At 45.0% G+C, this 57,671-nt stretch carries 54 protein-coding genes (2 of these 54 cut by a window edge); 20 read left to right on the forward strand and 34 right to left on the reverse strand.

The annotated features are described in order from the left end of the window. The 7 genes from gltA to ICN27_RS05640 all read right to left on the reverse strand — a co-directional run. Window positions 1–1,188: the 5' portion of a citrate synthase gene (gltA, locus tag ICN27_RS05610; protein WP_215307262.1), read on the reverse strand. It extends 126 nt beyond the left edge of the window; only the first 1,188 of its 1,314 coding nucleotides appear in the window; it begins with the start codon at window positions 1,186–1,188; its stop codon lies beyond the left edge, outside the window. Window positions 1,189–1,270: 82 nt separating this feature from the next. Beyond that, window positions 1,271–1,540 carry a succinate dehydrogenase assembly factor 2 gene (locus ICN27_RS05615; RefSeq protein WP_216269318.1) on the reverse strand — a complete coding sequence of 90 codons (270 nt, stop codon included), beginning with the start codon at window positions 1,538–1,540 and terminating at the stop codon, window positions 1,271–1,273. After that, the gene (locus ICN27_RS05620) at window positions 1,537–2,241 is read right to left on the reverse strand and encodes a succinate dehydrogenase iron-sulfur subunit (protein WP_216269319.1); all 705 of its coding nucleotides are present in this window, start codon (window positions 2,239–2,241) and stop codon (window positions 1,537–1,539) included. The genes ICN27_RS05615 and ICN27_RS05620 overlap by 4 nt, the downstream gene beginning before the upstream one ends. 17 nt (window positions 2,242–2,258) lie before the next feature. Further along, the gene (sdhA, locus tag ICN27_RS05625) at window positions 2,259–4,037 is read right to left on the reverse strand and encodes a succinate dehydrogenase flavoprotein subunit (protein ID WP_216269320.1); all 1,779 of its coding nucleotides are present in this window, start codon (window positions 4,035–4,037) and stop codon (window positions 2,259–2,261) included. A gap of 4 nt (window positions 4,038–4,041) precedes the next feature. Next, window positions 4,042–4,407, reverse strand: a complete 366-nt coding sequence (sdhD, locus tag ICN27_RS05630; protein WP_215304178.1) for a succinate dehydrogenase, hydrophobic membrane anchor protein — start codon at window positions 4,405–4,407, stop codon at window positions 4,042–4,044. Window positions 4,408–4,431: 24 nt separating this feature from the next. Beyond that, on the reverse strand, window positions 4,432–4,851 hold the full coding sequence (sdhC, locus tag ICN27_RS05635; RefSeq protein ID WP_215307270.1) for a succinate dehydrogenase, cytochrome b556 subunit: 420 nt from the start codon (window positions 4,849–4,851) through the stop codon (window positions 4,432–4,434). Window positions 4,852–4,992: 141 nt separating this feature from the next. Then, a complete protein-coding gene (locus ICN27_RS05640; protein ID WP_216269321.1) occupies window positions 4,993–5,730 on the reverse strand; it encodes a GntR family transcriptional regulator in 738 nt (245 codons plus the stop codon). 148 nt (window positions 5,731–5,878) lie between these two features. Here ICN27_RS05640 and ICN27_RS05645 point away from each other — a divergent pair, with 148 nt between their 5' ends. Together ICN27_RS05645 and ICN27_RS05650 are read left to right on the forward strand one after the other, a co-directional pair. Beyond that, a complete protein-coding gene (locus ICN27_RS05645; RefSeq protein ID WP_216269322.1) occupies window positions 5,879–6,868 on the forward strand; it encodes a malate dehydrogenase in 990 nt (329 codons plus the stop codon). 12 nt (window positions 6,869–6,880) lie between these two features. Next, window positions 6,881–7,255 carry a hypothetical protein gene (locus tag ICN27_RS05650; protein WP_215307276.1) on the forward strand — a complete coding sequence of 125 codons (375 nt, stop codon included), beginning with the start codon at window positions 6,881–6,883 and terminating at the stop codon, window positions 7,253–7,255. 84 nt (window positions 7,256–7,339) lie between these two features. On the opposite strand, the gene ICN27_RS05655 is transcribed toward ICN27_RS05650, so the two are convergent. Together ICN27_RS05655 and yaaA are read right to left on the reverse strand one after the other, a co-directional pair. Beyond that, window positions 7,340–8,551, reverse strand: a complete 1,212-nt coding sequence (locus ICN27_RS05655; RefSeq protein ID WP_216269323.1) for a DUF2863 family protein — start codon at window positions 8,549–8,551, stop codon at window positions 7,340–7,342. Window positions 8,552–8,562: 11 nt separating this feature from the next. Then, the gene (gene yaaA, locus ICN27_RS05660; RefSeq protein WP_216269324.1) at window positions 8,563–9,339 is read right to left on the reverse strand and encodes a peroxide stress protein YaaA; all 777 of its coding nucleotides are present in this window, start codon (window positions 9,337–9,339) and stop codon (window positions 8,563–8,565) included. Between the two features lie 68 nt (window positions 9,340–9,407). Here yaaA and ICN27_RS05665 point away from each other — a divergent pair, with 68 nt between their 5' ends. From ICN27_RS05665 to ICN27_RS05725, 13 genes are all read left to right on the forward strand, one after another. After that, a complete protein-coding gene (locus ICN27_RS05665) occupies window positions 9,408–10,610 on the forward strand; it encodes a methionine aminotransferase (RefSeq protein ID WP_216269325.1) in 1,203 nt (400 codons plus the stop codon). A gap of 20 nt (window positions 10,611–10,630) precedes the next feature. Beyond that, entirely contained in the window at window positions 10,631–11,359 is a 729-nt protein-coding gene (locus ICN27_RS05670) for a glutathione binding-like protein (RefSeq protein ID WP_216269700.1), read from the forward strand. A gap of 1 nt (window position 11,360) precedes the next feature. Next, window positions 11,361–12,215: a 3-hydroxybutyryl-CoA dehydrogenase gene (locus ICN27_RS05675; RefSeq protein ID WP_215307284.1), complete on the forward strand. Its 855-nt coding sequence runs from the start codon at window positions 11,361–11,363 to the stop codon at window positions 12,213–12,215. A gap of 49 nt (window positions 12,216–12,264) precedes the next feature. Continuing rightward, the gene (locus ICN27_RS05680) at window positions 12,265–12,744 is read left to right on the forward strand and encodes a DUF3429 family protein (RefSeq protein ID WP_216269326.1); all 480 of its coding nucleotides are present in this window, start codon (window positions 12,265–12,267) and stop codon (window positions 12,742–12,744) included. A 10-nt stretch (window positions 12,745–12,754) separates the two neighbouring features. Then, entirely contained in the window at window positions 12,755–14,062 is a 1,308-nt protein-coding gene (locus tag ICN27_RS05685) for a replication-associated recombination protein A (RefSeq protein ID WP_216269327.1), read from the forward strand. A 2-nt stretch (window positions 14,063–14,064) separates the two neighbouring features. After that, window positions 14,065–14,706: a 2-hydroxychromene-2-carboxylate isomerase gene (locus tag ICN27_RS05690; RefSeq protein ID WP_216269328.1), complete on the forward strand. Its 642-nt coding sequence runs from the start codon at window positions 14,065–14,067 to the stop codon at window positions 14,704–14,706. Between the two features lie 52 nt (window positions 14,707–14,758). Continuing rightward, window positions 14,759–15,334, forward strand: coding sequence for a peptidylprolyl isomerase (locus ICN27_RS05695; protein ID WP_216269329.1), 576 nt, complete (start codon window positions 14,759–14,761; stop codon window positions 15,332–15,334). Between the two features lie 37 nt (window positions 15,335–15,371). Beyond that, on the forward strand, window positions 15,372–17,198 hold the full coding sequence (locus tag ICN27_RS05700) for a chorismate-binding protein (RefSeq protein ID WP_216269330.1): 1,827 nt from the start codon (window positions 15,372–15,374) through the stop codon (window positions 17,196–17,198). Between the two features lie 9 nt (window positions 17,199–17,207). Then, window positions 17,208–17,768 (forward strand): NUDIX hydrolase, encoded by a 561-nt coding sequence (locus ICN27_RS05705; protein WP_215307294.1) that lies wholly within the window; start codon window positions 17,208–17,210, stop codon window positions 17,766–17,768. Window positions 17,769–17,781: 13 nt separating this feature from the next. After that, window positions 17,782–18,519 (forward strand): leucyl/phenylalanyl-tRNA--protein transferase, encoded by a 738-nt coding sequence (gene aat / locus ICN27_RS05710; RefSeq protein WP_216269331.1) that lies wholly within the window; start codon window positions 17,782–17,784, stop codon window positions 18,517–18,519. Continuing rightward, window positions 18,516–19,262, forward strand: coding sequence for an arginyltransferase (locus ICN27_RS05715; protein WP_216269332.1), 747 nt, complete (start codon window positions 18,516–18,518; stop codon window positions 19,260–19,262). Before aat ends, ICN27_RS05715 begins: the two co-directional genes overlap by 4 nt. Before the next feature lie 9 nt (window positions 19,263–19,271). Beyond that, window positions 19,272–20,306, forward strand: a complete 1,035-nt coding sequence (locus ICN27_RS05720; protein ID WP_216269333.1) for a quinone-dependent dihydroorotate dehydrogenase — start codon at window positions 19,272–19,274, stop codon at window positions 20,304–20,306. A gap of 79 nt (window positions 20,307–20,385) precedes the next feature. After that, a complete protein-coding gene (locus ICN27_RS05725; RefSeq protein ID WP_216269334.1) occupies window positions 20,386–21,204 on the forward strand; it encodes an IclR family transcriptional regulator in 819 nt (272 codons plus the stop codon). A 28-nt stretch (window positions 21,205–21,232) separates the two neighbouring features. Here ICN27_RS05725 and ICN27_RS05730 read toward each other — a convergent pair whose 3' ends face one another. Continuing rightward, a complete protein-coding gene (locus ICN27_RS05730; RefSeq protein ID WP_215307303.1) occupies window positions 21,233–22,273 on the reverse strand; it encodes a serine hydrolase in 1,041 nt (346 codons plus the stop codon). 119 nt (window positions 22,274–22,392) lie between these two features. Then, window positions 22,393–23,280 (reverse strand): DMT family transporter, encoded by an 888-nt coding sequence (locus ICN27_RS05735; protein WP_215307305.1) that lies wholly within the window; start codon window positions 23,278–23,280, stop codon window positions 22,393–22,395. Window positions 23,281–23,476: 196 nt separating this feature from the next. Here ICN27_RS05735 and ICN27_RS05740 point away from each other — a divergent pair, with 196 nt between their 5' ends. Next, a complete protein-coding gene (locus tag ICN27_RS05740; protein ID WP_215307307.1) occupies window positions 23,477–24,031 on the forward strand; it encodes a phasin family protein in 555 nt (184 codons plus the stop codon). 25 nt (window positions 24,032–24,056) lie between these two features. Here ICN27_RS05740 and ICN27_RS05745 read toward each other — a convergent pair whose 3' ends face one another. The 18 genes from ICN27_RS05745 to aceE all read right to left on the reverse strand — a co-directional run bounded on the left by ICN27_RS05745 (window position 24,057) and on the right by aceE (window position 45,584). Beyond that, window positions 24,057–24,338, reverse strand: a complete 282-nt coding sequence (locus tag ICN27_RS05745) for a DUF4936 family protein (protein ID WP_215307309.1) — start codon at window positions 24,336–24,338, stop codon at window positions 24,057–24,059. Continuing rightward, window positions 24,335–24,913: a UbiX family flavin prenyltransferase gene (locus ICN27_RS05750; RefSeq protein ID WP_215310341.1), complete on the reverse strand. Its 579-nt coding sequence runs from the start codon at window positions 24,911–24,913 to the stop codon at window positions 24,335–24,337. Before ICN27_RS05750 ends, ICN27_RS05745 begins: the two co-directional genes overlap by 4 nt. 12 nt (window positions 24,914–24,925) lie before the next feature. Continuing rightward, window positions 24,926–26,350, reverse strand: coding sequence for a UbiD family decarboxylase (locus tag ICN27_RS05755; protein ID WP_215307311.1), 1,425 nt, complete (start codon window positions 26,348–26,350; stop codon window positions 24,926–24,928). 32 nt (window positions 26,351–26,382) lie between these two features. Further along, window positions 26,383–27,369 (reverse strand): tripartite tricarboxylate transporter substrate binding protein, encoded by a 987-nt coding sequence (locus ICN27_RS05760; RefSeq protein WP_215307313.1) that lies wholly within the window; start codon window positions 27,367–27,369, stop codon window positions 26,383–26,385. Window positions 27,370–27,387: 18 nt separating this feature from the next. Continuing rightward, a complete protein-coding gene (locus tag ICN27_RS05765; RefSeq protein WP_216861250.1) occupies window positions 27,388–28,098 on the reverse strand; it encodes an ABC transporter ATP-binding protein in 711 nt (236 codons plus the stop codon). Beyond that, entirely contained in the window at window positions 28,095–28,850 is a 756-nt protein-coding gene (locus ICN27_RS05770; RefSeq protein ID WP_251370789.1) for an ABC transporter ATP-binding protein, read from the reverse strand. The genes ICN27_RS05765 and ICN27_RS05770 overlap by 4 nt, the downstream gene beginning before the upstream one ends. Continuing rightward, entirely contained in the window at window positions 28,850–29,833 is a 984-nt protein-coding gene (locus ICN27_RS05775) for a branched-chain amino acid ABC transporter permease (protein WP_215307315.1), read from the reverse strand. Before ICN27_RS05775 ends, ICN27_RS05770 begins: the two co-directional genes overlap by 1 nt. Next, entirely contained in the window at window positions 29,826–30,710 is an 885-nt protein-coding gene (locus ICN27_RS05780; protein ID WP_215307317.1) for a branched-chain amino acid ABC transporter permease, read from the reverse strand. The genes ICN27_RS05775 and ICN27_RS05780 overlap by 8 nt, the downstream gene beginning before the upstream one ends. Before the next feature lie 84 nt (window positions 30,711–30,794). Further along, window positions 30,795–31,976 (reverse strand): ABC transporter substrate-binding protein, encoded by a 1,182-nt coding sequence (locus tag ICN27_RS05785; protein WP_216269335.1) that lies wholly within the window; start codon window positions 31,974–31,976, stop codon window positions 30,795–30,797. A 22-nt stretch (window positions 31,977–31,998) separates the two neighbouring features. Next, window positions 31,999–32,808: an enoyl-CoA hydratase/isomerase family protein gene (locus ICN27_RS05790; RefSeq protein ID WP_215307320.1), complete on the reverse strand. Its 810-nt coding sequence runs from the start codon at window positions 32,806–32,808 to the stop codon at window positions 31,999–32,001. Window positions 32,809–32,828: 20 nt separating this feature from the next. Beyond that, the gene (locus ICN27_RS05795; protein WP_215307322.1) at window positions 32,829–34,364 is read right to left on the reverse strand and encodes an AMP-binding protein; all 1,536 of its coding nucleotides are present in this window, start codon (window positions 34,362–34,364) and stop codon (window positions 32,829–32,831) included. Then, complete coding sequence (locus tag ICN27_RS05800; protein WP_215307324.1) at window positions 34,357–34,851, reverse strand: (2Fe-2S)-binding protein; 495 nt, start codon at window positions 34,849–34,851, stop codon at window positions 34,357–34,359. Before ICN27_RS05800 ends, ICN27_RS05795 begins: the two co-directional genes overlap by 8 nt. Further along, complete coding sequence (locus tag ICN27_RS05805) at window positions 34,848–35,687, reverse strand: xanthine dehydrogenase family protein subunit M (protein ID WP_215307326.1); 840 nt, start codon at window positions 35,685–35,687, stop codon at window positions 34,848–34,850. The genes ICN27_RS05800 and ICN27_RS05805 overlap by 4 nt, the downstream gene beginning before the upstream one ends. Then, window positions 35,684–38,668 carry a molybdopterin cofactor-binding domain-containing protein gene (locus tag ICN27_RS05810; protein ID WP_216861251.1) on the reverse strand — a complete coding sequence of 995 codons (2,985 nt, stop codon included), beginning with the start codon at window positions 38,666–38,668 and terminating at the stop codon, window positions 35,684–35,686. The genes ICN27_RS05805 and ICN27_RS05810 overlap by 4 nt, the downstream gene beginning before the upstream one ends. Before the next feature lie 126 nt (window positions 38,669–38,794). Continuing rightward, window positions 38,795–39,655, reverse strand: a complete 861-nt coding sequence (locus ICN27_RS05815) for a helix-turn-helix transcriptional regulator (protein WP_215307328.1) — start codon at window positions 39,653–39,655, stop codon at window positions 38,795–38,797. A gap of 106 nt (window positions 39,656–39,761) precedes the next feature. Beyond that, on the reverse strand, window positions 39,762–41,549 hold the full coding sequence (gene lpdA, locus ICN27_RS05820) for a dihydrolipoyl dehydrogenase (protein ID WP_216269336.1): 1,788 nt from the start codon (window positions 41,547–41,549) through the stop codon (window positions 39,762–39,764). 9 nt (window positions 41,550–41,558) lie between these two features. After that, on the reverse strand, window positions 41,559–42,872 hold the full coding sequence (gene aceF, locus ICN27_RS05825; RefSeq protein ID WP_216269337.1) for a dihydrolipoyllysine-residue acetyltransferase: 1,314 nt from the start codon (window positions 42,870–42,872) through the stop codon (window positions 41,559–41,561). A gap of 15 nt (window positions 42,873–42,887) precedes the next feature. Then, window positions 42,888–45,584 carry a pyruvate dehydrogenase (acetyl-transferring), homodimeric type gene (gene aceE, locus ICN27_RS05830; RefSeq protein WP_216269338.1) on the reverse strand — a complete coding sequence of 899 codons (2,697 nt, stop codon included), beginning with the start codon at window positions 45,582–45,584 and terminating at the stop codon, window positions 42,888–42,890. A 200-nt stretch (window positions 45,585–45,784) separates the two neighbouring features. Between aceE and ICN27_RS05835 the strand changes: the two genes are divergently transcribed. From ICN27_RS05835 to ICN27_RS05850, 4 genes are all read left to right on the forward strand, one after another. Next, the gene (locus tag ICN27_RS05835; protein WP_216269339.1) at window positions 45,785–48,319 is read left to right on the forward strand and encodes a PAS domain S-box protein; all 2,535 of its coding nucleotides are present in this window, start codon (window positions 45,785–45,787) and stop codon (window positions 48,317–48,319) included. A gap of 37 nt (window positions 48,320–48,356) precedes the next feature. Then, window positions 48,357–49,004, forward strand: coding sequence for a response regulator transcription factor (locus ICN27_RS05840; RefSeq protein WP_215304203.1), 648 nt, complete (start codon window positions 48,357–48,359; stop codon window positions 49,002–49,004). A gap of 5 nt (window positions 49,005–49,009) precedes the next feature. After that, complete coding sequence (gene folD, locus ICN27_RS05845) at window positions 49,010–49,867, forward strand: bifunctional methylenetetrahydrofolate dehydrogenase/methenyltetrahydrofolate cyclohydrolase FolD (protein WP_216269340.1); 858 nt, start codon at window positions 49,010–49,012, stop codon at window positions 49,865–49,867. Between the two features lie 71 nt (window positions 49,868–49,938). Continuing rightward, complete coding sequence (locus tag ICN27_RS05850; protein WP_216269341.1) at window positions 49,939–52,071, forward strand: M3 family metallopeptidase; 2,133 nt, start codon at window positions 49,939–49,941, stop codon at window positions 52,069–52,071. Window positions 52,072–52,081: 10 nt separating this feature from the next. Here the strand turns inward: ICN27_RS05850 and xth are convergent, their stop codons facing one another. The 5 genes from xth to ICN27_RS05875 all read right to left on the reverse strand — a co-directional run. Then, window positions 52,082–52,927 (reverse strand): exodeoxyribonuclease III, encoded by an 846-nt coding sequence (gene xth / locus ICN27_RS05855; RefSeq protein ID WP_215307342.1) that lies wholly within the window; start codon window positions 52,925–52,927, stop codon window positions 52,082–52,084. Next, window positions 52,920–54,371, reverse strand: coding sequence for a nitrogen regulation protein NR(I) (ntrC, locus tag ICN27_RS05860; RefSeq protein ID WP_215307344.1), 1,452 nt, complete (start codon window positions 54,369–54,371; stop codon window positions 52,920–52,922). The genes xth and ntrC overlap by 8 nt, the downstream gene beginning before the upstream one ends. Then, the gene (glnL, locus tag ICN27_RS05865; protein WP_215307346.1) at window positions 54,368–55,504 is read right to left on the reverse strand and encodes a nitrogen regulation protein NR(II); all 1,137 of its coding nucleotides are present in this window, start codon (window positions 55,502–55,504) and stop codon (window positions 54,368–54,370) included. The genes ntrC and glnL overlap by 4 nt, the downstream gene beginning before the upstream one ends. An 11-nt stretch (window positions 55,505–55,515) precedes the next feature. After that, window positions 55,516–56,931 carry a type I glutamate--ammonia ligase gene (glnA, locus tag ICN27_RS05870; RefSeq protein WP_215307348.1) on the reverse strand — a complete coding sequence of 472 codons (1,416 nt, stop codon included), beginning with the start codon at window positions 56,929–56,931 and terminating at the stop codon, window positions 55,516–55,518. A 197-nt stretch (window positions 56,932–57,128) separates the two neighbouring features. Further along, a protein-coding gene (locus ICN27_RS05875) for a molybdopterin-binding protein (protein WP_216269342.1) crosses the window boundary here: on the reverse strand, window positions 57,129–57,671 show its 3' portion. 321 nt of this gene lie beyond the right edge of the window; only the last 543 of its 864 coding nucleotides appear in the window; its start codon lies off the right edge, out of view; its stop codon occupies window positions 57,129–57,131.

A 57,671-nucleotide genomic window follows, 5' to 3' on the forward strand; every position in this document is an offset into this window, starting at 1 on the left:
TCTCGCCAAAGCAAATACACAGGTAAACATTTCAGTTGGGATACCCAAAGCGCGCTGTACGATTCCAGAGTAGAAATCTACGTTTGGATAGAGCTTGCGGCTGACAAAATATTCATCTTCCAATGCAATCTTCTCAAGAGTCATTGCTAGCTTGAATAATGGGTCATTCTCTAGACCCAATTCTTTTAATACTTCATGGCAAGTTTCACGCATCAGTTTTGCACGTGGATCGAAGTTTTTGTATACACGATGACCAAAGCCCATCAAGCGAACACTGGAGTTCTTATCCTTAACTTGAGCAATAAACTCATGAATCTTATCTACACCACCACTAGCCTGTATTTCATTGAGCATCTCTAAGCAAGCTTCGTTTGCTCCACCGTGAGCAGGACCCCAGAGACAAGCAATACCTGCAGAGATAGCAGCAAATGGATTGGTACCAGAGGAGCCACACAAACGCACTGTTGAAGTTGAGGCATTTTGCTCATGGTCAGCATGTAGAGTAAAGATGCGATCCAAAGCGCGTACCAATACTGGATTTACTTTGTACTCTTCGCAGGGTGTTGCAAACATCATGCGCATAAAGTTGGCTGTGTAAGACAAAGAGTTATCTGGATAGATGAATGGCTGCCCTACAGAGTATTTATAAGACATTGCAACCAAGGTTGGCATCTTGGCAATTAGACGAATCTGCGCAATTTCGCGTGCCTTAGGCTGACTGTAATCAATGGCGTCATGGTAAAAAGCTGCCATCGCACCAACTAAGCCAGTTAATACAGACATTGGGTGCGCATCACGACGGAAACCGCGCAAGAAGAATTGCATTTGCTCATGAACCATCGTGTGATGCATGACCAAATTCTCGAAATCTTTTTTCTCGGTAGCATTTGGCAGCTCACCATTAATGAGTAGATAACAAACTTCCAAGAAATCGCAGTTGTGAGCAAGATCTTCAATTGGGTAGCCGCGATAGAGCAACTCACCTTTATCACCATCGATATAGGTAATTTTGCTATTACAAGAGGCTGTTGATAAAAAACCTGAATCGTAAGTGAACTTGCCGGTTTGACCGTACAGTTTACGAATATCAATTACATCAGGACCCACTGTGCCTTTGTATATTGGCAAGTCGATATCTGGTGTGCCGTCCGAAAACGATAATTTTGCCTTGATGTCCGATTCAATCATTTCTAATCCTTAGTCATTCAAATTGATGATTACTACATTATGTGATCACGCATCTAAACTACAACTGCAACACCATGCTGAATTATTTCTGTCTCAGCTTTTGTAAAACTGCCTTAAAAGACTCATCTTGAGACTCTTTTTCCAATCCCACCACAGAATCCTTGCGACCAATCAATAGGTCCATCAAGTCATTGTCTTCTAAAGCTAGTAACTGACTCAATACCTTTCCATCCTCCACGCTCAATTGAGAGCTATAGCGCTCAAAAAAACGCTGCAGAATAAGATCATTTTCAAGTAAACCCCTGCGGGCATCACTCTTTAAACGATATAACTCTGCATTACCGAGGGTCATACTGCCCTACGAACCATTAATTCCTTAATCTTGCCAATTGCCTTGGTAGGATTTAAATGCTTAGGACAAACGTCTACACAGTTCATGATGGTATGACAACGGAACAAGCGGTATGGGTCTTCCAAGTTGTCTAAGCGCTGTGCTGTATCTTCATCTCGGCTATCTGCAATAAAGCGATATGCTTGAAGCAAACCAGCTGGGCCAACAAACTTATCTGGATTCCACCAGAAAGATGGGCATGAGGTTGAACATGAGGCACATAAAATGCATTCATATAAGCCATTCAACTCTTCACGCTCTTCAGGACTCTGGAGACGCTCTTTTTCTGGAAATGGATTGTCATTTACCAAGTAAGGCTTGATGGACAAGTACTGCTTGAAGAACAAAGTCATATCGACGATCAAGTCACGCACGACTGGCAAACCAGGCAATGGACGTAATGTAATGACTTTGGGCAAGGTCAACATATTAGTTAAGCAAGCCAATCCATTCTTACCATTAATGTTCATTGCATCTGAGCCACAAACACCCTCACGACATGAGCGACGATAGGAAATGCTTTCATCTTGCTTCTTTAGAGAAATCAAGGCATCCAACAACATACGCTCGCCAGTTAATTCAAGCTCATAGCGCTCCATACGCGGCGCTGCATCGACATCTGGATCGTAGCGGTAAATTTCAAATATACGAATATCACTCATTTTTAATTTCTCTTCGCTTAGAAAGTACGTTCTTTAGGAGGGAAAGACTCAACAGTCAATGGCTTCAAAATCACCGGCTTGTAATCCAATCGATTACCTTCGCTATACCAAAGTGTGTGCTTCATCCAGTTGTCATCATCACGATGTTGATGATCATCATGTGAATGCGCGCCACGACTTTCAGTACGCGCGGCAGCAGAGATCATGGTTGCATTTGCAGCTTCAATTAAGTTAGCAACTTCTAAGGCTTCGATACGTGCTGTATTAAAAATCTCTGATTTATCTTTCAGCCATAAGTGCTTAGCGCGCTCAGTGAGCTTGGCCATTTGACGAACACCCTCGTCCATCAACTCTTGATTACGGAATACGCCAGCATACTTCTGCATCGTTTTACGAATATCGTTTGCAACGTCTTGCGCATACTCACCAGAAGTCGAGTTATCCAGAGCAGCAATGCGAGCCAAAGTTTGCTCGCCAGCATTTGCAGGCAATGGTTTGAATTCACGCCTCTTAAGATCCATGGCAACAATATGGTTACCCGCTGCACGACCGAATACTAATAAGTCGAGTAATGAGTTCGTGCCCAAACGGTTTGCACCGTGAACCGATACGCAAGAGCACTCACCAATGGCATAGAGACCATTAACGATTTCATTATGTTTGCCATTCGCTGGCACAACAACTTGACCATGAATGTTGGTAGGAATACCACCCATCTGATAGTGGATGGTTGGTACAACTGGAATCGGCTCTTTAGTAACGTCAACGTTAGCAAAATTGATGCCGATTTCATAAACTGAAGGCAAACGCTTCATGATGGTCTCAGCACCAATATGCGTTAAGTCGAGGACCACGTAATCGCCATTCGGGCCACAACCGCGCCCTTCTTTAATTTCCTGATCCATGCAGCGCGATACAAAATCGCGTGGCGCTAAGTCTTTATAGGTAGGTGCATAACGCTCCATAAAGCGTTCGCCATCTTTATTACGCAAGATGCCGCCTTCACCACGACAACCTTCGGTCAACAACACGCCTGCACCGGCTACGCCAGTTGGATGGAATTGCCAGAACTCCATGTCTTCTAATGGAATGCCCGCACGTGCTGCAAGACCCATACCGTCGCCAGTATTAATAAATGCATTTGTCGATGCATCCCAAATACGACCAGCACCGCCTGTAGCCATCATGACTACTTTGGTTTCTAAAATATAAACTTGGCCCGTTTCCATTTCGAGCGCAGTTACCCCAACGACATCACCAGCGTCATCACGAATGAGGTCAAGAGCTAACCACTCAACGAAGAAATTGGTTTTTGCACGAACGTTTCGTTGGTACAAGGTATGCAACATGGCATGACCAGTTCGGTCAGCAGCAGCGCACGCACGCTGAACCGGTTTCTCACCATAATTGGCTGTATGCCCACCAAAGGGACGCTGATAAATCGTGCCGTCTGGATTGCGGTCAAAAGGCATACCGAAGTGTTCAAGTTCATAGACAACTTTTGGAGCTTCGCGACACATAAACTCGATCACATCTTGGTCGCCTAACCAGTCCGAACCTTTGATCGTGTCGTAAAAATGATAGTGCCAGTTGTCTTCACTCATGTTGCCGAGGGAGGCACCAATACCACCCTGGGCAGCAACGGTATGTGAACGTGTTGGGAAAACCTTAGTTAATACCGCAACATTCAAGCCAGCTTCTGCTAACTGCAAAGAAGCACGCATGCCCGAACCACCTGCACCGATAATTACCGCGTCGAAGCGACGGCGTGGTAACACTTTTTTAATCGCGGTCATTGAATTACACTTTCCACAAAATTTGTACGGCATAGGCCGCACAGGCTACGAGATACAAAACAGTTAACACTTGGAGTGTTAGACGAATGCTGACAGGCTTGATGTAATCCATCCAGATATCACGAATGCCAATCCAAGCGTGATAGAACAAGCTGATGAAAAATAACAGTGTCAACAGTTTCATGAACTGGTTACTAAACAAGGCGGCCCAACCTTCATAAGTTGCACTACCAGTGATGCAGTAATCCACTAACAACACGATCGTAAAAACTACCATCACAATGGCCGTGGCTCGCTGAATGATCCACTCTTTGAGGCCGTAATGGGCGCCAACAACTAAGCGCTTGGGTCCAATTTGATAAATAGGCATTCGATTTCCTTAATGAAGAAGTGCTTAATACAAGCCAAAAAGTTTGAGGCCAACAATCGCAGTTAGAGCAAGACCTAAGAAAAACACAAAGATTGCAGAGCGATTGGCATCAGCCTTTTCAACGCCAATTTCCAAATCCAACAATAGGTAGCGGATTCCGGCACAGAAATGGTGCAAAAAGGACCAAATTAATCCAAGAAGGATGATTTTTACAAGCGGATGACCGGTAATTGCCTGAAAGGTTTGATAACTCATCTCAGAAGCCAAGCTTTGATCTAAGAGATAAAGCAAGAACGGCAACATCAAGAACAGTGCTGCCCCACTGATGCGGTGAAGAATAGAAACTTTCCCAGCCCAAGGAAGGCGGTACTTGATTAACTGAGCAAGACCAATGTTACGGTAAACAGGTCTATCTTTTTTTACATTTTGCTGTGCGTCAACCATGGGTAATCTCAATCTTTCGGTGGAGGTTCAGTGTGGTTTTGTTGTGTTGCAACATATTCTATTAGAAACCTAGGGATGGTGGGGACTTTTTAGCGTTTAAAGGGGTTAAAAACTGGTTTTTACTGATTTTGAGTGTACTACCTAGTTCAATTTATTGTCGTAATGCTGCCCATTAGTGTCATATCTTGCGTGCCGAATTTCTACTGGTTTATTCCCGTAGGTGAAAGCCACACGTTCGACAGAAAGTAAGGCGGCGCCTTCGGCAACTTGTAGGTATTTTGCAAGCTCTGGGCTCGCCAGGATGGCCTTGATTTTTTCCTCCGCCCTAACCATATGGGTGGCATATTCACACTCATAAAAGGCATACATTGGGCCAGACCAAGCATTGAGCATCTCCAGATTTAAGCCCTTAAAGCGGGCCTCTGGCAGCCATATTTCTTCAAAAACGATTGGTCGACCTCCAGAGCTTTGTACTCGGTCGATCCGAATAATCGAATCACCTGGCTTTAACTTCAGCAACTGAGCAATATGGGGATCTGACTGGATGTTTTCACAGGCTAAAAACTGGTTTTTCAAGTGTAACTTCTCACCAGAATCAGGCTCTAAACGCAAAAAGCGATATTGGAAGTCTTCCTCTTGGTGGGTTGCCACAAAGGTGCCCTTACCCTGACGACGTATTAGCAAGTTTTGGGCAGCTAATTCATCAATAGCCTTGCGAACAGTCCCTTGGCTCACTGCATATCGCGCTGCAAGCTCCATCTCGCTGGGGATTGCATCACCAGGCAACCATTCGGAGGCCTGCAAACTCGCCAGAATCATGGCTTTAATTTGCTCATAGAGCGGGCTAAATGAGGCAATTGGTTCGGATATAAGGGACAAATTAGCTCCAGGACAACTTATGTTGGATAAAATTGAGACTTATCTCATATCTTATATAAGACATGATTGACAGTGTAAATGGAAAGTCCATACACTTGAATGGATAATAGAAAAAATAGTTAATTAACCTCAACTGGAGTTATTAGTAATGGCAAAAGCCCCAATGCGTGTTGCAGTCACCGGTGCAGCCGGTCAAATCGGATATTCCCTCCTCTTTCGTATCGCCAATGGCGACTTATTGGGCAAAGATCAGCCAGTCATCCTTCAGTTACTAGAGATTCCAGACGAAAAAGCTCAAAAGGCCCTTACTGGCGTCATGATGGAGCTTGAAGACTGTGCTTTCCCATTGTTGGCAGGCATGACAGCTCACTCTGACCCAATGACAGCATTTAAAGATATCGATGTAGCTTTGTTGGTTGGCGCACGTCCACGTGGCCCCGGCATGGAGCGCAAAGATTTGCTCTCAGCCAATGCGCAGATTTTCACAGCGCAAGGCAAGGCATTGAATGCTGTAGCCAAGAAAACAGTCAAAGTATTAGTAGTTGGCAATCCAGCAAATACGAACGCCTATATCGCCATGAAATCAGCACCAGATATTCCTGCGAAGAATTTCACGGCAATGCTCCGCCTAGATCACAACCGCGCGCTCTCACAATTGGCTAGCAAACTGAATAAGCCTGTTGCTGATATCGAGAAATTGGTGGTTTGGGGTAACCATAGCCCGACCATGTACCCAGACTATCGCTTTGCGACCATCAATGGCAAGTCTGTAAAAGACAGCATCAAGGATGCAGCATGGAATAAAGATACATTCATCCCTACTGTAGGTAAACGTGGCGCCGCCATTATTGAAGCGCGTGGCCTGTCTTCTGCAGCATCTGCAGCTAATGCCGCAATTGATCATGTGCGCGATTGGGTTCTCGGTACCAATGGCAAGTGGGTCACCATGGGTATTCCATCTAAAGGCGAGTACGGTATTCCTGCTGAAGTAATCTACGGCTATCCAGTAGTTTGCGAGAATGGCGAATACAAGATGGTTGAAGGTTTAGAAATTGATGAGTTCTCTCGCGAACGCATGAATCACACGCTCAACGAATTGCTTGAAGAGCAAGCTGGCGTTAAGCATCTTCTCTCTTAAGGATTTATACACATGAAGCAAACCCTTCTCATCGCTAGCTTAGTTGTAGCCGCCCTTTTAGGATCCGCCCCAGCTGCTGCTAGCGAAGAAGTATCCACTTGGACTTGTAGCGAAAGTAAGCAATTCAAAACTTCCGGAACAACTGAAACGGTTCGCCTGACTTGGGAATCTAAAACGTTTGACTTGAAGCGCGAAAATTCCCTACCGGGAAGCTTGCGTTATAAAAATGCTACTACCGGACACGATCTTGTCGTACTGGGTAACAAGGCAATGCTGTTCAATATCAAATCCGGAACTCGCCTTGCTGATTTTTGCCAAACAGCAGAAATGAAAACTGGCAAGCTTCCGCACTTGTTTGCGAATTCAGAGCCATTTGTACAGAACTAAAAGCAATGCTTCATAGTAAAAAAGCCGAGACATTCTCGGCTTTTTTCTTTTGTATCTTTCAGTTTTAAAGATGACTGAGTTTGCTTAATGAAACAAGGGTTGCTGAGTCGGTGCATCATCTGGCAACTCAGCATGCACAGCATCACCAGATCGGTCTGGAAAGAGTGGCGCTCCGCAGTCATCACAAAGCTCTGGGTCAAAGAGCATGGCATGACGAAAAACATCTTCGACACCTGCATTACGAAGCGCATCTGCAATTCGCTTCATTGGACTTTCGTCATCTGATAAATCATTCAGTGCATCATTGGCAACACTCTCGCGATCATACAAGGGCCAAATCACTCCGTACACAACTTCAGCAGAGCCTTTTAAACTGAATGAAATTCGATACTCATCAGCCTGGTCCTCACCAAAAGCCCCGACTACGCAGGACAATCCAGCAGGCATCACTCCGAGAGTACTCTCCAGAAAATTCACAGCAGCTCGAATGCTCAGTGGACGCACTTGTTTATCTGCCAATCGACAGTTAGTGAAATACGCTTCTGGTAATAAAAGCTCAAACTCGCAACCCGGTAAGAGTGCGGCAATAGGTTCTTGCATCGCATTTTGCCAACCAATTAAACTCACACCACGCTCTTGACGTGTTGGCACCTCAGCTTGCCAACGGAATAGCGGCATTCCAGAGGGAGCAGCAACGGCGGCGATGATAAAGCGTGGATCAGCTAAAACCGCAATGGTCTCTGACATATCGCGCAACTCTAACTTAACTTCACTAGCGGTGATGGCGGCTGATGCTAAAGCCTCGGTTAGCAAACGCGTTTGACAATGGGAGTGCGGCATTTGATCAATGCTGTAAAGCCAGGGAACAATCGCTAAGCGTGTGTCCGTAGAAGCTATTGAGCCGTGTAATGCAGCGGCACTAGATTCAATCACATTCACCGGTAATGCACCAGAGGGAATCTGATAGCGGGTATGGGCAATAATTGGCAAAGCCAATAGCAGCACATCCCAGCTCTGACCCTCATGCTCCATCACCAAGGATTCAGCCAGTGTCTCAGCACAATCAGCAAGGACCTCGAAAGCTAGCGTATTAATGCGAAATGTTTGATCCAAGGAAGCATCGATCACATTTTGATTCTGACTTTTGAGCAGGCGCATTAAGCGAACATTTAAGCGCTCCTCCCAATATTGGTCTTCAATATGACTACCAGAAGCCGCCAAAGAAATAGCATCTGCTACGAGGCGCTCAACATCTGGAGAAGCGCGTTGCGAGGATTTAGTGCGATGAACAGCCATGGTGCACTCTCCTACTTTCTTTCAGGGCGTCTAAATAACGGTTTTTCCGGCTTAGATTCGGAGGCAACATATTTATAACCATCCAAATTGAAACCCTTCAAATCTACTGGATCGGTGATCCGGTTTTCAACAACATAGCGGGCCATCAATCCCCTAGCTCGCTTGGCATAGAAGGAGATGATTTTGTACTTACCATCCTTACCATCTTGAAATACCGGAGAAATCACAGGGCAATCTAGGTTTTTGGCTTGTAATACCTTGAAATATTCTTCAGAGGCTAAATTGAGAAGCACGGGCTTCTTTTGCTGCTCCAACAGCTTCTTTAGCGAGTCAGTGACACGTTCACCCCAAAAAGCGTATAGATCTTTGCCTCGGGGATTCTTAAAGGCAGTGCCCATCTCGAGGCGGTAAGGCTGCATTAAATCCAGGGGGCGAAGAGCGCCATACAAGCCTGACAAGATACGGACATGATCTTGCGCAAAATCCATGGCTTTAGCATTTAGCGTCTTGACATCAAATCCGTCATAGACGTCGCCATCAAAAGCATAAATAGCCGGCTTGCTGTTGGCATCCGTAAATTTCTTAGACCAATCGCGATAACGGCCCACATTTAATGCGGCCAACTGATCCGAGAGACCCATCAGATCAGCGACCTCCTGAGGCGAGAGCTTCTTTAGATCAGCTATCAACTTGGCTGATTCCGAGACAAACTCTGGCAAGGTTGAAGCCTTGACCTTGACTGGGGTTTTGTAATCTAGGGATTTTGCGGGTGAAAGGACGATCAACATGGCACAATTTGAAGATGAATTTCTACCATTCTAGCGACTACCTCTCTTATTTGCCCTAAACCGCCTGCATGGACCAAAACCTCGCCCTAAGCCCAGACTTTCCAAGTCGCCTACCTAAGGTGGGCACAACTGTGTTTACGATCATGTCAGCCCTCGCTGCAGAGCATCAAGCTATTAACTTAGGGCAAGGTTTTCCGGATTTTCCCTGCGACCGAAAGCTCATATCCGCGGTTCATGCGGCAATGCTGGCTGATCACAATCAATATCCGCCTATGGTGGGGATTACAGAATTACGCCAGGGTGTGTCACAAAAAATATCGACTCTATATGGTCATGAGTACGATTCCGATACAGAGATCACCATTACTGCCGGCGGTACCCAAGGAATCATGACGGCTATTTTGTGCTGTGTGAGCCCTGGCGATGAAGTTGTCATCATTGAACCTGCCTACGATAGCTATCGCCCATCAATTGATCTGGCGGGAGGCAAAACTGTTGCCGTATCGTTGACTGCCAATCGCGATGATCAAGGAATGGTGAGTTCTTATTCAATACCCTGGGACGATCTAACAAAAGCAATCAACACAAAAACGCGACTCGTCATAATCAATACACCACACAATCCAACCGGCATGGTGTGGCAGAAATCTGATCTGGAGCGCCTAGCAAATTTAGTCAGAAATACGAATGCGCTGATCTTAAGCGACGAGGTCTACGAGCACATGGTATTTGATGGCCATCAACATATCAGTATTGCAAGTCACCCTGAATTAGCAGAGCGCAGTTTTCTGATATCGAGTTTTGGCAAAACTTATCATGTCACCGGCTGGAAGATAGGCTATGTAGCGGCGCCTGTAGCGATGATGAAAGAGTTTCGTAAGGTGCACCAGTTCAACGTGTTTACAGTAAATACGCCAATGCAATACGGTCTTGCAGAGTATCTCAAGAGCCCAGATCACTACCTAGGATTACCAGCTTTTTATCAAGCCAAGCGAGATTACTTTAGACAAGGTTTACAGCAAACCAAGTTCCAACTATTGCCAGCGCCAGCAAGCTATTTTCAGTGCGTTAATTACACCAAGCTGGGTATCCCCCAAGCCAAATTCAGTGAAGCAGATTTTTGCTCTTGGCTAACCACCGAGATTGGCGTGGCAGCTATACCGGTCTCTGCTTTTTATGCGCAGCCAGTAGAGTCAGGCGTCATCCGTTTTTGTTTTGCTAAAGAAGAAAAGACGCTTTCAAACGCATTAGAGCGTTTACAAACCCTATAGAAAAGGAATTCATTGTGGCGATAAACAAACCGATTAAAGACTTCATTGATGTTTACAGTTGGCCAACACCAAATGGTCACAAAGTTCACATCATGCTCGAGGAGTGTGGCTATAAGTTAGGTAAAGACTGGTTTGCCCATCCAATTGATATTGGAGCTGGCGATCAGTTTAAGAAAGAATTCTTGGCGGTCAGCCCAAATAACAAGATTCCAGCTATCACCGATCCTAATGGGCCCGACGGCAAGCCTATACATTTATTTGAATCTGGTGCAATCTTGCTATACCTAGCCGCCAAAACGGGAAAGTTTTTACCCAAATCTACCCGGGGCAAATATGAGGTGTTGCAATGGCTCATGTTCCAAATGGGGGGTTTGGGCCCCCTTTTAGGACAAAACCACCATTTTCGAATCTATGCTCCGGAGAAAATTGATTACGCAATTAATCGCTACACCAATGAAGCTAAGCGCTTGTATGGAGTCATAGATCACCAACTGAAAGATAATGCTTACATTGCCGGGAAAACTTACTCCATTGCAGATATTGCTATTTTTCCTTGGACGCGTAATTGGAAGAACCAAGGTATTGATATCAACGAATATCCTCATTTCAAGCGTTGGTTTGAAATGATTGGTGAACGCCCTGCCGTTAAGCGTGGCGTTGAAGTGTTAACTGCATTACGCAAGCCCTTGCACGATGACAAGGCAAGAGAACAATTATTTGGTTCATCACAGTATCAAAAAAGGAACTAGCATGAAGATTCAATCGGTCGGGGTCATTGGGGCGGGTACGATGGGCAATGGTATTGCGCAGGTTTGCGCAGTTGCCGGTCTTGATGTCGTCATGGTTGATATCAGCGATGCTGCCGTTGAGCGCGGCTTAAACCAAATTAGCAAAAGCTTAGATCGCTTGGTAAAAAAAGAAACGCTCACCCATGAAGATAAAGATGCCGCACTCAAACGCATCAAGGGTGGAACCTCCTACTCTGAATTCAAGGGACTTCAACTAGTCATTGAGGCTGCTACTGAGAACCAAGCTATTAAAGAAAAAATCCTAAAGCAGGTTGATGAGATCGTCGGCAAAGAAACCATCATTGCCACCAATACCTCTTCACTCTCCATCACTAAGCTTGCCGCCTTAGATTCGAATCCGGGCCGTTTTATTGGCATGCACTTTTTCAATCCGCCACCGATGATGGCATTAGTTGAGGTGATTCGAGGCTTGCAAACCTCAGACACCACCCACGCGGCCATTATTGAAATGGCGAAACGAATTGGTAAAGAGCCCATCACCGTGAAGAACTCTCCCGGCTTTGTGGTGAACCGTATTTTGCTGCCAATGATTAATGAAGCTTTCTTTGTTCTGCACGAGGGCCTTGCTAGCCCCGAAGATATAGATGCCGGCATGAAATTAGGCTGCAATCAACCGATTGGTCCACTCGCTTTAGCCGACTTAATTGGTCTGGACACATGCTTAGCTGTTATGGAAGTCTATTTTGAGAACTTCAGCGACTCTAAGTATCGCCCTTGCCCACTGCTGCGCGAAATGGTTGCCGCTGGCTACCTCGGTCGCAAGTCCGGACGTGGCGTCTATACCTACGATCAATGATTTTGCAATTCACCATTCACCCTACACCAACCCAAGTAAAGAAGTTTTTGTGAGCCCATTACCCCCTCTAGTTACTAAATTAGCCTATGCTGGCTTAATTCCTTTTGTTGGTCTTGCATTGATGGTGCAGCTCGCGCCAACCCCACTCAATTACCTCAGTGCAGAGTCCTTAGCTGGTTACGGGGCGGTGATTACTGCATTCATGGGTGCATTGCATTGGGGCGCAAATCTACATGCCCTAGGAAAAATACCTCAAGGTGATCGGTGGGGCGATCGCAACGCATGGATCTGGGGAGTGATACCAGCCTTAGTTGCTTGGCTTGCTCTACATATTTACATCCCAGTTGGCCTAGTCATCTTGGCATCAGCATTAGTGATTCAGCGCAATATCGATAAAGAAACTTATCAATATTATTTTTCCAATGAAGAGGCGCTTAATGCATTTATCGCCTTACGAAATCGACTCACATTGGTTTCTGCTGGGTGCTTAATTTGGGCAGCGTTAGTTATTTTATTTGTACAGAATTAAATCAGTACCGATGGGCAACCTATTTGACCAAGCACCTCCGCCACCATTGGCAGAGGTATTACGCCCACAATCCATAGAAGAAGTAATCGGTCAGACACATCTGCTCGCAACTGGCAAACCACTGAGTCTTGCCTTTGGATCTGGCAAGCCACATTCGATGATTCTTTGGGGTCCGCCGGGAGTTGGCAAGACTACCTTAGCAAGACTGTCAGCGAAAGCTTTTGATCGAGAATTTATCGCAATTTCAGCTGTGCTTGCCGGGGTAAAAGAAATTCGGGAGGCTATTGAGCAAGCGCAACGGAGCATGTCTCAATATGGCAGACAGACTATATTGTTTGTAGATGAGATTCATCGATTTAATAAAAGTCAGCAAGATGCCTTGTTGCCACATGTTGAGTCTGGCTTATTTAACTTCATTGGCGCTACAACTGAAAACCCTTCATTTGAGGTGAACTCAGCCCTACTTTCACGCGCACAAGTCTATGTACTGAAATCATTGGATGCTGTGGAGCTTAAGCAGTTATTTGATCGAGCATGTAACTATGCAATGCCTGATATTCCTTTTGAACCAGAGGCAATTGATAGCTTAATTTCTCATGCAGATGGTGATGCAAGGCGATTACTCAATCTAGTAGAGCAAGTGCGTAATGCAGTCTCAACACCAAACTCTCAGATTCGCAGAATAGATCAGCAGTTTATTGAAAATGCCTTAACAGTCCAGGCACGTCGTTTCGATAAAGGCGGAGATCACTTTTACGATCAAATATCTGCTCTACATAAATCGGTGCGCGGCTCCAATCCCGATGCTGCGCTGTATTGGTTTTGTCGAATGATAGATGGCGGTGCAGACCCCCGATATCTTGCACGCAGAATTATTCGCATGGCGTGGGAAGATATTGGACTTGCCGACCCCAGAGCGATGCAACTAGCTAATGATGCTGCTCAAACCTTTGAGCGGCTTGGCTCACCGGAGGGTGAATTAGCGCTAGGTCAAGCCGTTGTTTATTTAGCGATCGCCGCTAAAAGTAATGCAAGTTATCAGGCGTACAACGCAGCAAGGGCTTATGTTGCTAGCGATCAAAGTAAACCTGTACCCAACCATTTACGCAATGCCCCAAGCAAACTCATGAAAGATTTGGGTCACGGCAAAGAATACCGTTATGCACATGATGAACCACATGCCTATGCTGCTGGAGAAACTTACTTACCCGATGGAATGGCTGAGCCTCATTGGTATCAGCCAGTTGATCGGGGCTTAGAAAGCCAGATTGCCGAGAAGATCGCCTTCTTGCGCAAGTTAGATGAGGAGGCTAAATAGAAATGAGCCAAGATCAAGTAAAGCAAAAACGGACTACAGGTACGTTCTACTACGACATCATTTCTCCATTCTCCTATTTTTATATCAAGCAACGCCATCGCCTTGAAAAACGCATCGATATTCAACCCATACCCATATTATTAGGCGGCCTACTCCGCGCGACTGATAATCGCGGACCTGGAGAGGTAGAAGCCAAACGCCCCCATACCTATCAATATTGCGTGTGGCTAGCTGAAAAGTTAGATTTACCCTTTCGCTTTCCAGAGCATCACCCTTTTCTTACCGTTGCAGCACAGCGTTTACTAGTAGAGCAAGATGCTCAATGGGACATGGTTGAGCGCGCGTTTGAATATGTATGGGTAGAAGGTAAAGATCCTAATTTATCTTGGCGTGAGTTTTGCCTATACCTTGGCTTATCAGCAAACACACCAAAACCCGATACCCCAGAAGTCAAAGCCCAGCTCATTCGTAATACAGAGATGGCGAAAGTGGATGGAGCATTTGGTGTGCCTACTCTTGTGATCAATGGGCATGCTTTTTGGGGTGTCGACACCATTGATTGGGTCTTAAATTATCTCGATCGGCCGAATATGTTTGAAGAGGCGGCTTATTCCTATGCCGGTCAAGTACCCTCAGGGCTTTGAGCAATACAATCAGATTTACTCTATTTTCACTCGATTCTTAAGGACACTTAGTATGCGTAAGATCATTGCCTCCCTATTTTTGGTTTCCAGCCTCATTGCTAGTGCTGCAAGCTTTGCTGGCCCTAAAGTGGAATTTAAAACCACCATGGGTAATTTTGTTGTTGAGCTTGATTCAGTAAAGGCACCAAAAACTTCGGCTAACTTTTTGAACTATGTGAATAGCGGTTTTTATAACGGCACAATTTTTCACCGCGTAATAGATGGCTTCATGATTCAGGGTGGTGGATTTACTTCGGACTTGACACAAAAACCAACCAATGCGCCTGTAGTTTCAGAAGCTCAAAATGGCCTTAAGAATCAAACTTACACGATCGCTATGGCGCGCACTTCTGACCCCGATTCAGCAACAGCACAATTCTTCATCAATGTGAAAGATAATGAGGGCTTGAATTACCCTAATGCTATGGGTAATGGCTATACCGTTTTCGGTACAGTGATTTCAGGCACTCAAACAATCGATGCCATTCGTAAAATCCCAACCATGGTGGCATCATCGCCAAGAATGGGTCGCATGTCAGACGTACCTAGCAAGACCGTCACGATTGAGTCGGCTACTGTTTTAAAGTAATTTCCACCAGATTATTAGAGCGCTAACGGTAGATAGCATGATCCTACTCGACGATGCCCAGAGCACTAGAGCAAAGCCGAGCAGTCGCCTGTATGAGCAAGCGCTCCAGTACTGGACGATCTATCCTCAGTCATGCCATACGCAGACAATTGCGGCAATAGATCAATGCCTGCAGGATATTAATAAAGCTTTGGCTCAGGGAGAGCATGTTGTCGCTGCGTTTGCTTATGAACTCGGTCTATACATTCACAATATAGATGCACTAGCTCAACGTGAAAGTAAAGAGCATCCATTAATCCAGGCATGGTCTTTTAAATCCTACGAAAGATTTAGCAAGGCAGATATTGATCATTACATCGCAAAAAAGATAGCAACTCTAGAACCCGAGGCTCAAGCTGCAGGCGTAGCTAATCTTCATTTTTCTGTTGACCAAGAGGGGTTTACCTCTGACATTCAGACTATTCAAGAGTACATTCGCAATGGCGACACTTATCAAATTAATCATACCTTTCGGATTACGGGTGAAGTCTATGGTGACCCACTCTCTCTGTACGCACGATTAAGGGAGCGACAGCCGGGAAGATTTGGTGCATTTATTGCACAAGACTCAAACTTTATCCTGTCCCAATCGCCCGAATTATTTATTCAAAGGCAAGGCAATACTTTGAAAGCCATGCCGATGAAAGGCACTGCCAGTGCGTTAAACGATACGGCCGAGCATTTATCGGCGGATACAAAGAATCAAGCAGAGAATGTCATGATCGTCGATTTATTACGCAACGATCTGAGTCGACTTGCCTTACCAGGAACAGTCATCGTTCCCAAGCTATTTGAGGTGACTCAGTACGGCGATGTCCTGCAAATGACATCTACCGTTCAAGCTGAAATAAAGCCTGAGATGAAATTAGGAGACGTGCTCAATGCGGTATTCCCCTGTGGATCTGTGACGGGTGCCCCCAAAAAACGCAGCATGGAGATCATCCAAGAATTAGAACCTCAAGATCGAGCCTACTATTGTGGTGCCCTGGGCTGGATTGACCCTAGTGGTGACTTTGCGTTTAGCGTTCCCATTCGCACACTTGAAATTCATCAGGATGCAAAAACACATGCCTTACCCTTTTCTTTAGGCATTGGTGCCGGTATTACGATTGACTCAGAGCCTGAGCAGGAGTGGGAAGAATGTCAAATTAAAGCTGCATTCTTAAGCAAGCTACCAAGTAGCCTAGGATTATTTGAAACTATCTTAGTTCGAAAAGGTCAGGCTCAGCATGTTCAGCTTCATCTAGCACGCATAGTCAATTCCGCATTAGCGCTTGGCATTCCCTGCTCAGTGCCGGACATCATGAAAGTTATTGAGATTGGGTGTAAAAACTGCTCAATAGATACTGAGTATCGATTGCGCTTGGATCTCGATCATCTAGGGATTGCGACTTATCAAATAGCGCCCATCAGCCCACTAGAAGGATCCGTAAAAATCTTTTGGGCAAGGGATATTTTGCCCGATTCAAAGATGACCACACTTCACTCCGGCAATATTTTATTGAGACATAAGGTGAGCACTCGAAATCTCTATGACCAAGCCTGGAGATTGGCAGAGGGCCTTAGTGGCTTTGATGCCATTTTTACGAATGAGCAAGGGTATGTCACTGAGGGTGGAAGAAGCAGTATTTTTGTAAAATTTGGAGATAGCTGGCTGACACCGCCCGTCTCAGCAGGTCTGTTGCCAGGGGTGATGAGATCCATCATATTGAGTGATCCCCAATGGAATGCCCATGAGGTCAACCTGACTATTGATGATATTCAGAATGCAAAAGAGATTATGCTTAGCAATGCTTTACGCGGCCTCATCCCCGCCCATTTCTAGAAAGTCCGCATGAAGTTTTGCTCGCACTGTGCAGCACCCATCAGCATCAAGATTCCCGTGGATGATTCACGGGAACGTCATGTATGCGACTCTTGCGGAAGCATTCATTATTTCAATCCACGTAACGTAGTTGGCAGCATCCCTGTCTTTGGCAATCAAGTTTTATTGTGCCGTCGCGCTATAGAACCTCGCCATGGTTACTGGACTTTACCTGCTGGATTCATGGAGCTTGGTGAAAGTACTAGCACTGGGGCAGCACGTGAAACACAGGAAGAGGCCGGCGCTATTGTTCAAATCGGTCCACTCTACTCTCTTCTCAATGTGCCACATGCAGAACAGGTACATCTTTTTTATCTAGCCTCGATGAATTCTCCAAACTTTCAAGCGGGAGAAGAAAGTCTAGAGGTTGCGCTATTTGATGAGCAGGATATTCCGTGGGAGGAAATTGCCTTTCCAACCGTGAAGCAAACTCTTGAGTGGTTCTTTGCTGATCGTGCTGCCGGTGTATTTGAGTCTGGTAATGAATTTAGTGTTCGTAGCAGAGACATTCTGCCAACTGAAAAAATTTAAATACCACAAGCGCATGAGCAACATCAGCTGGCTAGGTTCTCAGGATGCATTTCCTAATCCAATTCATGATTCAGATCCTGATCCGAGCGTCCCCGGCTTAATTGCAGTGAGTGAACGAATATATCCAGGGCAGTTGGCTCGCGCATATCAAATGGGTATCTTTCCCTGGTACTCCGATAATCAACCAGTGTTATGGTGGTCACCCAATCCGCGGATGGTATTAAAGCCTGATCACTTTAAATGTCATGACTCACTTAAAAAATCGATTCGACATTTTTTATCCGACCCTCGCAAAGAAATCTGGGTTGATGAAGACTTTAGTGCCGTTGTCCGCTCCTGTGCAACTGCGAACCGCAAGGATCAGGATGGCACTTGGATTACCCATGAAATCATGGATGCATACACAAATCTTCATGAAGAGGGTCACGCTCACAGTATTGCAATCATGGAGGATAGACGTCTAGTAGGTGGGCTCTATTGCGTCTCATTTGGCGGGATGGTTTTTGGTGAGTCGATGTTTAGCCATCAGACAGATGCCTCTAAAATTGCCTTGGCTGCTCTTACTAGCTGGTGCGAGCAAAACCAAGTGGCAATGATCGATTGCCAGCAAGAGACATCTCACCTCAATTCCTTAGGGGCCGCACCGATTTCTCGCGATGAATTTTTAGCACATCTGCAAGTTGCTTTAAATCAAACTAATATAGAGATTCCTTGGAAATTTGATAAACAGATTCTTCGTCACTGGCTATGACTCAACTAAAAGAGCTTCCTCTTACTGAATTGCAGTTTTATGCAACTGCTCCTTATCCCTGCAGCTATCTACCAGGCAAGACTGCACGCTCGCAAGTAGCAACTCCCTCACATTTAATACACGCTGATTTATATGGTGAATTGGTGAATGCAGGATTTCGTCGCAGCGGTTTATATACTTATCGACCTTATTGTGATGAATGTCATGCTTGTACTGCTACTCGTATTCCAGTGAAGCATTTCTCACCGAATCGCAGTCAAAAACGCAGCTGGAAAAAACATGCAGGACTAGATGTTCGCGTTCTCAATTTAGGCTACCAAGAAGAACACTATCAACTCTATCAACACTATCAACATGAGCGTCATGCTGGTGGGGACTCAGATCAAGACGATCAAGACCAGTACATGCAGTTTTTATTGCAAAGCCGCGTGAACTCCAGAATTGTTGAATTTCGGGATGGTCCACACGATTCACATCCCGGACGTCTGCGTATGGTCAGCATGATTGATATCCTAGATCAAGGAATCTCTTCGGTTTACACCTTCTTTGATACCAGCAATGTCTCTGCAAGCTATGGAAGCTATAGTATCTTGTGGCAAATTCAGCAGGCCTTAGAGTTGGATCTTCCTTACCTTTACCTTGGTTACTACATTGAGCAGAGCGAAAAAATGTCCTATAAGGCGAAGTTTCAGCCTATTGAGGGCTTGATCGATGATCACTGGCAACCCATCATTGGGCCATAATATCCATTCATGATTGATAGCTACCCTCTTCTGCGCCCCTGGCTTTTTTCCTTAGATCCAGAGCAAGCCCACAACATTACCCTAAGCAATCTAGATCGCGCTCAGCGCTGGGGTTTATTGCGCCTCTTAAGTGATCAACCTGCGTCAGATCCGCGCAAGTTATGCGGCATTACCTTTCCAAACCCAGTTGGTCTTGCTGCTGGTCTGGATAAAGATGGCAAACATATTGATGCGCTTGGCACCTTAGGGTTTGGGTTTTTAGAAATCGGCACCGTTACCCCAAAACCGCAATCCGGCAATCCAAAGCCTCGAATGTTTCGTTTGCCACAAGCCCAGGCCATCATTAATCGCATGGGCTTTAATAATGATGGTGTTGATGCATGCGTAAGGCGGGTTCGTAATTCTACTTATTGGCAGAATGGCGGCATTGTTGGCTTAAATATCGGCAAGAATGCGAGTACCCCAATTGAGAATGCTGCAAGCGATTACGTCACGGCCATGGAAGCGGTCTATGAGGTGGCCTCTTACATTACGGTCAATATCTCATCGCCAAATACACAGAATTTACGCGCTCTCCAAGGTGAAGATATGCTACGCTCTTTGCTGCAATCACTGCACATTGCACGCGAAGCTTTGAGTGACCGATTTGGCGTACGCAAACCCCTCTTTTTAAAAATTGCACCCGACCTTGAGCAAAACGATCTCAAATTCATCGCTGATCTCTTGATGGAATTTGGGATTGATGCAATCATCGCGACCAATACAACCATTGCCCGTGATGCTGTTCAAGGTCTTGAATTTGGTCAAGAAGCTGGCGGCCTCTCTGGCGCACCAGTTCGTGATGCCTCCACAGAGGTGATTAGGAGTCTTAAAGGATATCTAGGTGATGCCATTCCGATTGTTGGCGTTGGCGGCATTATGTCCGGCAAAGATGCGCAAGAGAAGATGGCTGCTGGTGCTAGTTTGGTACAAATTTATAGCGGCTTGATCTATCGCGGTCCGAAACTCATTTCTGAGTGTGCCGCTGCCCTGAGGGCTAATTAAGAGTCAATAATCGCTTTTTTAGAGTCGTAGTGGTATTTCATATTGTGCAATTTGAGCAAAAATCGCTACAATTGCCAGTATGGCATTAAATAAATCTGAAAAAGTTACAAAATCACCGGGTGAAGCTGGCAAAACAGCGATCCAGGTGGTTGAACGCATGATGAACCTGCTCGATGCCCTTGCATCCCATGAAGAGTCCAGCAGCCTTAAAAACCTTGCAGAAGAAACGCATTTACACCCCTCCACAGCTCACCGCATTCTCAATGACTTAGTAGCCTGCCGCTTGGTGGAGCGTGGCGATGGTGGCACATATCGCCTTGGACTGAAGTTGCTTGAGCTGGGCAACCTCGTCAAAGCCCGTTTATCGGTCCGTGAGGCAGCACAAGGGCCGATGCGAGCATTACATAAACTTACCGGTGAAACCATCAACCTTTCAGTTCGCCAAGGTGATGAGATTGTCTATATTGATCGCGCTTATAGCGAACGATCTGGCATGCAAGTAGTTCGCGCCATTGGTGGTCGTGCACCGCTCCACCTGACATCTGTTGGCAAACTATTCCTAGCAAGCGATGACCCAAACCAAGTTCGCGCTTATGTAACACGCACTGGTTTAGCTGGTCACACCAGAAATAGTATTACTGAATTAGGAAAATTAGATGCGGAACTCAACCAGGTTCGCAAGCTAGGTCATGCACGCGACAATGAGGAGCTAGAGTTAGGCGTTAGTTGCGTGGCAGCTGAAATTTATGATGACAGCGGTAAGTTGGTGGCAGGACTCTCATTGAGCTCGCCTACTGATCGTATTCAGGCAGACTGGCTCAAACTTTTACAGGATACCGCCCTACAAATTTCTAAGGGCATGGGCTACAAACCCAAGATCAGCGACCCTCATTCGTAAGATTTGATTTATTTTACGTATGTAGCTCTTACATCAAGCGACGAATTGCCTGAGGTTCACCCAATGGCATGCGCTCATACCAATCGCGGACTCTCACTGCATCAGCAAAACGCGATTGCGTTCCAACAGAATCTAAGAAAACCAGCAGTAAGGGTGTGTTGTTTATACGAGCCTGCATCACTAAGCACTTGCCTGCTGCGTTAATAAATCCTGTTTTTTGTAAGCCGATATTCATATCACCTGAACGTACCAAGCGATTAGTGTTTAAGAACTTCTGTGGTCGCTTGGCAATCACCATAGTCAAATCAGGCCAAGTAGAAAAATCACGAATCATTTTGTATTGATAGGCGGCGCTCAACATACGTGCGAGGTCTTCTGCGGACGCAACGTTTTCACTCCTGAGGCCAGTCGGATCGGCAAAATAAGAATGTGTCATGCCTATCTCTTTTGCCTTGCGGTTCATGGCATCAATAAATGCAGAAATACCGCCTGGATAATTTCGGCCAAGTGTGTAGGCTGCTCGATTCTCAGAGGACATGAGCGACAACAACAAAGCCTCTTCTCGCGTCAACACTGTTCCCCCAGCAAGGCGGGACGAGCGATATATATTGACGTCATCCGCATTAATGACCATGGTTTCATCTAGGGGTAATTTAGAATCAAGGACGACCATTGCCGTCATCAACTTGGTAATAGAAGCAATCGGCAAACTGACCGAGGAGTTCTTTTCAAAATACACTTCCTTGGTATCTTGATTAACAACCATGGCTACGCTGGACTGCAAACTTAAATCGTCGTGCTGACCACGCAAACCAAGTGCTGTTGCAAATGAGGGTCTTGCTGGGACAACGGACTCACCTGGACGAGTAACAGTAGTCCTGACTGTTTTTGGCTTTTTAGTTGACTTAACAACCTTTTTAGACTCAGATTTTGCAGGCGCCTTTCCTGCTGCTTTGGTGGACTTTGCAGTTTTCGAATCTGAATTGTTCGCCATTACTGGAGAGGAGCTAGCAGCTCCAAACGAGATTAGGCAAACGAGGGCGACGAGCCAAAAACGATTCAAATACATCCCAAATTGCCTTCCAAAACTTTTAACATACGGAATGATAAATAACTTTTACTTCTCGACTGCAGTTTTTAGCTACTGAGGCAACAATAATGCTTCTATTTAGTGCGCTTTTAGAGAGCTTATTCTGCAATCGTAGCAACAGTACTTGTTTGACCACGATTAACTAGAACAACTCCAGTCATCGTGAGCAATAAACCACCTGCCATCATAAAGGTAAAGGGCTCATCAAATAAGAACCATGCCATCGCCGCAGTGGTGGGCGGCGTTAAATAAAGAAGGCTCGTTACCTTGGTTGCAGCCCCCTTGCGAATCATCATAAATAGCAAACTAATGGATCCAATAGATATAGGAAAGATGGCCCATAGCAATGCACTGATAACTGAGAGATTCCAAACCATCTCTCCCGACTCAAACAAAAACATACAGATAAAGCACAGCACTGCCGATACGCCAAACTGAATGGATGATCCAGCACGTAAATCAAATACAGGACAGAATTTCTTTTGATATAAGGTGCCGAACGTAATAGAAAAAAGTGCAATAAACGCCAATACATAACTAGCCAATGGGATGTGTGCAAAGCCAATCTTTTCGATAACTACCAAAGCAACCCCCGTAAACCCAAACCCTAGGCCAATCCACTGATGTGGCGTTACCTTTTCTGAAATCCAAGCAGCAAACCAAGCGGTCACAATTGGCTGAAGCCCAACGATGATCGCTACCAAACCCGCCGTCATCCCTAATCTGACAGCAAACCAAACTCCCAGCAAATATCCAAACTGCAACAAGATGCCTGCAATAGCGATATGCTTGATTTGAGACCAGCTAGGCCATGTAATTTTCCAAACTAGACTAAGGGCTGCCATAGCCGCTAAAACCCCTGCAAAGCGCCAAAATAGAAAGGTGGCTGGCTCTACATATGGCATTGCTAAGCGTGCGATTACAAAACCAGTACTCCAAATTAATACAAAAATCGGCGCAATGGCACTATCTAACGAGAGCTTCATGAATAACTTATTGAAAATATTGAGATTTTTACTAAGAGTCTAATTTTAGGCTCTTTTCTCAATCAACCCCTCTTAAATCCACTTCGCTTATATTATGTTGCAACGCAATATAATATAAGCGAAGTGGAAATAGAAAAAGAGTACATTTAGGAAATCTAAAAAAAAATACAGAACCAGTCAAATGGGAAAGAGATAGATGAACTTAACTCCAGAACAAATTGTCACGGCACAAAAAGCAAACCTAGAGACTTTAAGTGAATTAACCAAACAAGCATTACAAAGTATTGAAAAATTAGTGGAACTCAATTTATATATTGCCAAGCAAAGTTTGAGCGACAGCATGAATAGCGCCAAGAAAGCATTAGAAGTAAAAGACATCCAGCAATTGCTCGCACATCAAGCAGAGGCGGTGCAGCCAATGGCAGAAAAAATGATGGCTTACAGTCGTCATTTGAATGAGTTAGCACATGAGACACAAAACAGCTTTACTCAATCTGCTGAAAAAGAATTTCAAGCGGGTCAGAAAAAAATGAATTCTTTAGTACAAGAGTGGACTAAATATGCGCCAGCAGGATCTGATGGTGCCGCTCAAGCAATGAAGCAAGCTATTGCCACTGCGAACAATGTCTTTGAAACTAGCCAAAAGGCTGTGAAGCATGCGGTTGAAGTTGCACAAAATAATTTAAGCGGTGCTACTAATACTGTTTTGAAGAAAACTGATACTGTGCGTAAAAATATAAAGAAGAAGTAATTTATAACGCAGTCTCAAAAAAGTCCTACTCGATTGAAATAAAAACTTCATTTCTCCTAGGCTGGGGCAAATCGTTTTTTAAAACTAATTCTGCAAGTCGCTCATTGAATTCAGAAGTCTTAGTTACTACTCCGCAGTAAACCTCCATCCAAGTCTCCTTGCCATCTTGATCGGGCAATGGTCTTTTGAGTAACTCACAAGTTAACCCCGGAAACTCAAGCGCTAACTGATCATGCATAGCTCTGATAAGCTTCAAGACCATGGGATGGTCTGACACAATAAATTTAAAGTAGACATATAAACTCATTTCCCACCATCCATTCCGTTCCAACGAGTGACTAATGCATTATCTAAGTCGAAAAGATCTAAGCATCTACCAACCGTTTGATTCACCATATCATCAATAGATTCTGGCTTGGCATAGAAAGCTGGTACCGGAGGCATCACAATTGCACCGCATTCAGTAACCTGAGACATTGAACGTAAGTGCCCCGCATGCAACGGTGTCTCTCTGACCAGTAATACCAAGCGACGACGCTCTTTCAGCACTACATCAGCAGCCCTAGAAACCAAACTACTAGTCACCCCACTAGCTATTTCTGACAAAGTTCTAATTGAACATGGGGCAATCACCATGCCAAGACTTTTAAATGAACCAGAAGATATTGAAGCGCCAATATTTTTTGCTGAATGAACAAAATCAGCCATAGCCTCAATTTGTGCTGGCTTGTAATTCGTTTCAGCAGCCATGGTGAGCTTGGCAGAGTCGCTCATCACCAAATGAGATTCAACACCAAGATGTTTTAAGGCTTCAAGAATTCGGATTCCGTAGATTGTTCCCGATGCTCCTGTAATAGCGACTATTAAACGTTTTTGCACGATGAGCCCTAAAAATTAGTTTGTCTTTAAATAGGAAGATACGGGAAATTCAGCATCAAGAACGGTCTCCAGATTCACAACATCCTCTCCAGGTATCTTCACTTTGGTAAAAACATGACCCTCATAACTTAGCGGCTTAGTTGCATCTAAACCCATTTTTGAGCTCATCCCTTGAAATTGAGCTGGGATAACTCCATCCGCATCAACAGGCAATCCAACCGTCGTTGAAGGATCCAAAACAGAACCTTGTGCATCGTGAATCACCACTAAACCGCGCTTAGCCTGAAATCTCGTAGCAATAGCCCACTCAACCTGAACTGGATCATGAACTTCGACATCTTCGTCGACAATCACAACATGCTTCACATCATAGTGAGAACTAAAAGCGCCCGAGATCACATTCTTAGGCAAGCCCTCGTGCGTCTTTTTAATCTTGATATAAAGATGATATCGCCCAACTCCCCCTAGCGATAAATGCACATCTAAGACTCCAGGAAAGCTTCTGCGAAGATGGGACAAGATGGTCGCTTCTCTCGGGATTGATCCAAGCAATAAATGCTCTAATTCTGCTGGAACAATAGTGTGAAAGATAGGATCTTTTCTATGAGTAACCGTATCCACCACAATGACTTGGCGCTTCTCCTTAGAACTATAGTATTTGGGATACTCGCCGAATGGACCTTCAAGCTCACGTACCTTAGGTGGAATATGCCCTTCTATAACAATCTCCGCATTTGCAGGCACTACAACATCGTTAGTTAAGCATTTCACTACCTCCAGGGGCGCTCCATGCAATGCGCCAGCAATTTCAAGCTCATCTGCATCAATCGGGGCAATTGCCTGAGAGGCTAAGAGTGTTAGAGGGTCTACGCCAATAACCACCGCAACAGACAATGGCTGATTTAACTCTTCGGCAACCTGTTGAAAAGCATGAAGATGCCTAGGCAAAATCAGAACAGCCATACGATCTTTTGAATTTACTTGAATGCGATTAATAGATACATTTTGTATTCCAGTCTTGGGATTTCTGGCTATCACCAAACCAGCGGTAATGTAGGGTCCGCTATCGTGCTCACTGTGTGTGGGCACTGGCAGCAAAGTCCTTACATCAAATTCCTGATGCACAATCTCTTGACAGGGTGCCTTTGTGACTAATTTACAAGGTAGCGGATTGTCGGCCGCTAATCGAAATGCATTCAACAAATCAGATTCATTTACACCCATTGCTTCTGCAATCCATGAGCGCGAAGACATGAAACCAGAAACTACAGGAATTGAATGACCATCTGGACTTGGAAAAAATACACTACTTTTGCCATCGAGCTTTTTAGCTATAGCTGCTAATTCATGCTTAAGTAATACATTCTTCTTTGTCGCAACCAGTCGATTGGTATCAGCAAGCTGCGATAGCCATGGCCGAAGTTGGGTAAACTTTTTCATCAATACCACCTATACGAGATAAAACATGGCCATCATTCTGGAGTGATGCCTGCGCTTGAAACCACTTTTTTCCAAATATCCATTTGTTTACGAATAAAAATTTCAAATTGAGCAGCTGTTCCCCCATCTGGAACAACGCCCTGCTCGTTGAATGTTTTTCTAATATCCTCTTGCTTTAGGATCAAATTGATTTGTTTATTCAACTTATCAACAACTGGCTGTGGTGTCCCTGCTGGCACTACAAAACCATGCCATGATGAAGCTTCATATCCTTTCACGCCAGATTCGCTTACTGTTGGCACATCTGGCATCAACGGGGATCTCGCTTCTGTTGCTATGGCAACTGGTCGAATTTTTCCTGACTGGAGAAAAGGTCGCACATGAGGATAAGCATCAAACGCCACTTCCACTTGGCCGCCTGCTAAATCAGTCAGCAGTGGCGTACTGCCTTTATAAGGCACCTGATTCAAACTAACGCCAGCCATCATCTCAAACAAAACCATTGCCAAATGATTTGAAGATCCTGGGCCCGATGTACCGTAATTCATAAAGCCAGGCTTTGCTTTAGCAAGCGCTAAGAAATCTCCCATTGTCTTAACTGGTGAATTGGAATTAGCGACTAATACCATCGGAGATCTACCAGCCAAGACCACCGGACTGAAGGCTTTTAAGGTGTCGTAAGGTAAAGATTTGTACAAATATGGATTGGCCGCAAAGGGAAACTGAGAAACCAATATTGTGTAGCCATCTGGCGAGGAGCGCGCAACAAAATTAGTTCCAATGGTAGTACCGGCTCCTGGCTTATTTTCTATCACCACGTTTACACCCCAAGCATCACTTAATTTTTTGCCGACTATTCTGCCAAGCGTATCGTTAAATCCACCAGGCGGATAAGGGACAACTATGGTGATTGGTTTCTCTGGATATGTAACTGGGGTTTGCGCAAACAAATGACTCGCACTAAAACCAAAAATAGTAACTACACATGTAAGAAAAAAACCTGTTTTGATGGCTCTCATGAATTTCTCCAATTTGTATTAAACACTGACACGCCTAATTAATTCTTTACGCTCTTCTTGATCTCGAGAATTGCCCTCAAGCACAACCCTCCCCCGCTCAACCACATAATGTCTATCGCATAAATGAATGGCTTTATGAATATTTTGCTCAATTAATAGAATTGAAATTCCTTGAGACTTTAGCTCTTCCATCAACCGAAAGATATCAGCAACCACCATTGGTGCAAGGCCTTCTGTAGGCTCATCTATTAACAGTAATTTTGGATTACCTACCAACACACGAGCCATTGCTAACATTTGCTGCTCGCCGCCAGATAAGGTTGTTCCCGATTGATTTTGCCTCTCCCTTAGCCGCGGAAATCGCTCAAACACCATTTGCATTCGCTGTTCAGCAGCCTTACGCTCACTTGCTTGAACTTGCATCAATCCAAGCCTAAGATTGCCTTCGACACTCAAGCCTGGAAATATTCTGCGGTCTTCGGGAACTAAGCCCATGCCCAATCGGGTAATTTCATTTGGCGGTAAAGCTTCGATAGATTGATCTTGAAATAGTATTTTTCCCTGAGAAGGCCTATGCCATCCGGCAATAGTTTTTACAATGGTAGTCTTGCCGACCCCATTTCTTCCAAACAGGCCTACTGTCTCACCGGGTTTAATGGCTAAATTAACACCCTGCAAAACATGGGATAGGCCAAGATTGACATGTACATCAAGCATCTCCAAAATCATGCCAACTCCTCACCAAAGTATGCCGTTTGCACATGCGGATTAGCGCGAACCTCACTAGGAATATCTTCCGCTAATTTCTTACCCTGCGCCATGACGATTACTGTTTTAGATAGATCCATCACAAGATCTACATCATGCTCAATCAATAGCACTGTAATTTTTGATCCTAGGTGCTTAATAAGCTCAGCGGTGTCCTGAGTATCCCCCTGGGACATCCCTTGAGTTGGCTCATCTAGCAGCAGAAGTTTTGGCCGAGTTGCTAAGGTCACCGCAATCTCTAAGCGTCTTTGCTGGCCATGGGATAAGGCTCCCGCAAGTTGATCGCGACATTCAAGCAAGCCAAATTCTTCTAATAATTCATTAGCCCTATGTATTGCTATGGTGCTTTTGCTTAAAGGTAAAAACAAATGAGAACTTGGCTCTAACGCTTGACTTGCAATTCTTAGGTTATCAATCACAGAAAGATCAAAGAAAAGATTGGTGATCTGAAATGATCGAGCCATTCCACATGACAATCTTTCTTCAGGACTCATTCGCGTAATATTTTTATGCTCCAGCTCAACCAGCCCAGAATCAGCCATGAAAGTACCACTAAGTAAATTGAAAAGAGTGCTCTTGCCGGCACCATTTGGCCCAATAATAGAGGTGACACCTAAACGTGTTACCTCAAAGCTAACATCATCGACAGCCGCAAGACCGCCAAAACGCTTGCTTAGACTCTTCGCTTTAAGAATGATTTCCATATTCTCCATCACTCCTCTCCTTTGCGAGAATGAGTTTTTCTGAAATAGGTAGCTAGCAATCCTGCTATACCCTTGGGAGCGGAGACAACCACTGCTACGAATATCAGTCCAATAACAATATGGTGATGCACCGTCCAAGTTCCAATGATGGATTTAAACGAGGTTAGAAGAACGCTCCCCAGTATGGGTCCAATTAAGGTGCCCACTCCGCCTAAAACAACCGTTACAACCGCATTTCCAGAAACGCTGAAGAACATTAACTCCGGAGAAACAAAACCCCTCAACATTGGATAAAGCGCACCAGATACTGCAGCCACCACTGTAGCCAAAATAAAAGCTACCTGTTTTGGGCCTTTGGATTTGTAGCCTATATAGGCCAAACGGTCCTCATTAGATCGAATGGCATGCCAAATAGATCCCATCGGGGTTGTCAAAAAATACTTTAGGACACTATATAACCCACCAATCGTAAGCAATGTGATGACAAAAAATACACCGGGCTGACCAGCATCAACAGAGCCAATTGGAGTCCAGATTTGCAAAATGGGCACTCCCATCATGCCGTCAGAGGCGCCAAGGCTGCGAGTGTTGTAAACAACTTTTGCGGCTACTTGCGCCAAGCCAAAGGTAATTAAAGCAAAGTAAACACCCTTTGATCTCAGTGCTACAAAGCTAGCAACCCAACCTAACAAGATAGATGAAAGGGTAACAATTCCGATTGCCAAGAAAAAAGATGGGGAAACCTCTTTTAAAATCAAGGCAGATAAATAGGCGCCAAAGCCAAAATATAGAGCTTGACCAAGAGACAGTAAACCAACAATGCCGAGCAATAAGTCAACGGACATTGCTAGCCCACCAAAAATCAATGACTCTGTAGCTAGCCTCAGAAAGAAAGTGTCCCCAAGAACACTTCCTACTACAAATAAGACGATGGCAGATACTAATAAAAATATCTCAATAATCCTAATTGCCTTTACCTGCGGATTATGCATTTTTCATGCCTCCGTACAAACCAGCTGGTTTAAACATAAGCACTAAAACCATCACCGTAAAGACCAGGGGATCTGACCATACTGGCGAAATAAATAAAGAAGATATTGATTGCAATTGGGTTAATAAGATTCCGGCAATAACAGCCCCTTTAATGCTTCCAAGACCTCCGACAATGACAACACTAAAGGCCATCAAAATAAAGTCTCGCCCCATGGTAGGGAATACCGAATAGATAGGAGCAAGCAACACTCCTGCAAGTCCAGCTAAGGCAACACCAAATGCAAAAGTTAGTGCATAAACGCGCATGACCGGTATACCCAATGATGAGCTCATATCCTTGTCATATGCTGAAGCCCTCACAATTGCACCCAACTGGGTTTTATAAATAAGCGCCCAAACAGAAAAAATAATTAATGCGCCAAATCCCATTAAAAATAATCGGTAATTTGGGAACATCACTCCAAGCAACTCACTTGCCCCTGAGATTGGGGCACTGGGTTTTATTGGGTTTGCGCCCCAAATAATCTTATATCCATCTTCCAAAACCATTGCCACGCCAAAAGTGAGGAGCAATGTCAGGATATGTCGGTCTTTATAGTGAAATACTTTTTGAATCAACAGCCTTTCCATTCCAAATCCAATTGGCATCAATATCAAAGGAACCAATATTAGGCAAAGCCAGAATGAGACGCCTATAGCCATGAGACTCACGCTGATGAAAGCACCAGCTGCATAGAACTCACCATGCGACATATTAATAACATCTAGCAAGCCAAAAATAATAGTTAACCCCAAAGCCATGAGGACTACAGCAACCCCAATTGAAAGTCCATTGACTATCTGTGGCGCATAAATATATTGCAAGCTCTCTAGCATTGAAAACCCAATCCCTTAATGAAATTCACAAGCCTAAAAACTCCACATCCGCATAAGATGGATATGGAGTAATTTACAGATTAATTAAAAACGAGTACATGTATCAGGGCCAATTGCCTGATCAGAAGGTACTCTTCCAACAATATTGAACTCGCCATTTTCTACACGAACTGCAAACATATCCTGCATGGCTTGGTGATCACCAGCACGCATCTTCTTTGTGCCTTGCGGGGTTTGCCAGCTTAAGTCATTCATGGCAGCGCGGACCTTATCAGTTTCTGTGGACTTAGCCTTTTCTACAGCAGCCTTATAAAAATACATTAGTCCGTAGGAGTCAGCCCCATAAAGATCAGGGAGCTTGTTATAGGCTTTTTGGAAATCAGCTACAAACTTTTTATTAGCTGGGTTATCTAGCTTGGGTGAGTAGCCAACACCAGTAACAAATCCATTCGCAGACTTACCAATTGCACCTAGATTTTGCGATGTCACTGTGCCAGAGGCGCCAACAACCGTGACGCCTTTATTCACGCCATACTCTTCCATTTGAGTGAATAAGCGTACAGTGTCGTTACCGGCTACAGAGGTATAAATAACGTTTGGCTTAGCAGCCCTTACCTGACCAAAATATGGTGAGTAATCCTTATTATCGAGTGGTGCAAAAACTTCACCAACATCTTTGGCGCCTTTTTCAGTAGATGCTTTCTTAAATGCGGAGACCGTACTCCGCCCCATTTCATAGTCAGGGCCAATAAAGAAAATATTCGCCTTAGGAATCTCTTTATCCACCCAAGCAGCTAATGCAGCAGACTGCATACCTGCACGTGCATTTACTCGGAATACATTTGGTGAGCATTTATCAGCTGTAATTGAATCAGCAAATGAAACAGTTGTCGCAATCAGCTTATTGTTTCTCTCTGCCAACTGCCCAACAGCCAAGGTAGAGCCTGAATTTACTGTACCTGTCAAAAAGTCTACTTTTTCAACTTGGAATAATTTTTCTGCCTTTTGAGTCGCAACGGCAGGATTGGCTTCTTCATCCTCGTAAATTAAGTCAATTTTTCGGCCATTAATGCCGCCTGCAGCATTAATTTCTTTTGCCGCTAAATCTAAACCCATTTTGACTTGCTCGCCAATTGGTGTGTAAGTACCAGATAAAGGTGTCACAACACCGATTTTGATTGGGCCTGTTTGCGCCGAAACTAATGACGCCCCAAGGCTTAACGCTACTGCTAGAGCGATTTTCTTTGTTTGAAATTGCTTTTTCATTATGCACGTCTCCTTTAAAAAATTAACGACCAACAAAATTTGGTTGACGCTTCCCATGGAATGCCTCAACCCCTTCTTTAAAATCTTCAGAACTACGCAAACGGCTATAGCAATGACCCTCAACTTCTATTGCCGTAGTTAATAAACAATCCTCTGTTTCATTAAGCATCTTTTTGGCAGTTCTCTGAGCCATAGGCGAGAATGCGCGAAGCTCATCTACCAATTTAGAAACAGCACTGCTGAGTTCAGAATCAGGAACGCATTCAGTTGCAACACCCCATTCATAAGCTTGCTGCCCTTTGATCCGCCTAGAGCGCATCACAATATCCTTAGTTCTCGTGATACCAACCATTTTTTGTAGGCGCGCTGATCCACCTGAGCCAGGAATTTGTCCTAATTTTTGCTCTGGTAAGGCATACAGAGTTGATTCGGCTGCAATACGAAAATCGCATGCTAAAGAAATTTCAAAGCCTACTCCGAAGCAATAGCCATGATTTGCAGCAATGACAGGCTTAGAGCAACGCGTTGGTGCTGCAATATTCCACGCAAGCTTTGATAAGTGCTCAGGTGTTGCTTCTAAAAAGCCCTTAATATCTCCCCCACTTGAGAAATGCTCCCCTTCAGCCCTCAATACAATGATGCGTACGCGGTCATCTGCATCTAAAGTCTCGAAAGTAGCCCGCAATTGATCACGCTGAGGCATTTGTATGACATTAAATGGCGGCCTCTTTAAAACAATGTCAGCCCTTTGCTGGGATTCGTTAATCTCCACATAAAAACCATCAAGATTGTCGAGAATATTGCTAAAGGGGTGCTTCAAAATAGTAGTCATAAGGTCTTTCTAGTAAAAAATTAAGCTCTTTCATATTCGCCAGCGACTAACATTCGTCGCAATACCTTCCCCACAGGCGACTTGGGAATTTCTTTCACAAATACATACTCACGGGGACGTTTAAAGTTGATCAAATCTGATCCACGACAATATTCATCCAGAGTATTTGAATCCACACTCCCAGACGCCCTAATGAAGGCCACCACTTTTTGTCCGAGTCGGTCATCTTTTAAGCCTGCAACAGCCACTTCACTCACAGACGGATGCAATGACAAAATAGATTCAATTTCAACCGGAGAAATATTTTCTCCACCGGAAATAATCATGTCATCGACACGCCCAGTAACGAATAAGTCACCCGACCCATCAAAATAACCCGTATCACCAGTGAAATACCAACCATCACGAATTAACTTTTGATCAGCATCAGGTCTTTTCCAATAACCCTCAAACGCTTCATCACCTGAGAGATCGCAGATAATCTGACCCTCTTCATTGATAACCACCATTTGATTTGGCAATGTTTGTACAGAGCCTTGATCCAGCTTTACCACTCTAATACGTGCATTCAACCCTGCTTTTCCAGCGCAACCTGGCTTCAACACGGCATTTTGATTGATGGTGTATGTATAAATCTCGCTTGAACCATAATGATTCACAAATAATTCAGGAGAAAAGGCTTCGCTTAATTTAAGCAATAAAGCGTCATGCATTGGAGCACCTGCAAATCCAAGCTTCTTAACCGTCCTAACTCTACTTGAATTGAAATTTTTTGACTCGATCATGTCGTGATAAAGGGTCGGAACTAAGTAAAGATGCGTCACTGCTTCGCGCTCAATTGCTTCAATAGCTTTATTCACATCCCAACGAGGAACTGCGATATAAGTACCATTAACGATGCATAGGGATAACAATGTTCGTACACCCATAGTGTGATACAGGGGCATTACTCCCAAGGTCACTTCACCCATTGCATACTGATTTTGTGCCACATGCGCAATGCCTGCAGCTCGCTCTGCGCGCTGCTTTCTTGGAACCCCTTTCGGTTTACCAGTGGTGCCTGAGGTAAAGAGCATGACAGATATATCCTCAACGTGACCGCGCGCAACAGGTTCAATCCCTTTCTGAATGAGGCTCTCAAAATACCTGTAAGCATCTGAATCCGTCTTCTCCATACATAGAATCACAGAGATTGACTTGCTTGTTTCGGATTCTAAATAGTTATTGAGTGAAATCTCCTCGACAAACGCTAATTTCACATCAGCATTTTGTGCACAGTAATCAATTTCATCTGGCTTGGAGCGCCAATTTAAAGGAACAATTGCGATACCAGCCATCTGGCATGCCCAGTGAATTGTTGCTGCCTCATAGCGATTTTGCAAAATAGTCAAAATCCGATCGCCACGCTTCAGACCCTGCTCATTAAAAAATTGCTGAATAGCGCCAATATGTAGTGCCCACTCCTTGTAGGTATATCGTCTACTCCCATCAACGATTGCTAACTTTTCAGGCTCACGCTCAACAGCCTGTAAAAAAGTTCGACCTAGGTCAAGCATGCTCTCCTCCGTCTTTGTGCGCTCTGGCTGAAGCAACTTCTAATACAGCTTCGACAATCCCAACGTATCCAGTGCAACGACATAAATTACCGGACAAGCCCTCGCGCACTTCTTTCTCAGTTGGATCGGGATTCTTTTTGAGTAAATCCTCTGCAGATAGTAAAAATCCTGACGTACAAAATCCACATTGCAGCGCATGGTGTTTTTTAAAGGCATTTTGTAAGTCAGACATTTCCCCTGACTTTACAAGCCCCTCTACAGTATTCACTTTAGCGCCATCGACCTGGTATGCAAACATGAGACAAGAGCGAATAATTTGTCCATCAAGTTCTACCGTGCATGCCCCGCATACGCCATGCTCACAACCTACATGTGTGCCAGTTGCCCCTAAATCATGGCGAATAAAGTCTAGTAATGTAGTGCGTGATTCACAACTTTCTTCACGCTCTACACCGTTTAAAATGAGCCTTACCAAGTGGTTCTTCATCTTATTTCATCGCTTTTAAAATCTATCGCCTGTTGACATGCGCGCTTGCCAAGCGAACGCATCAAATGTCGACGCAATCCTGAAGTGGCAGTGGGATCTTCTCTTACCTCAGTTTCAGTAGCTAAATTATCAATAAACTGATTGGCCTCATCTAGAGAATTGGCAACACATTTATATACCTTCACAACATCATCAATCCCACCAAATCCTATAGTCCAGTGATCGCCCTCCTTAATAACTGCAACAGCTACAACCGCATAATCGCCATGACGATATCCGTATTCAGTAAATCCAAATCCAGCATTAGGTCTACGAATAGGGAAATCGACTGCTTCGATAAATTCATTTGACTGACGATCAGTCTGAAGAGCGCCCAAGAAAAAATCTCTGGCTTGTACTACCCGCCTCTTTTTCTTGCTGACTAGAGTTACGGAACCCCCTAATACAGCCAACCCAAGAACCAATTCAGAGCTAGGGTCGCCATGTGCTATCGATCCACATACTGTTCCACGATTTCGAATAGGCGCGTGGGCTATCCACGGAAACATCATACTTAACAGCGGTTGAACCGTTTGTAGTTCACTCCAATGCTCCAACTCAGATTGTCTTACACCAGCCCCAACCCGAAGCATGTCGCCTGAAACACCAAATTTTTTAAGCTCTTCGACCTTGTTAATATCAATTAAATGGTCAGGGCTAGCCACCCTCATGGCCAATACAGGGACAAGGGTTTGCCCACCAGCAATAATGCGAGCATCCTCTCCATATTTATCGAGCAAATCCAAAATATTCGATTGAGAGTGGGCTTGGTGCATCACGAACGGAGCAGATTTCATTTGCTTACTCCCAATAAGGCAAAGAGCCTGCCAATGAGGGATTTAAATAAACCCTCCTGCTTTGCTCCGGCCTCTTTTGCAAGCGCTCTAAATAGCTGATCCAAAACCAATCGAATAGCACCCTCTAGTAACCTGCTGCCAATCGCTGCTAGCTTCCCCGATACCTGCGCCTGGTAGTCATAGCTTAGAACAGTTACTCCATTGTCTTTTTTAAGACTAACTTGGCCCATTCCGAGTGCCATTCCTAATGGGCCCCTACCTTCTCCACCCAAGGTAAAGCTATCGGGACTTTGAACATTCGTTAAAACAACCTTAGCTTCAAATCGGGCTTTAGCAATACCAATGCGTACAACTGCTACGCAGTCAAACTGAATACCATCAGTTATAGTTTTTTTATGAATGGATTCGCAGCCCGGTATGACATTCTTTAATCTTTCTGGATCAAGCAAAACAGCAAAGATCTCTTCTTGCAGAACATGCAATCTAACCTCGCCTTGAGCTTTCAAAGGATAGTCAGTATTTGCTGTCATCGACGACACTTGGCTCGAGGATTTATCAAGTTTTAAAGAGCCTTTTTCGACAAGCAGTGCATGAATTCGACTCGGAGTCGCAGGCAAAATAATATTCTCAATATCTAACGCATCTGCAATGGCGTTTGCAATACAAACGGGGGTACTCATACTATTTCCCTCTCCAATTCCTTTGGCACCCAAAGGTGTAAATGGGCTTGGAGATTCTTGATGATAAATTTTTGGGACACCAATATCGCTAGCAGTTGGCAAACGGTAATCTGCAAAAGTCCCTGAGAGAAAATTACCATCGCTGCTATAGACAAACTCTTCAAAAAGAGCTGCCCCTACAGCCTGTGCATATGCCCCATAAATCTGACCATTTGCTAAGGCAGGGTTTAATATTTTTCCCGCATCATGAACGGTAATGTACTGATCGATTTTGGCAGAACAGGTTTCAGGATCTATTTCAATGCCGCAAGCATCAAGAGCAAAACCATATGCAGCAGAAGTATTGATTCGATCACCCTCATCAGGCGCCTCTAGAACAGCAGCACTCCAAAACTGCGTTTCCTGAAGCGCCAGAATCGCTTCGCTCCCAAGAGCCTCTTGAATTAATCCAGGAGACCAGTGAAAATTTCCACATACTCTGGAGAAAGGAATTCCTCTCTCATCACCCCCAACTACAGATATATTTCCGTTTGCAAAAATTAACTGATCTGGCTTCACCTTAAGCACATGAGCGGCATAATCCGCAATCCTAGCCTTGAGCTTTTCAGCTGCCAGAAATACTGTTCCTGCGACAGCACCCGCAAATCGACTTGAGTAATTTCCAGCAGCAATTGACCATGCATCTTTTGCAGTGTCAAAATCTACATTCACCTGGATTTGGGATGGCAAGACACCAAAAACATCTGCCAATAATTGACTAATAACTGTTTGATGCCCTTGTCCAGCTGGAGCTGATGCAATATTGGCGGCAATATTTCCGGAAGGGTCCACGCTAACAGTCGCAGAAGTAATGGCGCCATTTTTAGGGCCAGCTTTTGCTCTTTGTTCTTTTGTCAGAACGGTAGTGATGTAACCCATATTAGAAACCGAAGGCTCAACAATCGACGCAATACCAATACCGTAATAACGACCTTCTTTCTTTGCCTGCTCTCTACGATCTAGTATTTTTTTAAACTCTGGTGAACCCTCAAGAGTTTTTAAGGCTTTCTGGTAATCCCCCGAGTCCAGTAATGCCCCAGCGGCTGCTCGGTAAGGGAATTGCTCTTTTTGAACATAATTTAATGCAGCTATTTCTTGATGCGTTTTTCCTAATGATTTTGCGATTTTATGAATCAAGCGTTCAAGTGCGTAATAAACCTGAGGGCCGCCAAATCCCCTCACTAATCCGGTAGGAGTTTTATTAATAAGCACAACACGATTACGAATTTTTAAATTCTGAATTTGGTAAGGACCAGTCACACATCCATGCATACGATAGAGTGTTGCTGGCTCAGGTGCTCTTAAATATGCGCCGCAATCTTCAATTTGATCGTAGTCCAAAGCCAGAATTTTTCCCTCGCCATCCACAGCAGCACGCAAATGAGTGTGCCGAGATGTGGCAGAGGTAGCTGCCTGAAGATGCTCTAAGCGATCCTCAATAAATTTCACAGGAGCGCCTGCCTTACGCGACGCCAAACAACTCATGATGATGTATGGCAGTACCGACTGCTTAACGCCGAAGCTACCACCTGAATCAGGCGCAACATGATGACGTAATTTTGTTCCTGGGACCTTCAAGGCGGCTGCCATAACTACATGCAATGAAAATGGACCCATAAAATTCGACGTGACTTCATAAGACAAATCAGCCATTCGCCATTGAGCAACCACTCCACCAGTTTCTAAGGGCGTGCAAGAATTCCGAGGGTAACGAATATCAACCTCAACAATATTGGCAGCTTTTTGAAATGCGCTATCGGGATCGCCATATTGATATGCCCTATCTAAAACGCAATTACTGCCAATGTCTTTATGCAAAACAATTGATGCATCTGTTAATGCAATATCTACATCGACCACAGCGGGAAGGGGCTGAATATCTAACGCCACCCTTTCAACACCATCTTCTGCCAAAGCCCTTGATTCAGCGATGACAACAGCTATAGGCTCTCCAACATAGCGCACATACTCATTAGCCAATACCCACTGACGCATGGGAGTTTTAACGGCAACTACCAATGGATTTGACCAGGCCTGCACATCCTCGATCGTCAGAATTGCCCTGACACCCTTAAGCTGCAATGCTGACCCAATATCTACAGAAAGAATTTTTCCATGAGCAATCGGTGATCGAACCACAGCTGCGTATAGAGTTCCAACTGGCAATGGAAGATCATCTAAGTATCGACCTTCTCCTGTCAGTAGAGCGGTATCTTCTACGCGCTCACATGCCTTGCCTAAATAGTTTGAACTTGTTTTCAATGACTTCTTTTCAGCTAAATTGAGAAAAATTGATGCTGAAAGAAGCTTAATGATCGACCAGTGAGGATGCTTACCCTAAAGTCCGATGAGTTACCTTAGAGTCCGATTATGTATATCAGGAAAACCCTAAGAGTCTAGCTTAGGAGCCTTTTCTACTTGCTGACGATAGAGGCTGGGGGTAACCCCTTGATGCTGCTTAAAAAAACGAGTGAAATGACTTGGGGCAGAAAAGCCAAGTTCAGTGCCAATATGTATCAGGTTCTCTCCTTTGTCAGCTAGGGCATCAAAGGCAAACTCCATTCTAAGGACATTCGCAAATACAACCGGTGAAAGCCCGGTACAGCGCCTAAAGAGCTCAAAAAAGTGTGAGCGGGAAAGATCAACGCTTTGCGCAACCATGGCAATATCACTAAACCCCTGCGGGGATGTCCTCATGATGTGAATTGCTTTCCTTATTCTAGGATCCATAAAAGCCAGTGAATTTCCGGAGTTACGCAAATCACTTGGAGTTAAAAGATCGGCATTATCCATGAAGCTCAATACGAGTTCAAGCAAGATAGACTCAAGATAATCATGGGTAATTTGATCGGCCCACCAAAGCTCCATTGAAATCTTTTCTAATACTTGCTTTTGATGAACGCCCAACCCAGATAAATTGTTCATAAAAAATCGGGGATGACTGCTTGCTAAGAATTTTTTACTGAAAGATGCTAGCCACTTAGGCTCAAGGTACAGAGCAAGCAGAATAGGGTTTTCACCATTAACTGGTAAGTGAAGATAAGAATGCTCTTCCCAAGCATTGATAAGCACTGCATTGTCATCCGTTAAAGGGCATAACTGCCCTCTTACTTGAAAAGCAATGTCCGGTCCAGCCACCTTACATAAGATGTGGCAGTGGTGATGTGCATGGGTTACCAAGGGCGCATCCATCTCTAGAAGAGCCACTCTACCAAAATCACCATGAAGAAGTCGGATTACCTTAGACATGCTTTAAATCATCTCACAAACTTATTCTTTTGATAAGTATTTATATTGCACTGTAAAAAAAGCCCCGATATTTCAGGGCTTTTAATATTTACAGTCTATTTGGTCTCTATTTTTTCTTTACAGGCGGCAAATCAGTGCAATGGCCAAGGGCAGCCTCTGCGGCCAAGCCAACAGATTCTCCCAAGGTTGGATGCGGATGAATCGTTTTACCAATATCTACAGCATCAGCACCCATCTCTATAGCAAGGCAGACTTCGCCAATTAAATCACCGGCATGCGTACCAACAATACCGCCACCAATAATACGTTTGCTAGTAGCATCAAAAATGAGTTTGGTGAAGCCCTCATCTCGACCATTAGCAATCGCTCTACCGCTGGCCGCCCAAGGAAATAAACCTTTTTCATAGGCTATTCCCTTAGCCTTGCACTGCTCTTCAGTCAAACCTGCCCAAGCCACTTCGGGGTCAGTGTATGCCACTGATGGAATTTGCTTCGCATCAAAGTAGGATTTTTCACCAGCAGCAACCTCAGCAGCAACGTGACCCTCATGCACCGCTTTATGAGCCAGCATGGGTTGGCCAACAATATCGCCAATCGCAAAGATGTTATGGACATTGGTACGCATTTGATTATCAACAGGTACAAAGCCGCGCTCATCTACGACAACGCCTGCAGCGGATGCGTCAATCTTCTTGCCATTTGGAGTGCGCCCAACTGCAACTAATACCAAGTCGTAAGTCTGCGGTTCCGATGGAGCAGCCTCACCTTCAAAGCTAACCTGAATACCGTCAGCCTTCACTTCAGCTTTTGATGCGCGAGTCTTGAGCATGATGTTTTCAAAACGGTCAGCATTAAACTTCTCCCAGACCTTCTCTAAATCACGATCCGCACCTGCCATGAGGCCATCCATCATTTCAGCAATATCAATACGGGAGCCTAGAGTGCTATATACAGTGGCCATCTCCAAACCAATAATGCCGCCACCGATGACCAACATGCGCTTTGGAATACTCTTGAGTAACAAGGCGCCAGTGCTATCTACGATACGAGGATCTTCTGGCAAGAATGGAAGTTTTACTGGCTGGCTTCCCGCTGCAATGATTGCCTTCTGAAACCGAACTACTTCTTTTTGTCCTGTTAAATCTTGACCATCACCCTTGGTTAACTCAACTTCTACATGATTTGCATCTAAGAATCGGCCTAATCCACGCACCACGTTCACTTTGCGTGCTTTGGCCATGCCAGCTAATCCGCCCGTTAATTTGGCAATGACTGAATTTTTGTAGCCACGTAACTGATCAATTTCAATCTTGGGAGCGCCATAGCTAATACCATGCTTAGACATTGTTTTCACTTCATCCATCACTGCAGTTGTATGCAGCAAGGCTTTCGAAGGAATGCAGCCCACGTTTAAGCAAACACCACCTAAAGTTGAATAGCGCTCTATCAAAATAGTACTCATACCCAAATCTGCACTTCGGAAGGCGGCACTGTAGCCTCCTGGACCGGCACCCAATACGAGCACTTCACACTCATGATCCACTTTGCCACTGTATTGACCAGCAACAGGAGCGCTCATTACAGGCGCTGCTGCTATTGGTGTAGGAGTTGGAGCTGGTGAGGCTGCAGACACAGCAGCTTGAGGAGTAGATGCTGCCCCCACTTCAATTTCAGCTACCACACTACCTTTACCAACCTTATCGCCAGCTTTTACAGAAATACTCAGAACCGTTCCAGCCGCATCAGCTGGAACTTCCATGGTGGCTTTGTCAGATTCTAGAACGAGCAGTGGTTGTTCTTTTTCAATCACATCGCCCACTTTGATGAGTACTTCAATAACTGGTACATCCGAATAATCACCAATATCTGGTACGAGAATCATTTGCTTAGTCATATTCTCTCCTTACAGTGCTGCGCGACGGAAGTCAGACATCAGCTGAGCGATATAGACATTAAAACGTGTAGCCAAAGCACCATCAATCACACGATGATCGGCACTTAATGACAATGGGCAAATTAAGCGTGGCACAAATTGCTTACCATCCCAAACTGGTTTCATGGCAGCTTTACTGACCCCTAAAATTGCTACCTCTGGCGCATTCACAATAGGCGAGAAATAAGTACCGCCAATACCACCCAAGGAAGAAATAGTGAAACTAGCGCCCTGCATTTGCTCGGGCTTCAGTTTTCCATCTCGCGCTAGCGCAGCTAACTCCGAAGTTTCACGAGCAAGCTCAAAGATACCTTTTTTATCTGCATCACGAATCACTGGCACCACTAAACCATTTGGCGTATCTGCGGCAAAGGCAATATTGAAATACTTTTTCAATACCAAGTCGTCTCCATCAATAGAGCTATTGAACTCTGGGAATTTTTTGAGCGCAGCTACAGCAGCCTTCATTAAGAAAGCTAGCATCGTGATTTTGAGACCCTGCTTTTCATTCTCTTTATTGGTCAGCACTCTAAATGCTTCGAGATCAGTAATGTCCGCATCCTCGTGATAAGTCACCGCAGGAATCATGACCCAGTTACGACCTAGGTTCGCAGCAGTTAGCTTCTTAATACGATTTAATGGCTGACGCTCCGTATCACCAAATTTAGAGAAATCCACTTTTGGCCAAGGAATAAGATTTAAGCCACCTAGGCTTCCAGTAGATGCATGAGATCCACCGCCAGCGCCACCGCTCATTGCGGCCTTAACAAAAGCCTGAACATCCTCTTGGGTAATTCTGCCTTTAGGGCCGGAACCTTTAACTTGATGAACTGTGACACCGAGTTCACGAGCAAATTTACGGACTGAAGGACTTGCGTGACTGGCTGTTGGATCTACTTCAACTGGTGTATTGCTAACAGGAGGAGGTGCTGGAGCACGCACAATTGGTGGCTCTACTTTAGGGGCTGGTGCCGCAGTAGGTTCGGTTTTTGCTGATGCGGGAGCGGCAGCGGTTTGTGCAGCAGCTGGAGCTGCGACTGCGCCACTCTCTTCAAGCACCAGAACGATGGCACCCTCTGAAATAGAGTCACCCACTTTAACCTTGACCTCTTTCACAAGACCGGAGTGTGAAGATGGAACGTCCATGGTTGCTTTATCTGATTCAAGAACAACAATAGACTGCTCTTTCTCAACACGATCACCGGCTTTTACCAATACTTCGATGACGGGCACATCTTTGTAATCCCCAATATCTGGGACTTTAATATCAATTAGTTGGCTCATAGTATCTGTCTCTGATCAAACCGTCATTGGGTTTGGTTTAGTGGTATCGATGCCGTACTTCTTAATCGCTTCAGCTAGCATTTGGCGATCCAGTTGGCCAGCGTCAACCAAAGAGCGCAAGGCTGTGAGAACGACCCAACGACGATCTACTTCAAAGAAATCGCGTAATTTTTCACGAGTATCGGAACGTCCAAAACCATCTGTTCCTAGCACCTCAAAGCGACGGCCTAAATGCTGAATGGCTGGACGAATTTGCTCGGCAAATAAACGCACGTAATCAGTAGCAGCGATGATTGGACCCGCAGTATTTTTGAGGCACTGCTCTACATGAGATAAAACAGGTGCAGCAGTTGGATTTAGAAGATTATTACGATGAACCGTATTCCAATTACGACCTAGCTCAGTAAAGCTTGGGCAACCCCACAAATCAGAAGCGACACCCCAATCTGTATGCAAGATTTCAGCAGCCTCAATCACTTCACGGAAAATCGTACCTGAACCTAAGAGCTGTACGCGCAATTTCGCATTGGCATCACCAACCGACTTGAGCTTATACATGCCCTTAATAATGTCTTGCTCTGCACCCTTTGGCATAGCTGGATGAGCATAATTCTCATTCATCAAAGTGATGTAGTAATAGACATCCTCTTGTTCAGCCAGCATGCGGCGCATACCATCTTGAATTACTACGGCTACCTCAAAAGAGAATGAAGGGTCGTAGCTAATGCAGTTAGGAATTGAGGCGCTCCATACTTGACTATGACCATCTTCGTGCTGAAGACCTTCACCATTTAAAGTAGTTCTACCGGCAGTACCGCCCAATAAGAATCCACGGCTACGCATATCACCAGCAGCCCAACATAGGTCACCGATGCGCTGGAAACCGAACATGGAATAGAAGATATAGAAAGGTAACATCGGTACGCCATGGGTTGAGTATGAAGTAGCAGCAGCGATCCAGTCGCACATACCACCCGCTTCATTAATGCCCTCTTGCAAAATCTGGCCAGTCTTATCCTCTTTATAGAACATCAATTGGTCATGGTCTTCTGGGGTGTAAAGCTGACCTAGCTGATTCCAAATACCTAATTGACGGAACATGCCTTCCATACCAAAAGTGCGTGACTCATCTGGAACAATGGGAACAACCCGCTTACCTAACACCTTGTCGCGCACAATCGTATTGAGTATGCGAACAAAAGCCATCGTTGTAGAAATCTCACGGCCATCGGTAGTTGCTTCTAGTAATGGTGCAAATACCTCAAGCGCAGGGACAGGCAAGCTCTCAGCCTTCATCCGACGTTGTGGCAAGTAGCCGCCCAACTCTTGACGGCGAGCTTTCATGTACTCAAGCTCTGGACTTCCTTCAGCAAATTTTACTAAAGGCATTTCATCTAGCTGCTCATCTTTTACAGGAATCTCAAAACGATCGCGGAAGCGACGCACGTCATCCGCATTCATCTTCTTCGCTTGGTGCGCAATATTCATCGCCTCACCAGAGCCACCCATACCGTAACCTTTAATCGTGTGGGCCAAAATAACGGTTGGCTGATCCTTGTGATTTACGGCTGAATGAAAAGCTGCAAATACTTTATGGGGATCGTGGCCACCGCGATTGAGTTGCCAAATCTCGTCATCACTCCAGTCGCTGACCAATGCCTTTAATTCAGGAGTATTGAAAACGATTTCGCGCACGTAGGCACCACTCTTGGCTTTCATTGTCTGGTATTCACCATCGACGATCTGACCAAGACGCTGCATCAAGATGCCTTTTTTGTCGCGAGCGAACAAGGCATCCCAATGACCTCCCCAAACTACCTTAATTACATTCCAACCAGCGCCACGGAACTCCCCTTCGAGCTCTTGAATAATTTTGCCGTTGCCGCGCACTGGACCATCAAGACGTTGCAAGTTGCAGTTCACTACGAAAATCAGGTTGTCTAATTTCTCACGGCCTGCCATACCAATAGCGCCGAGTGATTCTGGTTCATCAGTTTCACCATCGCCGAGGAAGGCCCAAACTTTTCTACCTTCCGCTTGAATAAATCCACGATCCTGCATATAGCGCATAAAGCGCGCTTGATAAATAGCCATGATGGGGCCAAGACCCATCGACACTGTAGGGAATTGCCAGAAATCGGGCATCAACCAAGGATGTGGATAACTAGAAATACCTTTGCCGCCTACTTCTTGACGGAAGTTATTCAGCTGTTCATCTGACAAACGGCCAAGCATGTAGGCTCTGGCATACACGCCTGGGGCGGAATGTCCTTGAACAAATATGAGATCGCCACCATGTTCCGGAGATGGGGCGTGCCAGAAATGGTTAAAGCCAACGTCATATAGCGTTGCCGCTGACTGGAAAGAGGAAATATGGCCGCCAACGTTGGTATCTTTATTAGCGCGTAACACCATAGCCATCGCATTCCAACGTGTGTAGGAGCGGATGCGGTGTTCGACATTTTGATCACCTGGTAGACGTGCCTGTTGCTCTACTGGGATTGTGTTGATGTAGGGTGTTTCTGCATGAAAGGCTTGATTTACTCCATTGACTCGAGCATGAGAAATTTGCTGATCAATTAAATAGGCAGCACGCTCTGGACCCTCATTCCGAATAACACCATCAAGAGCCTGTAACCACTCTTGGGTTTCACCTGGATCCGCATCTTGTTTTCCTGCGCTACCCAAAATTTGTTCTGGAACCGCTGCCATAAACTGCCTCCATTAATTACATCGATCTTATTGATTCACTCTATAGGCAATATTCTAGGAAGGTCTATGGGTGTAAACAAGCAATTTTCCACATAATGATAATATTTCTCACTATATGATATTTTGTTGCATCGCACTCAAGTGAGAAAAAGGTAGCTTGGCTAAGAATGCCTATCTGTAGGGCAAAATAAGCCAATTACATGAAAAAAATAGTATTTTCAATCTGGCAACTAAAGCCTGTGCAATGGCTCCGTCGAATACGGGGATTTAAGCTTGTCTACACGCCATTAATAGCCATTGTGCTGTTTACGGTTGTCATGGGAGTCATTATGGGCACCCTACAACTGCAAGAAAAGAGCCAGCAAGAAGCTGCACTATTTAGAGAGCTCTCTTTTGCAAAGCAACGCATCCAATTACGTTTTGCAAACAATACGGATGTGTTGCAATCTATTGGACGGGATTATGTCAGCGCTGGAGATTCCGCAAAGTTAAAAGAGAACGTGATTATTCAAGCAGAAAATCTTTTGCAAAGTAATCATGAAATAGCGCAAATTGCCTGGATCAATGAATCTGATCAGCGCCTGTGGAAAATTCCTACGGATAACTTAAAAACGGACTGGTTCAATAAAGCAAATAATGCAATACCAATAAACCAAGCTCTGAAAAAAACGCTCGAACTCAGCACTGCAACAAATAGACCTGCATTTAGTCAGTTCATTACTATTGAAGTTCCAAGCGACGAAGTAGTGTCAAAAGAAATCCGTAACGTGTTTTGGCAAGCTGTTCCACAGATGTCTGGCAGCGAAATTAAAGGCATGGTGGCTGTGCTCTATACAACACAGGGTCTACTTGAAATGATCCCTGGCGAGCTCAAGAGCCAGTATCGATTTACTTTAATTACAGATGAGGAAAAGATACTAGCAATCTCATCTGATAAAAATACACCAAAACGTGCATTTAGCAATCAAACTAGTTTGGATATTGGGGTTCTCAGTCCAAACCTGAGTCTGCGCATTGACACCTACCCGCCAGCCACGAATTTAACTTTTAGGATGTTAATAGGCGTGGTGTTGGGTTTGAGTGCATTTGTGATTTGGAGTTTATGGTCCGTTCTTAAACAAATGCAAGTTAGGCAAGAGGCCGAAGCCAATCTTCGGGCAGAAACCAATTTCCGTAGTGCGATGGAAAATTCCACTCCAGTGGGAATCCGTGCGCACGACATGAATCGAGTGATTACTTATGTGAATCCGGCATTTTGCGAGATGACTGGGTGGTCTGCAGAAGAGCTCATCGGACTGAGCCCCCCTTTTGCCTTCTGGCCCGAAGGGCAGAAAAATGAACTGACTGACAAAATGAATAAGGCCCTCAAAATTGCGCTGAGCGATGAAAGGAAAATTGGGATTGAGGGCTCCATTCTCCACAGAGATGGATCAGTCATTCAGACGCGTACATTTATTGCACCTCTAGTAAATGAAAAGGGCCAGCAAACTGGCTGGGTAACCTCATTAATTGATATCTCAGAACCTAAAAAAATTCGAGAAGAATTAGCGGCATCACAAGAGCGATTTGTTGCCGTTCTGGAAGGACTTGATGCAGCCGTATCAGTGGTGTCGAATGAGAATGGTGAACTATTATTCGCAAATCGCTTCTATCGTGAGCGCTTTGGTAATACCGCCAAGGGTCATTTTGAATTAGCGGGTAGCGATATCAATGAAAATATCATGCAAAGTCTGCCTAATAACTCTAGTGATAAGACAGCTGAAGTCATTACACCTCCACCACCCTACCAAGAAACTGAATCAGAAGAAATTCAATTACTAGATGAAGCATCGGGCATCTCAAAATGGTATGAAGTTCGCAGACGTAATGTCCCATGGGTGGATGGTCACTTGGCACAATTATTAATTGCCACAGACATTACGCTTCGCGTCGAAGCGGATGACTTGGCTAGACAACAAGAAGAGCGGATGCAATTTACTAGCCGCTTAACAACGATGGGTGAAATGGCCTCTTCTTTAGCCCATGAATTAAATCAACCGCTTGCAGCAATTTCGAACTATTGCATGGGTGTAGTAAAGCGCTTACAGGGTCATCTTGACCCTGCCTTACAAAAGGACATTCTTCCGGCGCTAGAAAAGGCATCCGATCAAGCTCATCGCGCTGGCACGATCATTCAGCGTATTAAAGGCTTTGTAAAACGAAGTGAACCGCAAAGAAAGTCTTGCGATATCGCTGAAATTATTCATGATGCTGTTGGGTTGGTGGAAATTGAAGCCCATCGCCATCGCTTGAGCATTAGCACTGAAATTGCTGAAAAACTCCCTGCGGTCGACTTAGATCCAGTCTTAATTCTGCAGGTCTTGGTTAATCTCCTGAAAAACTCTTTGGATAGCCTGAGGGAGGTTTACCCCCTTTCCTCGCGCTGGTCGGCTCCTCCTGTGCAGATTTCAGCAGATTTAGACACCAGCACCTTCCCCGCTATGTTGCGCATTCAGGTGAAGGATGCGGGTGGCGGAATTGCAAAATCAGTGATTGAACGCATGTTTGAGCCCTTTTTCAGCACCAAAAGTGATGGTATGGGCATGGGTCTGAACATTTGCAGATCTGTGATTGAATCCCATCAGGGTCGTCTTTGGGCAACAAATCTGATGGATGCCGAACATACAAAGTTGTCGGGCTGCACCTTTACAATACTATTACCCCTAGAGTCTCCGGGCTCTCAGGATAGTATTTAATTGACGTATTTTTTTAGGTTTATCTGCGAGAGCTAATATGAATATCAGTGCTGCCACCAAACCCAATCAAGCTGAAGTAGTTTATGTTGTAGATGACGACGAGGCAGTTCGCGACTCCCTTACCTGGCTGCTTGAAAGTAATGGCTATGTAGTTCGCTGCCATGCAAGTGCTGAACGTTTCTTGCAGTCACTCCAAAGCACTGATAAATCAACCATCTCTTGCGCCATCCTAGATGTCCGCATGTCTGGTATGTCTGGCCTTGAATTACAAGAGCGCCTCATTAGTGAAAACCTACCCATGCCAGTTGCTTTCATTACTGGTCACGGAGATGTATCGATGGCAGTTTCCACCATGAAGCGGGGAGCGGTGGACTTTATCGAAAAACCATTTAAAGAAAATGATCTCTGCGGCTTAGTTGATCGAATGCTTGGAAAAGCTCGGATTGATTACTCCCAAGCCAGTCAGCGTAAGGTAACCCAGAGCCTCTTGAGCAAACTCACTGGGCGTGAGCGCCAAGTGCTTGAACGTATCGTAGCCGGTCGATTGAATAAACAAATCGCAGATGATCTAAGTATCTCAATCAAAACTGTCGAGGCTCATCGTGCGAATATCATGGAAAAGCTCAACGTCAATACCGTTGCCGATCTTCTCCGTCTTGCTCTCTCTGATCCACAACCCAATTAATTTTTATGCCTGCACAGTTACTTGATGGCGTTGCGCTATCCAAAAAATTACGTACTGAAATTGCTGCACGTGGTGCAATCGTTACTGCTAAAGGTGTTAGACCAGGTTTAGCAGTGATTGTTGTTGGCGAAAATCCCGCCAGCCAGGTTTATGTCAGAAACAAAGTAAAAGCCTGTGAAGATGTTGGCTTCCATTCTGTGCTTGAGCGCTACTCCGTCGAGCTAGGCGAAGAAGAATTGTTAGCTCGTATTGCTACACTTAATGCTGATCCAGCAATTCACGGAATCTTGGTTCAACTACCGCTTCCTGAACATATTGCAGCCGAGCGCGTTCTTGAAGCCATTGCACCAGCAAAAGATGTGGATGGGTTTCACGTAGCTAATGCTGGCGCCTTAATGGTGGGCCAGCCAGAATTCAAGCCATGCACCCCTTATGGCTGTATGAAAATACTGGAGAGTATTGAATATCCCATCCGTGGTGCACGTGCGGTGATCGTGGGCGCTTCCAATATTGTTGGCAAACCAATGGCGATGCTCTTGTTGCAAGCAGGTGCAACAGTCACAATTTGCAATAGCAAGACTCGTGACTTGGCGCATCATACTAAGGATGCTGATATTTTGGTGGTTGCTACTGGCAAGCCAAAAATGATTACCGGCGATATGGTCAAAAATGGCGCCGTAGTCATTGATGTGGGCATTAATCGCATGCCCGATGGAAAACTCTGTGGCGACGTCGATTTTGATGCTGTTCAATATGTTGCCGGCTGGATCACTCCTGTACCAGGTGGAGTAGGCCCCATGACCATCACTATGCTCCTAATGAACACTTTAGAGGCAGCGGAAAAAGCAGCAAGACTGTCCTAATAGACCTCTTCACACGAGGCCGTTTTAGTACCTGATTAGCAAAAGTTGCTGTCGTCCATTAAGCTATAGGGATGACTAAACCAACGACATCAAAGCCCTCTCCCGAGCTCCAACAAAATCCACTCATTGCATTCGGAAGAGGTATTTGCGCCTATTCTGAGGTTAAGCCATCTGACATTGCCCCAGCAATCGACTTCCTTCTGCAGCGGGCGCAATCTGCGGTAGATCATGCAGTGGACCCGGCCACTCCAGCAAACTGGAATGATTTGGTAGAGCCTCTCGAGGATGCCACCGAATTGTTAAGTAGATCTTGGGGCGTGATCTCTCATCTCAATAGTGTTGCCGATACTCCTCAACTTAGAGCAGCGTATGGGGAGATGATGCCTAAAGTTACGGCCTTCTTTTCAAGCTTAGGACAAAATCTCGCGCTGTATGAAAAGTTTAAGGCCCTGAGTCAAGGTAGTGACTTTTCAAAACTCAATTCGGCCCAGAAGAAAGTGATTGAAAACTCATTAAGAGACTTCCGCCTTGGTGGCGCAGAGCTGAGCGATGCTGATAAACCCCGCTTTGCGAAGATTCAAGATGAGCAAGCCTTGTTAGGAAAGGCTTTCTCCGATCATGTGTTAGACGCCACCGATGGATTTATTCATCTCATTACAGATCAGGTTGATTTAGCTGGCTTGCCTGAGGATGCCATTGCCGCTGCAGCCGATCTTGCTCAGCAGAAGAATCTTCAAGGCTGGGCATTTTCACTACACTTCCCTTCTTATTACCCAGTAATGCAGTATTCCGAGAACCGATCCCTGCGTCGCCTAATTTATGAGGCCTACGTAACTCGAGCTTCTGAGCTAGGCCCTCAATACTCTAAAGGCAAACTCGATTGGGATAATACGCAAAACATGCTTGAGCAGTTAAAGCTACGTGATGAAGAAGCACGTATGCTGGGTTTCAAAAACTTTGCTGCCCTGAGCTTAGCCCCAAAAATGGCAAGTAGTGTTGAGGAAGTCGATACCTTCTTAACGAATTTTGCTCAAAAGGCAAAACCTTTTGCACTAAAGGATTGGCAAGAACTTTCTTTATTTGCCAAGACTGAGCTATCCATTCACGATGGATTAGAACCTTGGGATATTGCCTATGCTTCCGAGAGATTGAAGCAAGAGCGCTATTCCTTCTCTGAGAATGCGTTGAAACAATACTTTCCTTTGCCCAAAGTGTTGGAGGGCTTATTTGGCGTAATTCAAACTTTGTTTGGTGTGAAGATTCAAAAGGCTGATCTGCCAACTTGGCACGCAGATGTGCAGTCCTTCTCCGTCAAAAATGCGGCTGATAATACGGTGGCCTATTTTTACCTTGATCCCTATGCAAGGTCAGGTAAACGTGGTGGAGCTTGGATGGATGATGCACGTGGTCGGCGTGAATTACCTAATGGAGAAATCCAGATACCAGTAGCATATCTAGTCTGTAACTTTGCTCCACCTGTAAAAGTAAATGGCGCATTACGCCAACCGACAATCACCCATGATGATGTGATTACACTCTTTCATGAGAGTGGTCATGGCCTGCATCACCTTTTAACGCAAGTCAGTGCATTAGGCGTATCGGGTATCAATGGTGTTGAGTGGGATGCCGTTGAACTGCCAAGCCAGTTTATGGAAAACTTCTGCTGGGAATGGGAGGTATTGGAAAAAATGACAGCGCATGCTGAAACTGGAAAGCCACTGCCTTGCGAATTATTTGAAAAAATACTGGCTGCCAAGAATTTTCAAAATGGCTATATGACATTGCGCCAAGTTGTGATGTCGCTAACTGATTGGCGCCTACATGCTAGTTTTGATCCAAAAAACTCTCAAGGTCACGCCGTGCTAGATCTGTCTAGAAATATTGCAGATCAATTTAATGTCATACCGCAGCCACCCATCTCTCGATGGATAAATACCTTTAGCCATATTTTTGCTGGTGGCTATGCTGCTGGTTATTACAGCTATAAATGGGCTGAAGTTCTTTCTGCTGATGTCTACTCTGCTTTTGAAGAAGCGGCAAAACTAACTGGTAGCGTCCTTGATGAAAAAACAGGTATACGCTATCGCCAAGAGATTCTGGAGGTGGGTGGTAGCCGCCCTGCTGCCGAATCATTTAAGGCATTCAGGGGTCGCGAGCCTAGTATCGATGCCCTACTTCGTCACGGCGGCCTTGTGACTCAATGAAGGCGATGATCTAAGCTTTAATTTCTGCGATGACTGGGGCATGATCCGAAGGCTGCTCCCAAGTGCGTGGCTCTTTATCGATGATGCTGGAGTTGCACTTTTCTTTCAGGGCATCGCTCAGAAGAATATGGTCGATTCGCATACCGGCGTTTCTTCTAAAGCCCATCATGCGGTAATCCCACCAGCTAAAAGATTTAGGTGCTTGCTCAAACATTCGGAAAGAGTCTGTTAAACCTAATTCCACAAGCTGCTGGAAGGCTTTACGTTCTTCTGGGGAAACTAGGTTTTGGCCGATCCATTTTGAGGGATCATGTACGTCGATATCACTTGGCGCGATATTGAAGTCACCCAAAAGGGCTAAGCGGCTATTTTGGGTTAATTCTTCTCTTAACCAATTTTCGAGTGCTTTGAGCCAGCCTAGTTTATAAACAAACTTGTCGCTATCAGGCGATTGTCCATTAGGAAAGTATGCTGATACTAGGCGAATCGGCTGCATTCCCTTGAAGCATACTGTAGCCGCTAAGATGCGTTGTTGCTCATCTGCATTTGCCGGAATATTTCTCACTGGCTTTAGAAAAGTAGTGTCATGATCAGTAGCAATAGGCGCCAATGCCGCCTTTCGAGCAATAATAGCCACGCCGTTATAGGTTTTTTGCCCAGCAGCAATACTGATATATCCTGCCTCTTCAAGCTCTTGATGCGGATATTTATCATCAGTTAGCTTGAGCTCCTGAAGACAGAGCGCATCAATAGGTGTTTTTGCCCGCTCATGATCTTGCAACCATTTGAGCACTTGGGGCAAGCGTACCTTGAGGGAATTCACATTCCAGGCAGCTATTCTGATTGAATCAGTCATTGATTCCCAACTCCTGCAACTTCCGAGTAATTGTATTGCGACCGATACCCAGTCTTTGAGCTGCTTCTACACGTCTGCCACGCGTAACTTCTAGTGCGGCCTGTAATACTGCCTTTTCAAATTTAGAGCACAACACGTCATATACTTCCGAATCTCCGTCCTGCAACATTTTAACCGCAAGGCGACCTAAACCGCCCTCCCAATCGACAGAACCAGCTTTAACAGCAAGCTGCACATTAGGGCTAGACTCGCCCTGTAATAGAGCTGGCTGTTCAACAGCTTCTGCCAAAATATCAGCAGGCAAATCACTCACTCCAATGACATTAGATGGCGTCATGACTGTTAACCAGTGACAGAGATTTTCTAATTGACGCACATTGCCAGGAAATGGCATGACACTCATTTCTTTTAAAACCTCATCCGAAAGATTTTTAGCTTCAACTCCCAAGGACTTTGCACAAGACAACATAAAATGGCGTGCCAAAACGGGAATATCCTCTGCGCGCTCACGCAATGCAGGCATGCGCAAGCGAATGACATTTAAGCGGTGCAATAAATCTTCCCGGAAAGCACCTGCAGCAACTCGGGCTTCTAAGTTCTGATGGGTTGATGCAATGATGCGTACATTTGCCTTAATCGGATCTTGACCGCCAACACGGTAAAAATGACCATCCGTTAGCGCCCGCAATAAACGTGTTTGTAGGTCGAATGGAATTTCACCAATCTCATCTAAGAATAAGGTGCCGCCATCAGCCTGCTCAAAACGGCCACGACGTAAAGTCAAAGCTCCAGGGAAAGCGCCGCGCTCGTGACCAAATAACTCTGACTCTAATAAATCCTTGGGTACTGCTGCAGTACTAAAGGCAACAAATGGACCTTTAGCGCGTGGACTATGCTTGTGCAATGCTTGCGCCACCAACTCTTTGCCAGTACCAGACTCGCCTGTAATTAATACTGTTGAATGCGACTGAGCTAGACGCCCGATCGCTCTGAAAACCTCCTGCACTGCCGGAGCTTGACCAATAATTTCAGTGGAGTCTTGTCTCCAACCATTCATCTCTTTATTGCCAGATTGATTGCGCTCGCTCTGCTCCATAGCACGACGAATCAACTCAACTGCTTTATCAATATCAAATGGCTTAGTCAGATATTCGAATGCGCCACCTTGAAATGATGAGACCGCAGAGTCTAAATCAGAATAGGCGGTCATGATAATGACTGGAAGTAGCGGATGGGTTTCTTTTACATTCTGCAACAGATCCAAACCATTGCCGCGTGGCATACGAATATCTGAAATCAATACCTGTGGCGCATCTTTTTCCAATGCATCAAGTACATCATTGGGATTAGAAAAACTCTTATGAGGAATATTCTCGCGAGTAAGCGCTTTTTCTAGGACCCAACGAATAGATTGGTCATCATCCACGATCCAAACGGGTTTCATATAACTTTCTCCTGCCTACGGTAAGGAATTTGAATTTGGAAATCAGTCCGTCCAGGACGGCTGTTGCAAGCGATAAAGCCTTGATGCTGCTGCACAAAGGTTTGAGCTAAGGTGAGACCAAGGCCACTGCCCCCATCTCTGCCAGATACCAATGGAAAGAAAATGCGCTCGCGAATTTCATCTGGAATACCAGGTCCGTTATCAATTACGTGCAAATCCATTGCCATTTTGTAGCGTTGTTTAGAAATAGTCACCGAGCGAGCTACTCTGGTCTTCAATTCAATTTGAGCCGTACCTTGAGCAATTTCTTCAGTCAGCGCTTGGGCTGCATTGTGAGCAATATTTAAGACGGCCTGAATCAACTGCTCACGATCACCCAAAACCTCAGGAAGACTAGTATCATAGTTACGAATGATTCTGAGTCCTTTAGGAAACTCAGCCAATACAAGACTGCGCACTCGCTCTAAGGCCTCATGAACATTGAAGGACTCCATAGCATGCGCCTTACGATGCGGCGCGAGCAGTCGATCAACCAAGTTTTGTAAACGATCAGATTCTTTAATAATGACTTGGGTATATTCACGCAAGCCCTTTTCTGGTAGCTCGAACTCGAGCAATTGAGCGGCACCACGAATGCCACCCAAAGGGTTTTTGATTTCATGCGCTAAGTTACGCATTAACTGTTTATTTGCTTCAACTTGCTGTGTTACGCGCTCATCACGCTCACTACGTAACTGTTGATCTATTGGGAACCACTCCATCATGATGAGGCTTGGATCTTCAAGGCTAGCTACCACCACATGCGCAGGAATAGATTCTTGATGGATGCTACCGGGCAATGAATGCAGCATCATTTCTTGTCGTTTCGCAGAAAAGTGTCCTGCCTTAACCTCTTCAATCATGTGATTGAGAGACTCATTGGAACCAAACAAGTCGTGCACAGACTGACCCTCAAGTGATTTACGAGAGAGGTCCAGCGCAGACTCTGCTGCAGGATTCACATAAACCAATTGTTGGTTATCAGCCTCAAATACCACAATGGCATTAGGCAACTGATCAAGCAATGTCGGAAAAAAAGGAGCAGCCGAAGCTGCCCCTTTGAACGAATTGCGCAACAGACCTGCGCTCAACATTTTTCCTTCGCTTACAGGGAGTAGTACATATCGAATTCGATCGGATGAGTTGTCATACGGAAACGTGTGACATCTTCCATCTTCAAAGCGATATATGCGTCGATCATAGAGTCTGTAAAGACACCGCCACGAGTCAAGAACTCACGGTCTTTGTTCAAAGCTTCTAATGCCTCTTCCAAGCTTGCACAAACGGTTGGGATCTTTGCATCTTCTTCTGGCGGCAAGTCATACAAGTTCTTGTCAGCAGCTTCACCTGGATGAATCTTATTCTGAACACCATCTAAACCAGCCATCATCAATGCTGAGAAGCAGAGGTATGGGTTAGCCAATGGATCAGGGAAGCGAGTTTCGATACGACGACCCTTGGGGCTTGAAACGTGTGGAATACGAATCGAAGCAGAACGGTTACGCGCAGAGTAAGCCAACTTCACTGGAGCCTCAAATCCTGGAACTAAACGCTTGTATGAGTTTGTACCTGGGTTAGTGATCGCATTCAATGCCTTAGCGTGCTTAATAATGCCGCCGATGTAGAACAAGGCAAACTCTGACAAACCTGCGTAGCCGTTACCAGCAAACAAGTTCTCGCCGTTCTTCCAAATGGATTGGTGAACGTGCATACCAGAACCATTGTCACCAACGATAGGCTTAGGCATAAATGTTGCTGTCTTGCCGTATGCATGAGCCACGTTTTGAACAACGTATTTCTGCCAAATAGTCCAGTCAGCACGTTGAACTAATGTGCTGAACTTAGTGCCCAATTCATTTTGACCTTGACCAGCAACTTCATGGTGATGCACTTCAACTGGGATACCTAAGGATTCGAGGATTAAACACATTTCAGAACGCATGTCATGGAATGTATCTACTGGAGCAACTGGGAAGTAACCGCCCTTTTTGCCTGGACGATGTCCAGTGTTGCCGCCTTCGATTTCAGCAGCTGAAGACCATGGTGCCTCTTCAGAATCTACCTTAACGAAACAACCTTGCATATCAGCACCCCAACGGACGCCATCAAAAATAAAGAATTCTGGCTCTGGACCAAAGTACGCTGTATCTCCCAAACCAGTGCTCTTCAAATAGGACTCAGCACGCTTAGCAATCGAACGTGGGTCACGGTCGTAACCTTTACCATCTGAAGGCTCGATCACATCACATGTGATCACCAGTGTTGGCTCTTCATAGAATGGGTCGATATAGCAAGCAGTCGGATCTGGCATCAACAACATATCAGATGCCTCAATACCTTTCCAACCAGCAATAGATGAGCCGTCAAACGCGTGACCGCTCTCAAACTTGTCTTCGTCAAAATGGGAAATAGGTACCGTTGTGTGCTGCTCTTTACCCTTTGTATCTACAAAGCGGAAATCAACGAAAGTACATTCCTTCTCTTTAACCAACTTCATCACATCAGCGACGGTCTTCGTCATGCAAATCTCCTCTATTAACTGAATTCGGAATACAAACCTAAGGTGTACACCCTTGTTTATTCCAGGCATCAAATATGCCCTTGGGATGTATCTAATTTACTGAAGCAAACAAACGGGAATAGTCATTATTGCACTAATTAAGTGCTGAAAAACCCCTTAAAACCCTAAAAATCACTATATTTGCACCAAAGTAGTGCTTAATCAGATTTCGAAATATCATGAACGTCATAACCCAAAGCCTCAGTGCCAGTTCGCAAAGCGATCCAGGCGTTATCTAGAAGCTTGGCATTACCCTTAATGCCTAATTCAATATGCCGCTCGGCATAAACACCCCCTCTGGAAGCATCTCCAACCGATGGGAGACTAAAGACTTTTACCCCCGGAAAAGAGGCCTCAATACGCTCCATTAAGGGCGTTAGGACAGACTCTATGCCCTTGGGAACGATGAAACTTTGTTCTGCCCAGTTCTCGCGATGAAACAAATTTTGATAATAGGTATCTAAGCACCACGCCATCATAGGCGCAGCCATGACAGGAAAGCCAGGAACAAAATAGTGTTCATGGATCGAAAAGCCAGGGATCTGGTTATAGGGATTCGGAATGATATCGCTCCCAATGGGGAACTCCCCCATCTTGAAGCGATGCTGGTTTTCTGGAGTGCTCAGATCGGCCTTTAATGGGTCGCCCTCTGCCATGGTCTGAATACGTCCGGCAATAAGCTCTTGTGCAGTCGCGTGGAG

It is taken from the genome of Polynucleobacter sp. Nonnen-W13 (genome assembly GCF_018881735.1).
Lineage (GTDB): Bacteria > Pseudomonadota > Gammaproteobacteria > Burkholderiales > Burkholderiaceae > Polynucleobacter.

Coding starts and splice junctions, on each gene's coding strand:
- ICN27_RS05615 (WP_216269318.1), bottom strand. CDS start 1,540: ATGACCCTCGGTAATGCAGAGTTATATCGTTTAAAGAGTGATGCCCGC.
- ICN27_RS05620 (WP_216269319.1), bottom strand. CDS start 2,241: ATGAGTGATATTCGTATATTTGAAATTTACCGCTACGATCCAGATGTC.
- sdhA (WP_216269320.1), bottom strand. CDS start 4,037: ATGACCGCGATTAAAAAAGTGTTACCACGCCGTCGCTTCGACGCGGTA.
- sdhD (WP_215304178.1), bottom strand. CDS start 4,407: ATGCCTATTTATCAAATTGGACCCAAGCGCTTAGTTGTTGGCGCCCAT.
- sdhC (WP_215307270.1), bottom strand. CDS start 4,851: ATGGTTGACGCACAGCAAAATGTAAAAAAAGATAGACCTGTTTACCGT.
- ICN27_RS05645 (WP_216269322.1), top strand. CDS start 5,879: ATGGCAAAAGCCCCAATGCGTGTTGCAGTCACCGGTGCAGCCGGTCAA.
- ICN27_RS05650 (WP_215307276.1), top strand. CDS start 6,881: ATGAAGCAAACCCTTCTCATCGCTAGCTTAGTTGTAGCCGCCCTTTTA.
- ICN27_RS05655 (WP_216269323.1), bottom strand. CDS start 8,551: ATGGCTGTTCATCGCACTAAATCCTCGCAACGCGCTTCTCCAGATGTT.
- yaaA (WP_216269324.1), bottom strand. CDS start 9,339: ATGTTGATCGTCCTTTCACCCGCAAAATCCCTAGATTACAAAACCCCA.
- ICN27_RS05665 (WP_216269325.1), top strand. CDS start 9,408: ATGGACCAAAACCTCGCCCTAAGCCCAGACTTTCCAAGTCGCCTACCT.
- ICN27_RS05675 (WP_215307284.1), top strand. CDS start 11,361: ATGAAGATTCAATCGGTCGGGGTCATTGGGGCGGGTACGATGGGCAAT.
- ICN27_RS05685 (WP_216269327.1), top strand. CDS start 12,755: ATGGGCAACCTATTTGACCAAGCACCTCCGCCACCATTGGCAGAGGTA.
- ICN27_RS05690 (WP_216269328.1), top strand. CDS start 14,065: ATGAGCCAAGATCAAGTAAAGCAAAAACGGACTACAGGTACGTTCTAC.
- ICN27_RS05695 (WP_216269329.1), top strand. CDS start 14,759: ATGCGTAAGATCATTGCCTCCCTATTTTTGGTTTCCAGCCTCATTGCT.
- ICN27_RS05700 (WP_216269330.1), top strand. CDS start 15,372: ATGATCCTACTCGACGATGCCCAGAGCACTAGAGCAAAGCCGAGCAGT.
- ICN27_RS05705 (WP_215307294.1), top strand. CDS start 17,208: ATGAAGTTTTGCTCGCACTGTGCAGCACCCATCAGCATCAAGATTCCC.
- aat (WP_216269331.1), top strand. CDS start 17,782: ATGAGCAACATCAGCTGGCTAGGTTCTCAGGATGCATTTCCTAATCCA.
- ICN27_RS05715 (WP_216269332.1), top strand. CDS start 18,516: ATGACTCAACTAAAAGAGCTTCCTCTTACTGAATTGCAGTTTTATGCA.
- ICN27_RS05720 (WP_216269333.1), top strand. CDS start 19,272: ATGATTGATAGCTACCCTCTTCTGCGCCCCTGGCTTTTTTCCTTAGAT.
- ICN27_RS05725 (WP_216269334.1), top strand. CDS start 20,386: ATGGCATTAAATAAATCTGAAAAAGTTACAAAATCACCGGGTGAAGCT.
- ICN27_RS05730 (WP_215307303.1), bottom strand. CDS start 22,273: ATGTATTTGAATCGTTTTTGGCTCGTCGCCCTCGTTTGCCTAATCTCG.
- ICN27_RS05735 (WP_215307305.1), bottom strand. CDS start 23,280: ATGAAGCTCTCGTTAGATAGTGCCATTGCGCCGATTTTTGTATTAATT.
- ICN27_RS05740 (WP_215307307.1), top strand. CDS start 23,477: ATGAACTTAACTCCAGAACAAATTGTCACGGCACAAAAAGCAAACCTA.
- ICN27_RS05745 (WP_215307309.1), bottom strand. CDS start 24,338: ATGAGTTTATATGTCTACTTTAAATTTATTGTGTCAGACCATCCCATG.
- ICN27_RS05755 (WP_215307311.1), bottom strand. CDS start 26,350: ATGAAAAAGTTTACCCAACTTCGGCCATGGCTATCGCAGCTTGCTGAT.
- ICN27_RS05760 (WP_215307313.1), bottom strand. CDS start 27,369: ATGAGAGCCATCAAAACAGGTTTTTTTCTTACATGTGTAGTTACTATT.
- ICN27_RS05765 (WP_216861250.1), bottom strand. CDS start 28,098: ATGATTTTGGAGATGCTTGATGTACATGTCAATCTTGGCCTATCCCAT.
- ICN27_RS05770 (WP_251370789.1), bottom strand. CDS start 28,850: ATGGAGAATATGGAAATCATTCTTAAAGCGAAGAGTCTAAGCAAGCGT.
- ICN27_RS05775 (WP_215307315.1), bottom strand. CDS start 29,833: ATGCATAATCCGCAGGTAAAGGCAATTAGGATTATTGAGATATTTTTA.
- ICN27_RS05780 (WP_215307317.1), bottom strand. CDS start 30,710: ATGCTAGAGAGCTTGCAATATATTTATGCGCCACAGATAGTCAATGGA.
- ICN27_RS05785 (WP_216269335.1), bottom strand. CDS start 31,976: ATGAAAAAGCAATTTCAAACAAAGAAAATCGCTCTAGCAGTAGCGTTA.
- ICN27_RS05790 (WP_215307320.1), bottom strand. CDS start 32,808: ATGACTACTATTTTGAAGCACCCCTTTAGCAATATTCTCGACAATCTT.
- ICN27_RS05795 (WP_215307322.1), bottom strand. CDS start 34,364: ATGCTTGACCTAGGTCGAACTTTTTTACAGGCTGTTGAGCGTGAGCCT.
- ICN27_RS05800 (WP_215307324.1), bottom strand. CDS start 34,851: ATGAAGAACCACTTGGTAAGGCTCATTTTAAACGGTGTAGAGCGTGAA.
- ICN27_RS05805 (WP_215307326.1), bottom strand. CDS start 35,687: ATGAAATCTGCTCCGTTCGTGATGCACCAAGCCCACTCTCAATCGAAT.
- ICN27_RS05815 (WP_215307328.1), bottom strand. CDS start 39,655: ATGTCTAAGGTAATCCGACTTCTTCATGGTGATTTTGGTAGAGTGGCT.
- lpdA (WP_216269336.1), bottom strand. CDS start 41,549: ATGACTAAGCAAATGATTCTCGTACCAGATATTGGTGATTATTCGGAT.
- aceF (WP_216269337.1), bottom strand. CDS start 42,872: ATGAGCCAACTAATTGATATTAAAGTCCCAGATATTGGGGATTACAAA.
- aceE (WP_216269338.1), bottom strand. CDS start 45,584: ATGGCAGCGGTTCCAGAACAAATTTTGGGTAGCGCAGGAAAACAAGAT.
- ICN27_RS05835 (WP_216269339.1), top strand. CDS start 45,785: ATGAAAAAAATAGTATTTTCAATCTGGCAACTAAAGCCTGTGCAATGG.
- ICN27_RS05840 (WP_215304203.1), top strand. CDS start 48,357: ATGAATATCAGTGCTGCCACCAAACCCAATCAAGCTGAAGTAGTTTAT.
- folD (WP_216269340.1), top strand. CDS start 49,010: ATGCCTGCACAGTTACTTGATGGCGTTGCGCTATCCAAAAAATTACGT.
- ICN27_RS05850 (WP_216269341.1), top strand. CDS start 49,939: ATGACTAAACCAACGACATCAAAGCCCTCTCCCGAGCTCCAACAAAAT.
- xth (WP_215307342.1), bottom strand. CDS start 52,927: ATGACTGATTCAATCAGAATAGCTGCCTGGAATGTGAATTCCCTCAAG.
- ntrC (WP_215307344.1), bottom strand. CDS start 54,371: ATGAAACCCGTTTGGATCGTGGATGATGACCAATCTATTCGTTGGGTC.
- glnL (WP_215307346.1), bottom strand. CDS start 55,504: ATGTTGAGCGCAGGTCTGTTGCGCAATTCGTTCAAAGGGGCAGCTTCG.
- glnA (WP_215307348.1), bottom strand. CDS start 56,931: ATGACGAAGACCGTCGCTGATGTGATGAAGTTGGTTAAAGAGAAGGAA.